Origin of the sequence: Streptomyces sp. Je 1-369 (assembly GCF_026810505.1) — a bacterium.
Lineage (GTDB): Bacteria > Actinomycetota > Actinomycetes > Streptomycetales > Streptomycetaceae > Streptomyces.
This window is the reverse complement of sequence record NZ_CP101750.1, coordinates 288,358-343,976: the sequence shown is the minus strand read 5'-3', so window position 1 is coordinate 343,976 and position 55,619 is coordinate 288,358. Positions and strand designations below refer to the sequence as shown.

General features: G+C 69.4%; 56 protein-coding genes and 2 pseudogenes (1 of these 58 running past the window's edge). 24 read left to right on the top strand and 34 right to left on the bottom strand.

The window, feature by feature from the left end; all coding sequences use genetic code 11:
• Positions 1-45 precede the first annotated feature (45 nt).
• The 3 genes from NOO62_RS01540 to NOO62_RS01530 are packed head-to-tail and all read left to right on the top strand — an operon-like array spanning position 46 to position 2,016.
• Positions 46-282 carry a helix-turn-helix domain-containing protein gene (locus NOO62_RS01540; protein ID WP_398967474.1) on the top strand — a complete coding sequence of 79 codons (237 nt, stop codon included), beginning with the start codon at positions 46-48 and terminating at the stop codon, positions 280-282.
• Entirely contained in the window at positions 279-1,334 is a 1,056-nt protein-coding gene (locus tag NOO62_RS01535) for a serine hydrolase domain-containing protein (RefSeq protein WP_268769064.1), read from the top strand. The genes NOO62_RS01540 and NOO62_RS01535 overlap by 4 nt, the downstream gene beginning before the upstream one ends.
• Positions 1,335-1,344: 10 nt before the next feature.
• On the top strand, positions 1,345-2,016 hold the full coding sequence (locus NOO62_RS01530) for a formylglycine-generating enzyme family protein (protein WP_268769063.1): 672 nt from the start codon (positions 1,345-1,347) through the stop codon (positions 2,014-2,016).
• Between the two features lie 43 nt (positions 2,017-2,059).
• Here NOO62_RS01530 and NOO62_RS01525 read toward each other — a convergent pair whose 3' ends face one another.
• The 3 genes from NOO62_RS01525 to NOO62_RS01515 form a co-directional block, all read right to left on the bottom strand.
• Complete coding sequence (locus NOO62_RS01525; RefSeq protein ID WP_268769062.1) at positions 2,060-2,443, bottom strand: nuclear transport factor 2 family protein; 384 nt, start codon at positions 2,441-2,443, stop codon at positions 2,060-2,062.
• A gap of 147 nt (positions 2,444-2,590) precedes the next feature.
• Entirely contained in the window at positions 2,591-3,187 is a 597-nt protein-coding gene (locus NOO62_RS01520; protein WP_268769061.1) for a DinB family protein, read from the bottom strand.
• Positions 3,188-3,292: 105 nt separating this feature from the next.
• Positions 3,293-3,808, bottom strand: a complete 516-nt coding sequence (locus tag NOO62_RS01515; protein ID WP_268769060.1) for a hypothetical protein — start codon at positions 3,806-3,808, stop codon at positions 3,293-3,295.
• A gap of 211 nt (positions 3,809-4,019) precedes the next feature.
• On the opposite strand from NOO62_RS01515, the gene NOO62_RS01510 reads away from it, so the two are divergent.
• Together NOO62_RS01510 and NOO62_RS01505 are read left to right on the top strand one after the other, a co-directional pair.
• Complete coding sequence (locus NOO62_RS01510; RefSeq protein ID WP_268769059.1) at positions 4,020-5,039, top strand: DUF3500 domain-containing protein; 1,020 nt, start codon at positions 4,020-4,022, stop codon at positions 5,037-5,039.
• Between the two features lie 183 nt (positions 5,040-5,222).
• The gene (locus NOO62_RS01505) at positions 5,223-5,759 is read left to right on the top strand and encodes an EF-hand domain-containing protein (RefSeq protein ID WP_268769058.1); all 537 of its coding nucleotides are present in this window, start codon (positions 5,223-5,225) and stop codon (positions 5,757-5,759) included.
• Positions 5,760-5,836: 77 nt separating this feature from the next.
• Here NOO62_RS01505 and NOO62_RS01500 read toward each other — a convergent pair whose 3' ends face one another.
• From NOO62_RS01500 to NOO62_RS01485, 4 genes are all read right to left on the bottom strand, one after another.
• Positions 5,837-6,745: an SAM-dependent methyltransferase gene (locus NOO62_RS01500; RefSeq protein ID WP_268775424.1), complete on the bottom strand. Its 909-nt coding sequence runs from the start codon at positions 6,743-6,745 to the stop codon at positions 5,837-5,839.
• A 32-nt stretch (positions 6,746-6,777) separates the two neighbouring features.
• Positions 6,778-7,896 carry a zinc-binding dehydrogenase gene (locus tag NOO62_RS01495; protein ID WP_268775423.1) on the bottom strand — a complete coding sequence of 373 codons (1,119 nt, stop codon included), beginning with the start codon at positions 7,894-7,896 and terminating at the stop codon, positions 6,778-6,780.
• Between the two features lie 133 nt (positions 7,897-8,029).
• Positions 8,030-8,785 (bottom strand): (5-formylfuran-3-yl)methyl phosphate synthase, encoded by a 756-nt coding sequence (locus NOO62_RS01490; RefSeq protein WP_268769057.1) that lies wholly within the window; start codon positions 8,783-8,785, stop codon positions 8,030-8,032.
• Between the two features lie 268 nt (positions 8,786-9,053).
• Entirely contained in the window at positions 9,054-11,285 is a 2,232-nt protein-coding gene (locus tag NOO62_RS01485; RefSeq protein ID WP_268775422.1) for an ATP-binding cassette domain-containing protein, read from the bottom strand.
• Positions 11,286-11,474: 189 nt separating this feature from the next.
• On the opposite strand from NOO62_RS01485, the gene NOO62_RS01480 reads away from it, so the two are divergent.
• Positions 11,475-11,672 (top strand): hypothetical protein, encoded by a 198-nt coding sequence (locus NOO62_RS01480; RefSeq protein WP_268769056.1) that lies wholly within the window; start codon positions 11,475-11,477, stop codon positions 11,670-11,672.
• 80 nt (positions 11,673-11,752) lie between these two features.
• On the opposite strand, the gene NOO62_RS01475 is transcribed toward NOO62_RS01480, so the two are convergent.
• Both NOO62_RS01475 and NOO62_RS01470 read right to left on the bottom strand, forming a co-directional pair.
• Positions 11,753-14,332 carry a DUF4132 domain-containing protein gene (locus NOO62_RS01475; protein ID WP_268769055.1) on the bottom strand — a complete coding sequence of 860 codons (2,580 nt, stop codon included), beginning with the start codon at positions 14,330-14,332 and terminating at the stop codon, positions 11,753-11,755.
• Positions 14,332-14,631: a hypothetical protein gene (locus NOO62_RS01470; protein ID WP_268769054.1), complete on the bottom strand. Its 300-nt coding sequence runs from the start codon at positions 14,629-14,631 to the stop codon at positions 14,332-14,334. Before NOO62_RS01470 ends, NOO62_RS01475 begins: the two co-directional genes overlap by 1 nt.
• Before the next feature lie 192 nt (positions 14,632-14,823).
• Here NOO62_RS01470 and NOO62_RS01465 point away from each other — a divergent pair, with 192 nt between their 5' ends.
• Positions 14,824-15,153 carry a hypothetical protein gene (locus NOO62_RS01465; protein ID WP_268769053.1) on the top strand — a complete coding sequence of 110 codons (330 nt, stop codon included), beginning with the start codon at positions 14,824-14,826 and terminating at the stop codon, positions 15,151-15,153.
• Between the two features lie 49 nt (positions 15,154-15,202).
• Here NOO62_RS01465 and NOO62_RS01460 read toward each other — a convergent pair whose 3' ends face one another.
• On the bottom strand, positions 15,203-15,553 hold the full coding sequence (locus NOO62_RS01460) for a winged helix-turn-helix transcriptional regulator (protein ID WP_268769052.1): 351 nt from the start codon (positions 15,551-15,553) through the stop codon (positions 15,203-15,205).
• Between the two features lie 75 nt (positions 15,554-15,628).
• On the opposite strand from NOO62_RS01460, the gene NOO62_RS01455 reads away from it, so the two are divergent.
• On the top strand, positions 15,629-16,288 hold the full coding sequence (locus tag NOO62_RS01455; RefSeq protein ID WP_268769051.1) for an NADPH-dependent F420 reductase: 660 nt from the start codon (positions 15,629-15,631) through the stop codon (positions 16,286-16,288).
• A gap of 251 nt (positions 16,289-16,539) precedes the next feature.
• On the opposite strand, the gene NOO62_RS01450 is transcribed toward NOO62_RS01455, so the two are convergent.
• Positions 16,540-17,802 (bottom strand): MFS transporter, encoded by a 1,263-nt coding sequence (locus NOO62_RS01450; RefSeq protein ID WP_268769050.1) that lies wholly within the window; start codon positions 17,800-17,802, stop codon positions 16,540-16,542.
• A gap of 98 nt (positions 17,803-17,900) precedes the next feature.
• On the opposite strand from NOO62_RS01450, the gene NOO62_RS01445 reads away from it, so the two are divergent.
• Positions 17,901-18,278: an ArsR/SmtB family transcription factor gene (locus NOO62_RS01445; protein ID WP_268769049.1), complete on the top strand. Its 378-nt coding sequence runs from the start codon at positions 17,901-17,903 to the stop codon at positions 18,276-18,278.
• 218 nt (positions 18,279-18,496) lie between these two features.
• Here NOO62_RS01445 and NOO62_RS01440 read toward each other — a convergent pair whose 3' ends face one another.
• The gene (locus tag NOO62_RS01440; RefSeq protein ID WP_268769048.1) at positions 18,497-19,141 is read right to left on the bottom strand and encodes an SMI1/KNR4 family protein; all 645 of its coding nucleotides are present in this window, start codon (positions 19,139-19,141) and stop codon (positions 18,497-18,499) included.
• 424 nt (positions 19,142-19,565) lie between these two features.
• On the bottom strand, positions 19,566-20,144 hold the full coding sequence (locus NOO62_RS01435) for a Dps family protein (RefSeq protein ID WP_268769047.1): 579 nt from the start codon (positions 20,142-20,144) through the stop codon (positions 19,566-19,568).
• A gap of 270 nt (positions 20,145-20,414) precedes the next feature.
• Between NOO62_RS01435 and NOO62_RS01430 the strand changes: the two genes are divergently transcribed.
• Together NOO62_RS01430 and NOO62_RS01425 are read left to right on the top strand one after the other, a co-directional pair.
• A complete protein-coding gene (locus tag NOO62_RS01430; RefSeq protein WP_321170545.1) occupies positions 20,415-21,809 on the top strand; it encodes an NAD(P)/FAD-dependent oxidoreductase in 1,395 nt (464 codons plus the stop codon).
• A gap of 131 nt (positions 21,810-21,940) precedes the next feature.
• Positions 21,941-23,068 carry a low temperature requirement protein A gene (locus NOO62_RS01425; protein ID WP_268769046.1) on the top strand — a complete coding sequence of 376 codons (1,128 nt, stop codon included), beginning with the start codon at positions 21,941-21,943 and terminating at the stop codon, positions 23,066-23,068.
• A gap of 92 nt (positions 23,069-23,160) precedes the next feature.
• On the opposite strand, the gene NOO62_RS01420 is transcribed toward NOO62_RS01425, so the two are convergent.
• Positions 23,161-23,886, bottom strand: a complete 726-nt coding sequence (locus NOO62_RS01420) for an alpha/beta fold hydrolase (RefSeq protein ID WP_268769045.1) — start codon at positions 23,884-23,886, stop codon at positions 23,161-23,163.
• Positions 23,887-23,965: 79 nt separating this feature from the next.
• Positions 23,966-24,928, bottom strand: a complete 963-nt coding sequence (locus tag NOO62_RS01415; protein ID WP_268769044.1) for an alpha/beta hydrolase — start codon at positions 24,926-24,928, stop codon at positions 23,966-23,968.
• A gap of 251 nt (positions 24,929-25,179) precedes the next feature.
• Here NOO62_RS01415 and NOO62_RS01410 point away from each other — a divergent pair, with 251 nt between their 5' ends.
• The 4 genes from NOO62_RS01410 (at position 25,180) to NOO62_RS01395 (ending at position 29,256) form a co-directional block, all read left to right on the top strand.
• Entirely contained in the window at positions 25,180-27,123 is a 1,944-nt protein-coding gene (locus NOO62_RS01410; RefSeq protein ID WP_268769043.1) for an amidohydrolase, read from the top strand.
• 173 nt (positions 27,124-27,296) lie between these two features.
• Positions 27,297-27,959: a hydrolase gene (locus tag NOO62_RS01405; RefSeq protein WP_268775420.1), complete on the top strand. Its 663-nt coding sequence runs from the start codon at positions 27,297-27,299 to the stop codon at positions 27,957-27,959.
• A gap of 48 nt (positions 27,960-28,007) precedes the next feature.
• Positions 28,008-28,529, top strand: a complete 522-nt coding sequence (locus tag NOO62_RS01400; RefSeq protein ID WP_268769042.1) for a DoxX family protein — start codon at positions 28,008-28,010, stop codon at positions 28,527-28,529.
• Complete coding sequence (locus NOO62_RS01395; protein ID WP_268769041.1) at positions 28,510-29,256, top strand: YoaK family protein; 747 nt, start codon at positions 28,510-28,512, stop codon at positions 29,254-29,256. Before NOO62_RS01400 ends, NOO62_RS01395 begins: the two co-directional genes overlap by 20 nt.
• A 24-nt stretch (positions 29,257-29,280) precedes the next feature.
• Here NOO62_RS01395 and NOO62_RS01390 read toward each other — a convergent pair whose 3' ends face one another.
• On the bottom strand, positions 29,281-29,790 hold the full coding sequence (locus NOO62_RS01390; RefSeq protein WP_268769040.1) for a carboxymuconolactone decarboxylase family protein: 510 nt from the start codon (positions 29,788-29,790) through the stop codon (positions 29,281-29,283).
• A gap of 123 nt (positions 29,791-29,913) precedes the next feature.
• On the opposite strand from NOO62_RS01390, the gene NOO62_RS01385 reads away from it, so the two are divergent.
• From NOO62_RS01385 to NOO62_RS01375, 3 genes are all read left to right on the top strand, one after another.
• A complete protein-coding gene (locus NOO62_RS01385) occupies positions 29,914-30,822 on the top strand; it encodes a pirin family protein (protein WP_268769039.1) in 909 nt (302 codons plus the stop codon).
• 933 nt (positions 30,823-31,755) lie between these two features.
• Entirely contained in the window at positions 31,756-32,592 is an 837-nt protein-coding gene (locus tag NOO62_RS01380; protein ID WP_268769038.1) for an acyl carrier protein, read from the top strand.
• A gap of 651 nt (positions 32,593-33,243) precedes the next feature.
• A complete protein-coding gene (locus NOO62_RS01375; protein ID WP_268769037.1) occupies positions 33,244-34,989 on the top strand; it encodes an FAD-binding oxidoreductase in 1,746 nt (581 codons plus the stop codon).
• Between the two features lie 89 nt (positions 34,990-35,078).
• On the opposite strand, the gene NOO62_RS01370 is transcribed toward NOO62_RS01375, so the two are convergent.
• From NOO62_RS01370 to NOO62_RS01355, 4 genes are all read right to left on the bottom strand, one after another.
• Positions 35,079-35,639 (bottom strand): hypothetical protein, encoded by a 561-nt coding sequence (locus NOO62_RS01370; RefSeq protein ID WP_268769036.1) that lies wholly within the window; start codon positions 35,637-35,639, stop codon positions 35,079-35,081.
• Between the two features lie 835 nt (positions 35,640-36,474).
• Positions 36,475-37,071: a hypothetical protein gene (locus NOO62_RS01365; RefSeq protein ID WP_268769035.1), complete on the bottom strand. Its 597-nt coding sequence runs from the start codon at positions 37,069-37,071 to the stop codon at positions 36,475-36,477.
• Between the two features lie 280 nt (positions 37,072-37,351).
• Positions 37,352-37,579 carry a hypothetical protein gene (locus NOO62_RS01360; RefSeq protein WP_268769034.1) on the bottom strand — a complete coding sequence of 76 codons (228 nt, stop codon included), beginning with the start codon at positions 37,577-37,579 and terminating at the stop codon, positions 37,352-37,354.
• A 123-nt stretch (positions 37,580-37,702) separates the two neighbouring features.
• The gene (locus tag NOO62_RS01355) at positions 37,703-38,395 is read right to left on the bottom strand and encodes a hypothetical protein (RefSeq protein ID WP_268769033.1); all 693 of its coding nucleotides are present in this window, start codon (positions 38,393-38,395) and stop codon (positions 37,703-37,705) included.
• A 211-nt stretch (positions 38,396-38,606) separates the two neighbouring features.
• Here NOO62_RS01355 and NOO62_RS01350 point away from each other — a divergent pair, with 211 nt between their 5' ends.
• Complete coding sequence (locus NOO62_RS01350; protein WP_414930749.1) at positions 38,607-39,137, top strand: transposase; 531 nt, start codon at positions 38,607-38,609, stop codon at positions 39,135-39,137.
• 367 nt (positions 39,138-39,504) lie between these two features.
• On the opposite strand, the gene NOO62_RS01345 is transcribed toward NOO62_RS01350, so the two are convergent.
• Positions 39,505-40,080 (bottom strand): hypothetical protein, encoded by a 576-nt coding sequence (locus NOO62_RS01345; RefSeq protein ID WP_268769032.1) that lies wholly within the window; start codon positions 40,078-40,080, stop codon positions 39,505-39,507.
• Between the two features lie 454 nt (positions 40,081-40,534).
• On the opposite strand from NOO62_RS01345, the gene NOO62_RS01340 reads away from it, so the two are divergent.
• Complete coding sequence (locus NOO62_RS01340; RefSeq protein WP_268769031.1) at positions 40,535-41,281, top strand: hypothetical protein; 747 nt, start codon at positions 40,535-40,537, stop codon at positions 41,279-41,281.
• A gap of 281 nt (positions 41,282-41,562) precedes the next feature.
• The gene (locus NOO62_RS01335) at positions 41,563-41,733 is read left to right on the top strand and encodes a hypothetical protein (protein ID WP_268769030.1); all 171 of its coding nucleotides are present in this window, start codon (positions 41,563-41,565) and stop codon (positions 41,731-41,733) included.
• A gap of 298 nt (positions 41,734-42,031) precedes the next feature.
• Here NOO62_RS01335 and NOO62_RS01325 read toward each other — a convergent pair whose 3' ends face one another.
• From NOO62_RS01325 to NOO62_RS01315, 3 genes are all read right to left on the bottom strand, one after another.
• Positions 42,032-42,586, bottom strand: a complete 555-nt coding sequence (locus tag NOO62_RS01325; RefSeq protein WP_268775971.1) for a hypothetical protein — start codon at positions 42,584-42,586, stop codon at positions 42,032-42,034.
• Positions 42,587-42,672: 86 nt separating this feature from the next.
• The gene (locus NOO62_RS39205; protein ID WP_414930967.1) at positions 42,673-43,722 is read right to left on the bottom strand and encodes a TniQ family protein; all 1,050 of its coding nucleotides are present in this window, start codon (positions 43,720-43,722) and stop codon (positions 42,673-42,675) included.
• A 690-nt stretch (positions 43,723-44,412) separates the two neighbouring features.
• Positions 44,413-44,877 carry a hypothetical protein gene (locus NOO62_RS01315; protein ID WP_268769029.1) on the bottom strand — a complete coding sequence of 155 codons (465 nt, stop codon included), beginning with the start codon at positions 44,875-44,877 and terminating at the stop codon, positions 44,413-44,415.
• A 691-nt stretch (positions 44,878-45,568) separates the two neighbouring features.
• Here NOO62_RS01315 and NOO62_RS01310 point away from each other — a divergent pair.
• On the top strand, positions 45,569-46,741 hold the full coding sequence (locus NOO62_RS01310) for a hypothetical protein (RefSeq protein ID WP_268769028.1): 1,173 nt from the start codon (positions 45,569-45,571) through the stop codon (positions 46,739-46,741).
• A 21-nt stretch (positions 46,742-46,762) separates the two neighbouring features.
• Positions 46,763-47,206 (top strand): hypothetical protein, encoded by a 444-nt coding sequence (locus NOO62_RS01305; protein WP_268769027.1) that lies wholly within the window; start codon positions 46,763-46,765, stop codon positions 47,204-47,206.
• A 274-nt stretch (positions 47,207-47,480) separates the two neighbouring features.
• Here the strand turns inward: NOO62_RS01305 and NOO62_RS01300 are convergent, their stop codons facing one another.
• The 5 genes from NOO62_RS01300 to NOO62_RS01280 form a co-directional block, all read right to left on the bottom strand.
• Complete coding sequence (locus NOO62_RS01300) at positions 47,481-47,930, bottom strand: hypothetical protein (protein ID WP_268769026.1); 450 nt, start codon at positions 47,928-47,930, stop codon at positions 47,481-47,483.
• 100 nt (positions 47,931-48,030) lie between these two features.
• A complete protein-coding gene (locus tag NOO62_RS01295) occupies positions 48,031-48,804 on the bottom strand; it encodes a hypothetical protein (RefSeq protein WP_268769025.1) in 774 nt (257 codons plus the stop codon).
• Between the two features lie 54 nt (positions 48,805-48,858).
• Entirely contained in the window at positions 48,859-50,703 is a 1,845-nt protein-coding gene (locus tag NOO62_RS01290; RefSeq protein WP_268769024.1) for an FGLLP motif-containing membrane protein, read from the bottom strand.
• A gap of 349 nt (positions 50,704-51,052) precedes the next feature.
• Positions 51,053-51,430, bottom strand: coding sequence for a hypothetical protein (locus NOO62_RS01285; protein ID WP_268769023.1), 378 nt, complete (start codon positions 51,428-51,430; stop codon positions 51,053-51,055).
• Positions 51,431-51,441: 11 nt separating this feature from the next.
• Complete coding sequence (locus NOO62_RS01280) at positions 51,442-51,789, bottom strand: hypothetical protein (RefSeq protein WP_268769022.1); 348 nt, start codon at positions 51,787-51,789, stop codon at positions 51,442-51,444.
• A 51-nt stretch (positions 51,790-51,840) separates the two neighbouring features.
• Between NOO62_RS01280 and NOO62_RS01275 the strand changes: the two genes are divergently transcribed.
• Complete coding sequence (locus tag NOO62_RS01275; protein ID WP_268769021.1) at positions 51,841-52,374, top strand: hypothetical protein; 534 nt, start codon at positions 51,841-51,843, stop codon at positions 52,372-52,374.
• A 63-nt stretch (positions 52,375-52,437) separates the two neighbouring features.
• Here NOO62_RS01275 and NOO62_RS01270 read toward each other — a convergent pair.
• The 5 genes and pseudogenes from NOO62_RS01270 to NOO62_RS01250 form a co-directional block, all read right to left on the bottom strand.
• A pseudogene (locus NOO62_RS01270) lies at positions 52,438-52,917 on the bottom strand (SGNH/GDSL hydrolase family protein); the annotation flags it as partial.
• A complete protein-coding gene (locus NOO62_RS01265) occupies positions 52,914-53,384 on the bottom strand; it encodes a cupin domain-containing protein (RefSeq protein ID WP_268769020.1) in 471 nt (156 codons plus the stop codon). The gene NOO62_RS01265 and the pseudogene NOO62_RS01270, both read right to left, overlap by 4 nt.
• Positions 53,385-53,465: 81 nt before the next feature.
• Positions 53,466-54,163: pseudogene (locus NOO62_RS01260) on the bottom strand (helix-turn-helix domain-containing protein).
• Between the two features lie 297 nt (positions 54,164-54,460).
• Positions 54,461-54,931: a hypothetical protein gene (locus NOO62_RS01255; protein WP_268769019.1), complete on the bottom strand. Its 471-nt coding sequence runs from the start codon at positions 54,929-54,931 to the stop codon at positions 54,461-54,463.
• Positions 54,932-54,963: 32 nt separating this feature from the next.
• Positions 54,964-55,619, bottom strand: the 3' portion of a protein-coding gene (locus NOO62_RS01250) for an alpha/beta hydrolase family protein (protein ID WP_268769018.1). The gene runs 412 nt beyond the window's last position; 656 of the gene's 1,068 nt are visible here — the last part of the coding sequence; its start codon lies off the right edge, out of view — the gene reads right to left on this strand; its stop codon occupies positions 54,964-54,966.

Below are 55,619 nucleotides of genomic sequence, written 5' to 3'. Positions count from 1 at the left end.
CAACCTTGGTTGACGATTCGTCTGGCAGTCAACTACGGTTGACCCATGGATGTGGAACAGTTGACCGAACTCGCGGCATCGACGGCCGACCACGACCCATTGGTGGGGCTCGGCGCCGTGGCGCGACTCCGCGTCGAGACGGAACGCATCGAAGCGGTGCTGGTGCGCCGAGCTCGCAACAACGGGGCTACGTGGCCGCAAATCGCCGCCGTCCTGGGTGTCTCGAAACAGGCGGTCCACAAGAAGTACGCCGGTCGCGGCCTGTTCGGCGGTCGGTCATGACCGCCGGGTTAGACGGTGACCAGCAACTCGTCACCAGGCTCGGCGAACTGTTGGGCCCGCGCCACCCGGTCGCCGCGGCGGCCGTGGTCACGCCTGCGGGCATGCGCGTGGCGAGCCGCGGAACCGACGCCGACGCCGACGCCGACTGTGACGCCCACTCTGACGCCGCCTCCGACTCCGCCCCCGCACCCGTCTCCGCCTCCGACTTCGAGATCGGCTCGATCGCGAAGGCCGTCACCGGGCTGCTGTACGCCGACGCCCTCGCCCGAGGCGAGATCACCCCCGACACGAGCCTCGGCGAACTCCTGCCCCTGGCTGACGCCCCCGCCGCACGAGTGACGCTGCGATCGCTGAGCACGCACCGATCCGGCCTGCCCCGGCTCCCCAAGGCCGCACGACCATGGCGGCGCACCCTCGCCCTGTGGCGATACGGAACCAACCCCTACGGCGAGAACCTCGAACAGCTCCTCGACCAGGCCCGGGGCGTCGCGCTGGGCACGCCAAGGTCCCGCTACTCCAACCTCGGATTCGAGCTCCTCGGACACGCCCTCGCCCGCGCCGCCACGACGACCTACCCAGAGCTCGTCCAACAGCGCATAGCCTCCCCGCTGCAACTCGACTGCTTCTACGTCCCCAAGACAGCCGACGAGCTTCGCCCCGAGGCACTCAACGGCAGAAGCCGCCGAGGACGACCGCGGCAACCCTGGACCGGTGAGGCGCTCGGACCGGCAGGTGGCATCCGGGCCTCCATCACCAGCATGGCCCGCCTGACAGCGGCGATACTCGACGGCAGCGCCCCTGGCATCGCCGCACTCGATCCGGTCGCCCCGCTCGGCGCCGGCGCCCGCATCGGCGCCGCATGGATCACAGTCCAGGTGAAAGGCCGACCCATCACCTGGCACAACGGCGGCACCGGCGGCTTCCGGTCATGGCTCGGACTCGACCGCAGCACAGGCACCGGCGTCGTCATCCTCTCGGCCACCGCCGCATCAGTCGACCGTCAAGGGTTCACACTCCTGACCGAGCGCCGTCCAGGACAGCTACCGATATGATCACCTGTCCATGGACGCGAGCGCGGGAAAGATGATCGCCGTGCCGCCAGGACAGGTGACGCTGTCGGACCGGCGGACACAGCGCAGCTGGTCGGTCGAGCTCGCGCCCTGCGAACTCGCGGCCTTCCCGGTCACCCAGGCGCTGTACGCCCAGGTCACCGGCCTGCGTCCAAGCACCGCCCTGGGGGACCAGCTGCCTGTCGACAGCGTTTCCTGGTGGGACGCGGTCCGCTTCTGCAATGCGTTGTCCCGGCGCGACGGGTATGCACCCGCCTATCAACTCCGCCCCGACGACGAAGGCATCGATTGGGACACGTCCGCCGACGGGTACCGGCTGCCGACCGAAGCCGAATGGGAGCACGCCTGCCGGGCCGGCACGACCGGGCCGCACTACGGGCCTCTTGACGAGATCGCCTGGTACCGCGGCAACTCCCACGAGCAGATCCACGACGTGGGCAGCAAACGGCCCAACTCGTGGGGTCTTTACGACATGCTCGGCAACGTCTGGGACTGGTGCTGGGACGTGTACGACGCCGAGGTCTACGGCGCCTACAGAGTGCTGCGCGGCGGAGGCTGGTTCGACGAGCACTGGAGCTGCCGGGCCTCCGCGCGCCGCCGCAGTCACCCGACCTTCCAGGTCGACGACGTGGGATTCCGCATCGCACGTTTCCCCGTGTGCTGATCCAGGTCGCGGCCGTTGTCGCGGCAGTTCTCCCCTTCCCGGTTCAGGCCGTGGGGACGCGGTCCAGGAACCCATGCACGGTACGGATCCGGCCGTCGTCGGCCAGCGTGATGACGTCGAATCCGGCGACGGGCGCGGACCCGTCCGCGGCCGACACCAACTCCCAAGCGAAGCGCGCGATGTCGTGGTGCCCATCGACCGTGCCGGTCCGGCGGAACCGGAAACCGGGGAACTGCTCGTGGGCCCCGTTGATCACGGCGGCGACGCCCCCGTGCCCGGAGGCGTCGGCCAGCGGGTCCGTGTAACTGCCGTCCTCGGTCCACGCGGCGGCCACGGCCTTGTCGATGTTCTCGGTGCCCTCCGCGTTCCAGGCCTCGAAGTAGCGGGCGACGGCGGTCTCGTATGCGGCGGTGTCGTGTGCGGTCATGGCGGGGCAGCCTCCTGTGAGGTGGTTGTCATCTTGCGGTTCGATGACTCAAGACTGCCGCTCGGCCGCGGCGCGGTCGATTACCTCTCAGGTAAACGAGGGGGCTGAACGAGAGGGGTGAACGAGGGGCTGAACGAGGGGGTAACTCTAAGCCTTGACTGGTGCGGTCGACTTAGCGATCGTCCTGGCCGCCTGCTCGATCTTCGCGCAGTGGGCTGCTCGGGCTTCCTCGTCGATCCGCGTCCCGTGTTCGGGGCGCATCCCGGCCCGGCCGTCGAGGCCCTCGCGCAGGATGTCGGCGTGCCCGGCATGCCGGTTGGACTCGCCGAGGACATGGACCAGGATGGCGAACAGGTTCGTGTTGGGACGAGGCTCCGACCACCACGGCACGTGGCCGGGGGCGTCGAGGGGAAGCGCGTTGATCGTCGCGTCGGAGTGCTCCCACGTGCGCCGGTAGAACCCGATGATCTGGTCGCGGGTCTCGTCCTCGGCTGCCCACAGATCGCTGCCGTCGGAGTCCTGCCAGCGGGGGAGTGGTTCCGGGGAGGGGCGGTCGAAGACCTCGCCGAAGTACCGGGCCTCGACGGTGGCCACGTGTTTGACCAGGCCGAGGAGGTTGGTCCCGGTCGCCGTCAAAGGTCGGCGGGTGTCGTACTCGGACAAGCCGTCGAGTTTCCAGAGCAGCGCCTCGCGGTCCCGCCGCAGTCTGCCGTGCAGGTTGTCCTTCGCGAACTCATCGATCATGCGGCATGAGCCTGCCATGGGCTGCTCGTGGTCTCAAGATCTTGTACGTGGTCCGCATCGGCTGGGACCCGTCCCCCCCCGCCCCCCCCCGTCACGCGACCCGCGTCACGCCGAAAGTTCGCCCGTACTCTCAGCCTCCCCCTCCAGGACACCCCTTCGCCGGGCCGCCCTGGCGCGGTACTCGTCCACGAATCCCACCGCGATGAGCGCCACCACCGCTGCGAGGGCGAAGGCGGCCGCCGCAGCGTTCAGCAAGGTGTAGGAGCCGCTCCCCGCGACGACGCTCCCGTCGTCCAGCAGGCAGTCGAAACCCAGCGGAACGTAGGACGGTTCGTGCCCGGCGAGCCGGTCGAGGGCGTCGGGCGGGAGCGAACGGCAGGGAACGGCCGGGGACGACCCCGCGCCGGACTCGGCCTCGCTCGCGTGCCACTGGACCGAGCCGAGCCCGATCGCGTACGTGATGACAGCACCGACCGCCGCCATGCCCGAGCTCCAGCCGAGCAGGTCCCGGGCCCAGTCGGGTCGGCGCCCGGGCAGGGCCACCGACACCAGCTTGACCACGACCGCGATGGCCCAAAGGGGTGCGGCGAGCATCGCACCGTACATGAGCAGGACGAACACACCGGCCGCCTCTCGGACGTTCCTCGACCGAGGCGACGGATCGCCGCCCTGTGCCGCACATCATGCCCGGCCCGCCGGTACCCACGGGCACGAGGTCCGCGGCCGGAGAGCGAGGCCCGGCGCCGCCGGATGACGCACCATGGGTCCCAGGGGCGACATTGCCCCGCGTACACGCACGTACGCGCACGTCGGGCGAGGTGGAGGAGACACGGTGGACGGGGAACCCTGGGCGACGACGGCGAAGGCGGCGGCAAAGGGAGCGACGAAAGCAAAGGCTGCGGCGACCGCCGCGGCCATGCGGAACGCCGCGCACGCGTTCCTGTCCGTCCTGGATCCGGAGCAGGTACGTGCGTTGCGTACGGGCCCCAGTCGGCTGGACGCGCCCGAGTTGCGCGAGTGGACGTACCTGCCGGGTTCGCGTCCGGGGCTGTCCACCGAGGGACTCGACGCAGGACAGCGCGCCGCGGTCGACGGGTTGCTCTCCGCGGCGCACAGCGCGACGGGAGCGGAGCTGGCGCGCGGCGCGATCGAGGTGGAGCGGCACCGCCGCGCCACGGCCGGTGCCGCGGGAGTCCCCGACCGCTACTGGCTGCGGCTGTTCGGCGACCCCGACGGCGAGGCCCCCTGGGCCTGGCGGATGAACGGTCACCACCTCGCCGTACACGTTCTGGTCACGGCGGACAGTGTCCGGGTGACGCCGCACTTCATCGGTGCGGAGCCGNCGCGCATCACGCAGGGTCCACAGGCGGGCCGCCGACTGCTGGGGCCGGAGGAGGACCTGGCCAGGGAGCTGGTCACGGACCTCGACCCCGACCGGCGCGCGGTCGCGGTCTTCGACACCGTTCCGCCGGACGACATCCTGACCCGCGACGACCCGTTCGCCGACCCCGAGCGGCTCCCGGCAGGACTCGCCCACGACGACATGACGCCGAGTCAACGCCGTCTCCTGGAACGCCTGGTGCGCCGCTACCTCGACCGCGCGCCGACGGCGTACGCCAGGCAGTGCTGGGACGACACCGTGGCGGGCGGGCTGGACGCGCTCACCTTCGCTTGGGCCGGCGGCCGCGCGCCGGGGGACCGGCACTACTACTGCATCCAGGCCCCCGACTTCCTCATCGAGTACGACAACACCCAGGACGACGGCAACCACGCCCACTCGGTCTGGCGCCACCTGCGCCACGACTGGGGCATCGACATGCTCCGCGCGCACTACACGGAGCAGCACGGATAGCTTGACCCCGATTTGCCATATGTGCTCACAGTGCAGCCTGTTTGTCACTAAAAGCGAAGAACAGCCACTTTCGGCTCTTCATGACGATTCCATGAGCCGAAACAGCTGCACGCGCCGGGTCGGGTAGCTGCGTCCATGGGGTCGGGCCCGCGATCGGCGGGTCACAAAAGACAGGTGATGCACATGCGAACCGAAGCCGCCAAGAGGGTCGAGCTGGTCTTCTCCCTCTTCGACGTCAACGGCAACGGAGTCATCGACTCCGCCGACTTCGACCTGATGACGGGCCGGGTCCTGGAAGCGGCGACCGCGTCGGACGACGGTGCCAAGGCCGCCATCCGGGCCGCGTTCCGCCGCTACTGGACGACGCTGGCCACTGAGCTGGACGCCAACGGCGACGGCGTGATCACGATGGACGAGTTCCGGCCGTTCGTACTCGACCCCAAGCGTTTCGGACCCACGATCGCCGAGTTCGCCGCAGCCCTCTCCGCGCTCGGCGACCCCGACGGGGACGGCCTGATCGAGCGCCCCCTCTTCATCGCACTGATGACGGCGATCGGCTTCGAGGAGGCGAACATCCACGCCCTCTTCGACGCCTTCGGCCCGGACACCGAGGACCGCATCGCCGTGTCCGCGTGGGACACCGGCATCGTGGACTATTACGCGCCGGACATGGCGGGAATCCCCGGCGACGAGCTGGTGGCCCCCCGAGCCGTCGCCTGACACACCGCGCACACGTCGCCATCGCCTCGCACACTCCGTCTTCCTCGCCCACACCGCCGTAAGCGCTGCGGACGTCGTCAAGGCCGCGGCTTGTGCGCGAAGACCCAACGGTTCCCCTCCAGCGCGTCGTTGGACTCGGGGAGGGGACCACGCCCGTGCCGCCGGGTGAAGTCGAACGGCGTGTGCACCGAGGCCGACCATCCCTTGGCCGTCAGGTCGCCCGCGGAGCCGGGTCGGGGCCCCTGGTCGAAGAGGTGGAGCAGATCGATGCCGATCTGCTCGCGCGTCGCCGTATAGATCGGGCTGTCGCGGTACGCCAGCAGATCCTTCTCGAGCTTGACCTCGAAGGCCAGCGCACTGCCTCCGGTGGTGAGCCGATCCACCATGTCGATGAGGTACGTCTCGACAGGGCCCGGCAGGTAGAAGAGGAGCCCCTCGGCCAGCCAGACGCTCGGCGCGGCAGGGTCGAAGCCGGCAGCGGCCAGCGCGCCGACCCAGTCCGCGCGCAGATCGACGGGTACGGGGACGCGCTTCACCCTCGGGACGGCCGACAGGCTCGTGAGCACCTGTTGCTTGAAGTCCAGCACGCCCGCCCTGTCGATCTCGTGGACGACGCAGTCGGACGGCAGATCCAGCCGGAAGGCACGGGTGTCCAACCCGGCGCCCAGCAGCACCACTTGACGCGTACCCGTGCCGACGACCTCCCGGAGGAGGAAGTCGTCAAGTGTTCTCGTCCGCAGACCGAAGTAGCGGGCGAACCGCCCCCACAGAGGGTTGTCGTCGCCCTCCGGGACCTGTTCGATGCGCACCGGCCAATGGGCGCAGGCGGGGGCGGCGCGTACGAAGTGTTCCGCGTAGGCGTCCTGGGCCAGACTGTCGGGTCGGCGGGTCTCGATCGCCCGTGCCGCGGCGACCAGGAGGGCGGTGAGGCCCACGCCCCCGTCGACGCCGTCCACGTCCGCGTGCTGCGGCGTCGTTTCGGCCATGGTGCCTCCGTCGGCGGGCGTGGTGTGATCGCTCATCGGCTGGTCCTCTCCGGGAGCAGAACGGGTTTGACCACACGGCCCGCTCGGCAGTCGTGTTCGGCTTCGTTGATGCCGGCCAGCGGGTAGGTGCGGATCAGCTGGTCGAAAGGGAAGCGCCCGGCCTGCCACAGCGCGATCAGCCGCGGGATCAGCACGCCGGGCACGGCGTCCCCCTCGCAGATGTGGCGGATGCCGCGGCCCCGGTCGAGCGTCCCGGGTTCGAGAGACAGCGGGGTGTGGAGGCGTGCCACCAGGCCGAGGGTGCCCGTGGGACGTAGCGCGTTGAGCGCGTGGTTGATGAGCGGTGGCGCCGCCGTGGTGTCCAGTGCGTACCGCGCCCCGCCGTCGGTCAGGCGGCGTATGCGTGCGGGCAGGTCGGGGGAGGCGGCGTGCAGCGGTGTGGCGCCGAACCGCTCGGCCAGGGTGAGCCGTTCGGGGTACCGGTCGACGGCGAGGGTCAGTACGCCGGCAGCCGTGGCCGCCAGCACCGCGGCCAGGCCGACGGCCCCCGCGCCGAAGACCACGAGCGTGTCGCCGGGCCCCGCGGCGAAGGTGTTCAGCACGGCTCCGGCGCCGGTGAGGAAACCGCAGCCGAGCGGCCCGAGCAGTTCGAGCGGCAGTGCGGGGTCGACCCGTACGGCGTTGCGGGCCGGAACGAGTGCGTACGCCGCGAACGAGGACTGCCCGAACCACCGGGGAGCCAGCGCCTCGCCGGTCGCGTCGGTGAGCCGCGGCGGATGCTCCTCGCGCCCGCCGAAGAGGTTGAGGGAGGCGAAGGAGTCACAGTAGGCGGGGGCGGCGGCGCGACAGTTCGGACAGTGTCCGCAGGAGTCGAAGCTCAGCACGACGTGGTCACCCACGCCGATCGCGCCATCCGGACCACCCGCTGCCGCTGCCGCCGCCCGTACGACGACGCCGGCGCCCTCGTGGCCGAGGACGGCAGGCAGAGGGCTTCGCCCACCGGAGTTACGTACCGCGAGATCGGTCCCGCACATCCCGGTGCCCGCGATCTCGACCAGGATCTCGCCCTCGGCGGGCTCGGTCCGCAGAAGCACCTCCTCGACCGTGAACGGGCCCTCGTACGAGCGCAGTACGGCCGCCTGGAACTGCACTGGCACGCCTCCTGGGGTTGGTGGACGGGGGGAGGGAGGGAGCGAGACGGGTGGACGCCGAAAGCCGAAGTCGCGGCACAGCCCCCGCGGGCGGGCCGGTCCCCGCCCCAGGCACGGCTGCCCTCGCGGGCGATCAGCGCGCGGAGGGAACGTCGGCGGCGCACTCCCGCGCGTACCGGTCCATCTCGGCCCGGAAGGCGGCCACCAGATGCGGCCGAATCCTTCCTGCATTGCGGTCACCGCCCTCGCAGACCGCGCCCCGCACCCCCACGATGTCCGTACCGATGCGCGTCAAGGGGCCGAGGTCGGCCCGTGCGACACTGCCCGCGAGGGCCGCGCGCAGCCCGGACGCGTGGGCAAGGCGGACGAACTCGGCGCAGACGTCCGGCGGAACGTGGTCGAACAACCGCGTCCCGTCCTTGACCGCGGTGTCAAGCATGGCCGCGTCGGCGCCGGAGCGAGCAGCGATGTCGGGCAGGGCGAGCGGATTGACGCAGCCGATGCGGTGGGCGTCGGCGTAGCCCGAGGCGACGACGAGCGCGTCCGGACGGTGGTCCTTCACCGCCCGGACGACCGCGCGCATGACCTCGATGCCCTGGGCGGGCGTCGTACATCCATAGAGGCCGACCTTGATGTACGTGGCTCCCGAGACGACGGCGCCGAGCGCCGCCTGGGCCACCGTGCCGGGCTTGTACGGGACATCCCCCACGGTCGCGGACACCGGCTTCTCCGCCGGAATCGCATCGCGGATCTCCCTGATGACCCAGGGGAAGTTCGCGCCGAGCGAGCCTTCGTCGGGCTTCTTCACGTCGACGATGTCGAGATGTTCCACCGCCTTCGTACATTCGAGGGCTTCCTCGACACCGTCCGGGGAGACGAGAAGTAACACCGTGACCTCCTTCCGCTGCCCTGCCGCCGCGTCGGCTCGCCGACCGAGGACGCCGAGTAGGCCGGGTGCGTCGGGTACGTCGGGTATGCCGAGGGCAGGGGCCGCGGGTCGCCTGGTTCGTGTGCGGTCCGCTCATCATTCCCGTCGCCCTGGGAGACGGGGAGGCGCACAAAGTGCCCACTGGGAGCGCGAGACTTCCTACGGTGCGCCGTGCACACCGGAGTATCTGGCCGCACGGGCAACGCCCGACCCGGCCGGACGCCGCGGGTTACGCGCCAGCGCCAGGCAGTGCATCTGAGCCGACGTCCGTTTTGCGGTCGGACGGCTGGATGCCGCGGGCGCCGGGAATCGTGGTGGCGGAGGCGGGCGCGAGTCCGTACTGGGCGGCCTGGGCGGTGAACATGCCCCGATACAGACCGCCCTCATGGGACATCAGGTCCTCGTGCGTACCGTCCTCGACGACGCGCCCCTGGTCGAGGACGTAGATGTGGTCGGCCTTCATGGTCGCGGCGAGCCGATGGGTGACGAGCACGACCGCGTGCCCCTGCTCGGCCAGGGACCACAGGCCCTGGAAGGAGGCGATCTCCGCGTGCGGGTCGAGGGCGCTGGTCGGCTCATCGACCAGCAGGAACGGGGCCCGCCGGTACCGGGTTCGCGCGGTACCGAGCTTCTGCCACTGCCCGCCGGAGAGCTGGACGCCGCGTTCGTAGCCCTTGAACACGATCGAGTCCCAGCCGTGCGGCAGGCCCTCGATCAGGTCGAGTACGCCCGCCTCCTGAGCGGCCGCACGGACGTCGTCCATGTCCCGGGCACGGTCCCCGGCACCGATGGCCACGTTCGCGGCCGCCGTCATCTCCCAGCGCGGGAAGTCCTGTGTCAGAAGCCCGACGGCGCCGAAGACCTGAGCACGGTCCGCCTCCCGCAGCCCGACCCGCTCGCCCGACCCATCCGCCCACCACACGTTCCCTTCCGAGGGCAGCAGCAGACCGGCCAGTACCTTCGTCAAGGTCGTCTTCCCCGAGCCGTTCGCACCGACCAGCGCGGTCACCTTCCCCCGGGGGACCCGCACGTTCACACCCGACAGGGCAGGTCCTTCGGCTCCCGGGTAGGTGAACGACACCGCCTCCGTCCGTACCTCCGAGAGGGGCGAGGGCAGCGGCGTACCGGAGGACGGGATGGCATTCTCGCCTGCCACCTTGATGGCGTCCTCCGTGTCAGTGAGGAACAGCAACTCCTCATACAGACGGTTGACCTGCTGCACCAGCGACGTGAGCCGCGCTGTCGAGGTGCGGATGGCGATCACCGCGGTCCCCCCGACGGCGAGCGGCAGACCACCGGTCGCCAGCAGCCACCACAGCACCCCGTAACAAGCCAGCGACGCCACACCGGCGAACGCCCCCGCGACCAGGTCAGTGGACGCCTGCGCCCGGGCCAGACGCCGCTGCTCCGCCTCCGTCTGTCGCGACATCTCCTCGTAGCTGGACAGCAGCTTCGTACCGGCGGCGTGCACGCGGATCTCCCCGGCGGCATGCGGGCGGGTCAGGTAGGCGAGCAGCGACGCGATCGCCCTGCGGTGATCGATCCAGTTCATCCGCGAGAGGTAGTCACGGCGCGCGGAACGTACCGCCCCCCATCCTTTGGGCAGGGCGATCGCCAGCAGCATCGGCAGCAGCGCCCAGTGCAGCGCCGCCAGCACGACCGCGGCCGCGACCATGCCGATCACCACACTGCCCACGCCGACCGACAGCCGCAGCATGCTGCGGGCCGAATCGACGCCGAACCTGCCCGCCTCCAACATCCGCTGGACCGCGGGCCGTTCGGCCGCCTCCGCCTCCACACCGGTGACGGCCGTGTAGTACCGGGCGGAGACCGCCCGCTCCACCTGCGGCTCAAGACGGCCGGACATGGCCGTCGACCAGGCCGCCAGAACCGCGGTGGCCACCGCCGCGACCGCGAGCACCACCAGCGACGGCACAGCGTCGCGCAGCTTGTCCGCGGTGGGACCATCCGCGAACAGCTGCGTGAGGACGCTGTTGACCGCGACCAGCCCCCAGCCGGCCGTGACGCCCTGCCCGAGCTGCGCCGTCACGACTCCGGCCAGCGCCCGCGGGTCCGTCTGCCACCCGGTGCGCAGCACCATGCCCACCATGCGGGGGAGCGCGGCGGCCATGTGCCCGAACTTCAGCCGGGTCAGGGGGCGTTCGTGCCGGACGTAGGACTGGTCGTAGCGCAGACGACCGCCGTACAGCTCCTGCTCCGCGTCCGAGATGGTGTCCGAGACGGTGTCCGAGGCCACGGCCTTCGGGGGGTTTCCGACCTCGTCATTGCCCGGTTCGTCTGACGTCAAAGCGATCTCCCTCGTAGGCGTGATGGCGGTGACGCTGTGTCCAACGACGCCGCTCCCATTTCGAACGCCTGTCTTTCGGACGGGTCGTGAACCCCGCGTTTGAGGGGTTCTCCGAAGGTGTGCAGTGCACCGGGCCTTGCGGCGCAAGAGCATGCGGGTGAGAGCCATTTGGCCGAATGCTGACGCTGGTAACCCTCACCACGGAGCCGGTGCGTCCCGGCGGCGGACGTCCTCGTCGAAGGCAGGCCATGGCTGGTTCGAGGTTCGAGGTGCGTGGGCAGGACGGCTGCGGCACCGAGACCGGCCCGGAGGGCGGCGAGCACACCCGCCAGCTGTTGCTCGGTGCCTGGGCACCGCTTCGTGTGCGGCCTGTCCCTCGGCGCGAGCCAACTGGTGGCGGCAGGCCTCACGACAACGATGGACGCGTGGGGAGCCACCCGGTGCATCGCAGGCATCGTGGTCGGCTACGGCATGCTCTGGTGGCTCCTCTCCGGAAACCTGCGCGGACCCAACCCCATCACCGACGAGAAACGAGGCTGACCCGACCATGCGTGTGAACACCCAGCCTGGCGACGAGGGCGCCCCGAGGCTCGCAAACCCGCAACCCCTTCATAACGAGCTCACAGCTGGCTGCGGATCCTGGGGTCGGTGATCTCCGCGTCGGCGGCGAGCAGCATCGCTTTGCTGAGGATGACCGACAACGTGCGGTCACCTTCGAAGGGCAGATAGCCACCCCCTAGGGACCCGCCCCCCGAGTCCTCGCCTGCCGTGGCTCCGGCGCCGGACGCAGAGGCCGGGACGATACAGACGTACTGGTCCGACGGCGAGCGCAGGATGTTCCCCGAGCCCAGATGGATCTTGTACGTGTGCAGGTCGCCCCGTACGTGCAGGAAACGGCCCTCGACCGAGCACCGGTCGCCGATCGTGAGGCGTGGCAGCAGCCGGGCGATCAGGTCCCGCCGGGTCACGGCGCTCGGGCCGAGGTCGCCGAAGCCGTACGACGTCCAGTACTCGCGGAAGCGGCCACCGGGGCCACCGTCCTGCCAGGTGGGGTCGGCGCCGACGCTGGCCACGCCCACGAACAGGTCGACGTCGCGCAGCACTTCGCTCAGGACCAGGTCGGGTATCTCCTCCAACGGGACCGGCTCGACCGGTGCGCGGCCGTCGCGCAGCCTCATGCGGTACTCGCCGCCGCCCGCGTGAGCCGTGTTCTGCGGGGCGTCGATGGGGTAGAAGCGGACCTGGTCGGTGCGGACGCGGAGGTAGCTGCCCGCTTCGGTGAGGTCCTCGTCCCAGCGCTCGCCGCCATCGCCCTCGATCCAGTACTCCGCGCGCAGCCCCCACTCGGGCAGCTCCTTGACGGCCGGCGGGTACTCGTCGTCCACGCTCAGCCGCAACTGGTTGCGCCAGCCCCTCACCGCGGCCAGGGAGTTGAACTGGTGCTGGCGCAGGAAATGGGCGGCGAACCGGTTCGAGTACGTGCGGGTGGTCCGTTCGGCGTCGGTCAGCACGTACACCTCGCGGTGCGCCTGTTTGAAGGGCTGGGTGATGCCGTGCCGCTCCAGCCGCTCGCGCCAGGCGACGATCTCGGCGGGTTCCCGGCCCACGGGGTGCCAGAGCCGGACCACCGCCCCGGGCGCCGCCCGCACCGGTTCGTCCGTGAGGGTGCGCAGCTCGCCGTCCACGTACCCGCACGGTGTGTCGTCGACGGTCCACAGCAGGCGGCGGGTGAGGGTGCCGAGCAGCGGATGGTCACCGTAGCGTTCGCGCCACGTGCCGTACCGCCACTCGCGGCGGGCGAGGAACTGCCGGTCGAGCCGCTCCACCTGCGCCGAGAGCATCTTGTCGATGTCCCTGACGGCGGCCTTGAGTTCCTTCAGTTCGTCGGAGTGGTCGCGTCGGACGACGGCGGGGGCCGCCTTGACCTGCTTGCCTGCCGCGTTGCGCCACCGCAGCGTGGCTCTCGGCCCGTCGACCGTCAGCTCCGCCTCGCAGTCGCCGATGCGGTGGACCGCGCGGCCGACCTCCGTCAGGCCGTACGAGGGCACGGCGAGCTCGGTGACCTCCTCGCGGGTCAACCCGAGCGCCTCGGCGCGCTTCTCCAGGCCCGTATTGATCATCTTGAGCGTGGTCTTGTACGTGACGCGGGAGGCAAGTCGGGCCAGTTCGGCCAGGGCCGCGTCGCCTTCGGAGCGGACCAGGGCGGCGACGGCCGCGTTGGCCACCTTGGGGTTGCGGGGACCGACGCCCGGGATCTTGCGCAGCGACACCTCGACGAGCGTGCCGAGCACGCGGGCCGCCGCCGGGTGCGCGGGCAGCAGGGCGAGCAGCCAGGTCAAGCCGCGCAGCACATCCGCGTTGTACGGGTCGTACTCCTCGTTCGGCGCGACGGCGTACACCGACCCGTTGAACGGCAGGGTGCGGGGGCGACCCACCAGCGCGAGCCAGGCCAAGAGCGTGTCGCGGACCTCCTCGACTTCCAACGGGCCGAGCAGCGCGCGGGCGGTCTTGTCCCATTGGGCGGTGGGCTTGGCCGACGTGGCGGACACGGTGTGCCGCACGAGTTGGTGCCAGGGGGCGTCCCGCTTCGCGAGGTCCGCGAGGGCTTGGTCGGCCCAGGCCTCACCCGGGTTGACCACGGGGTCGGGCAGCTTCTTCAGGAAGGCCGCGAGGTCAGGTTGGCCGTACTGGTCGAGGCGGGCCGTGCGGCGCAGAGCGGCGACGGCCGTCGCCGGAATAGGGTGCCCCGCCGCCAGTTCCGCGTCGACCAGCGCCATCGCTTCACGCCCCGCCCAGACGCAGTGCACCGTGCCGTGCTTCTCCAGGCGTCCGACCCGTGCGGCGGAGAGCAGGTCGCCCGGCAGGTCGTGGGCGATGACCTCCAGAAGTATGAGCAGGCTCGTGATCGGCTGATGTCCGGTGGGCGGGTCGGCCGCCTCCATCAGAGCGTGCGCGAGCCGGGTCCGGTCGGCCGCGGGCAGGCCGCGCAGGGTTACGAAGATCTCGTCGCCGTCACCGTCCCAGCGGTTGCCGTTGGAAACGGCAGCCCTGAGCAGCTCGTCGGCGAGCTCCGTCATGTCACCCGCGGCGGCGAGGCGCGCGACGGCCGTGACGTGCCGCGCACGGCTCCCGGTCGCCGTCCGGTCGGCCGCGGCGTTGTCTCCTGTGGCGGACGTCAGGTCCGCTGTCGGCCCGGTCATCAGCCACCCACCAGCGGGACGAGCTTGAGGAACGTGACCTCCGTGCCGGAGGCGAGGACGACGTCCTCGTCCAGGTCCGTCACCTGACGGTCGCCCACGAGCACGAGAAGGCCATTACGCCCGAACGCCTCGACGACGCGCTCGAACTGCCCCTCACCATTCGCCTCCGCCCCCGCCTCACGGAACACCCGCCGCCTGATCAACTCACGCAGCGCAAGCCGCTCTTCCTCGACCTCGAACCCACCGGCGCCCCGGCGCTCCCCCGATGTCGTCTCGTCGACGAACGTCACCATTCCCATGCCCAGAACAGTAGGGGCAGCCACTGACAACGGGCCCGAGGCCCTGTTCCGGCCCGCCACGAGGCCGGTTCGACCATCGCGAGGCCCTGGCCCGCATCTCCTCCACTCTCGTCACTGCGATGAGTCAACATGACGGTGTCCCCGAACGGTGACCCGCGCGAGTCTTAGCGGCAGCATGTTGAAAGGAGGGTCATGGCCACTGCGCAACAGGTACAGGAAAAACTGGGAGGAAAACTCCTAGGGGTCCAGCGGGAAGGGCCGGGAGTTCCCATTGAGGTGCAGATTTTCCGGGTAAGCGACGTATTTCCTGTCCTGCTCATCGAGATCGACGTCCGGGTCGCAGACGAGGTCTGGCGTGTGTCTCTGAACTACAAGGGGCAAGAGGCCAGTCTCGTCAGCGGTGACCTTGCCGAAGAGACGGTGGATTACCTCGCTCTGCTCGTCCGGACCCACCTCTTCGAGTGGTGGCACACGAAAGACACCGAGAGGGCGGCCAAGCGTATGGGTACGCGGCTGGAGTGACGTGCAAGACGAGAGAGCGCCGTACCCGGCACCGGGATGCGCCTGGAACTCATCTGCTGTTTCGCTCTTGGGCAGCCATGACCTCATCGCCGTGCTCGAAGGCCCAGGCGCCGAATGCGTCGATCGGGCCGAGCAATGTACGTCCCAGCGCGGTGAGTTCGTACTCGACACGGGGCGGAGCCTCGGCGAAGGCGTGCCGTTCCACCAGACCGTTGAACTCCAGTCGCCTCAGCGTCTCGGTCAAGACCTTGGGACTGATGCCGCCGATGCGCTCGCGGAGTTCGCCCGGACGCCTGGGGCCGTCCCGCAGGCCCCAGAGCAGTACGGCGTTCCAGGTGTTCGAGAGGAGATCGAAGGCGAGGCGGGCTCGGCAATCGGCGAGGTAGGTGTCAGTCGTCACGTACCGAATGGTGCCTGACGGGTTTCCTAATGTCTTTCCGAAAGCGGTTGAAGCAGACGCGGAGAGGGTGGGGCGATGAAGATCGGTGTGCTGGGGACGGGGAACATGGCGGATGCGCTCGCCACGCACTGGGTGCGGGCCGGGCATGAGGTGTTCGTCGGAGGCCGGGACGAGCGGAAGGCGCAACGACTCGCGGCACAGATCGGGGGTGGTGCGGGCCATGGGAGTCTGCACGCGGCGGCGCGTTTCGGTGAGGTGGTGCTGGCCGCGCTGCCGTATGGCGCGGGGGCGGACGTCGTCAAGGAACTGCACGCGGAGCTGAGCGGGAAGGTCCTGCTCGACTGTGCCAATCCGGTCGGGCCCGGCTTCCGGCTGTTGACGGACGGCGGTCCCTCGGCGGCGGGCCGACTTGCCGCGGCGGCACCGGGTGCGCGGGTGGTCAAGGCGTTCAACCTCTGTCACGAGGACGTGTGGCGGATGGCCCCGCCGGTCTTCGACGGTCAGCCCCTCGCGGTTCCGGTCTGCGGGGACGACGAGGCCGCGCTGACCAAGGTCCACGAGCTGGTGAGGGATGTGGGCTGCGAGCCGGTGGTCGCAGGCGGACTGGAACGTGCCGGACTGTTGGAGGCGACCGCCGCGCTGTTCATCGGGCTGTGGGTGGCGGAGCAGGTGGACGTACGGGCGATCGCGCCGCCGTTGGCGTATGCGACAGGCCCGAGTGCTGAAAGCGTGTGAGACGGGCCGGGTCGGCCGTGCCGTAAGGAGTACTTGGCGTCTGACTTTTGAATCTCCACCAGGAGTATTCGGAGTCTGGTTCTGAGCCGCCGCTACGAGTACTTGGCATCTGTCTTTGAACCTCCGCCTGCGGCCCGACAGCCCGACGGGGTTCAAGGACAGGCTTTCAGACCCGCGTGGGGTCGCCCTGGGGCAAGACGCAAGACGCAAGACGCAAGACGCAAGACGTAAGCCGCCGGAACGCCACCCACTCAGACCGGTCGGCGTCGGGTGGCCAGGGCCACCAGGCCGCCGACGACCGCGAGGCCCATCAGCGCGACGCCGAAGATCGTGGCACCGTTGGTCAAACCCACCGCGTCGCTCAGGTAGCCCGCCGACACCGGCAGGATGCCCGCAGGGATGTAACCCCCCACGTTCAGCGCCGCATTGGCCTCCGCCAAGCGCCGCGTCGGCACAGTGGAGTTCAGCAGCGACAGGCCGCCCAGCTGCCCCATTCCCTGACCGGCACCGGCCAGCAGAGCGGAGGCGATCAGCACCGCCACCGACGACGTGTGGACCGCGACGATCAGCGTGATCATGCTCAGTGTGGTGCTCACCGCGCCGACCGTCAGGATGGTGCGCCGCGCGAGGCGCTGTACCGCGAACTGCACTGCCGTGGCCGCCAGGAACATCACGAACGCCATCGCCCCGGCCACCACCCGACTGGTGGTGCCGAGCAGCCCCGACAGGAGCGAGGGGCCCAACGACAGCACGAACGACGTCGCGGTGATGCCCGGCGCGAACACCGCGATTCCCAGGGACAGCTGACGGCCGTCGCCCTTCGGTACGCCCGGCACCCGCACCCAGGACCCCTTCCTCACCACCGCGGGCCGGGTCACCGGCATCCGCCACACCGCCAGCAGCGCGGTGAACAGCAGCACCGCCTCGACCACGAAGACGGTGACGGTCGGTCCGGGCGCCACCTCGGACAGCACCCCGGCCAGCAGTGGGCCGAGTCCCGCTCCGAAGACCATCGCGCACGAGGCGAGCAAGGCGGCGATCCGCTTGCGCTCCGGACCCGCCACGTCCGTCACGGCGGCCATGCCCGCCGAGACGACCGCACCCACCGCGATACCGGTGAACAACCGCGCCACGATCAACGCCGCCACGCTCGCCGCCGTCGCGAAGATCAAGCACGCCAGTAGCGCCAGTACCAGCGCCGGGACCAGTACCGGCTTGCGCCCCACCCGGTCCGATACCACCCCAGACACCAGCAATGACCCGATCAACCCTACGATGTAGAACGCGAAGACCAGGGTCAGCGTCCCCTTGGAGAACCCGATGTCCCGCTGCCACAGCACGTAGAGGGGCGTCGCCGCGTTCGACAGCACGAACACCGCCGTCACCGGCCAGGCCGCCAGCCACACCCACCACAGCGGTGCGAGGGCCCGCTCGCCGACGGCCTTCGTCGTGCCGCCGCCGCCCCGATGCCTCGCATTGGCATCTTGAACGGCGGAGGTCCGGGTCTGGGACATGGGTCTTCCCTTCGGCATCCTGCAGTACGAATCGATTCGAACTTAGCATGCAGTACGATCAGAGTCGTACATAGGAATCGAGTGATGAGGAGTCGCCTGTGTCCACGACCGCGGGTTCCACGCCTGTCGTGAAGGTGCTGCCCGAGCCCGACGGGCTGCCCGAACCGCTGCCGGAACCGAAGGTCGACGACATGCGCCTGGAGGTCGTCCTGGGCGTGCTCAGTGATCCGCTGCGGCTGACGATCGTCCGGAAACTCCTCCTGGAATCAGAGCAGTTCGACCACACCTGCGGCTGGTTCGGCTTCGACCGGCCGAAGTCGTCGCTCACCCACCACTTCAAGGCGCTGCGTGAGGCGGGTGTCACGCGCCAGCGCCAGTACGGCCTCGAACGCCGGAGCCACGTCCGCGTCGATGATCTGAACGCCCGCTTCCCCGGGCTTCTCGAGCTGGTCGTGGCGTGGACGCCGCGGGCCTGAAGCCGCGGCCCACACCAGCTCCCGCGCCCGTCCTGCCACAGCCTGCGTACGCAACCACACCGCCCCCGCCGGGGCCAGCACCGATGCGGCGAGCTTGGTGCGGCCGGCGAGGCACTCACGGTCCTGCGCCGGTACCTGCCCGAGAGTACGACGGCCGCCTCCACCGATCAGGCATGAGGGACGGTGGTTGACAGCGGGCATTGCTCACGGTGCGCACCTCATCCTGCCAACGGCTTCCACGCTGCCCGCTCGGCCGCATCCTGCGGCACCCCCCAAACCAGGAACCCGTTCATCAGGCCGACCCGCGCCTCCGCTGCGAGCAACGGGACTTCGAGGACGTCAGCCATCTCCTCCATGAAGTCCGTCAGCGACTCGAACTGGACACTGCGCTCCGCGTACTCACACCAGTACCAGATCCTGCCGGTCTCAGCGTCCACAGACAGACCGGACAGAGCATCCGCACCGATCGCAGCAAAGGGGATCCAGGAGGGACGCCACACCGTGATCTCTTCTGTGCTACCCGTCCGCCGCTGCGCCTCTTCGTCGCCCTGCCGCAGCTGCATCTTCAGCTGATACGTGCGGCGCACGACCTCGAACGGCATCAGCACACTCTCTCCCGGCATGAATCCAGGCGTCGGATCCGGTCCCACACCCGCCCGTCGACTCCACAACGCCCTCAGCCCGACGGGCAGACGCACGCCCAAAGAATCCTGCAGTGCCTCGATCTCCGCCTTGGAAGCCCCAGGCAGCAGGTTCGCCCATGTCGCCGGAGCGTTCCGTTCGAGCCAGGGCTCTATACGCTGCCAGGCGTCGTCTATCTGCCGCCACTCAATGCTCTGCTCGCGTGCCGTACGGCTATCCATGGCCAGCACGCTACCCGCGCGCTGTTCACGTGCTCAGCGCGGGACGCAGGATCAGCCTCGGGCATCTCTGCCGGGCCGGGCAGCAGCCGAGTCGCCGTAAGAGGAGCTACCACTGGAACGGCATCGACGCGCTGCGCAGCACTTTGAACGACCTCGCCGCCCGCCCCGCCCTCGCCCGCGGCGCCCCGGAGGCGCTCGCCGGCCTCATCGAAGCCGCCGTCGATGTCCACGGCCGGGAACTGGACGGGAGGGTCGGTCTGCTCGGGACGGACTCGACGGGGCTGCTCGGCCATGAGGCGCGCCACGCGTTGAGTCGGGCTGCGCCTATCGCTCATGCCCGCCGCCTCCTCGGTAGTGGTCGCGGGCCGCCCAGGGCCGCCCCCTGCTCGACACAGAGAAGGCGGCCCCCGCCCGACCGGACGGGTCAGGCGCGGACCAGTGGGGTGTCGACCAAGTGCTCGGCCAGGAACCACGTCTGGAGTTCGCCGGTCCTGATCACCTGTGAGACCAGCAGGTCGTTCGTGCCGTCGTCGCCCAGTTCCGCGGTTCGGGCCGCGGCATCGTGCGCCTCGACGAGGATCGTCTCGTGGGCCTCCAGGAGCCGCGACAGCATCGCCGGGACCTCCTCGACACCGTCAGGCGGGCGCGGGATCGACGTGAGTTCAGCGACGTGCCGAGGGTCGCCCACCGCGACGCCGCCCAGGGTCTGGACGCGTTCGGCGAGGGTGTCGACGAGGGCGAGCTGGTCACCGGCGTGCTTGTCCAGAACCAGGTGGAGCTGGTAAAAGGTCGCGCCGCGCATCAGCCAGTGGTGCTTCTTGTAGAGGCCGTACAGGATCTGAGTGTCCGCGAGGACCCGGTTCACGCGCTGGCAGGCGTACATCCTCGCCTCGTACGACAGGCCGATCGGGAACTGCTTCACCGTGCCGTACTCCTGGATCACCTCGCCCTTCTGGTGCAGCCACGGCTGACTGCCCTTCACGGGCTGGGACTTGCTGGTCATCGCTGCCTCCTGGGGCGCTGAGCTGTGCGTACCGCAGGACGTTAAGCGCCTTGGCCGTGCCCTTCTTGTCCGGCAGCGCACGCGGTGCTGCCGGTCCGTGCACGGCGCCCACCCCCTCCTGCCACCCCGCTTCCGCCCCGCTTCCGTCCCGTTCGCTCTCGTGCCAGTACCCGTGCACTGACCGGCGGGACGGCGCGGCAGGCCGACCTAGCCTCGGCCGGGCCGCCCCGACCGCGGGGCGCGGCTGCACAACCGAGAAGGAGTGGATGGGTGGACAGGGTGAGTGTGGACGGGATGAATGTGGACGGACACGCGGACGTCGTGGTCGTCGGGCTGGGGCCCGGTGGCGAGTACGTCGCGGGCACCCTCGCCGAGGCAGGGCTGGACGTCGTAGGGGTCGAGGCGGAGCTCGTCGGCGGCGAGTGCCCGTACTGGGGATGCGTGCCCAGCAAGATGATGATCCGGGCCGGGGACCTGCTCGCCGAGGCGGACCGGGTGACCGCCCTGGCCGGCGCCGCGGTCGTGACCCCGGACTGGGGGAGAGTCGCCGGGCGCATCCGCGACGAGGCCACCGACGGCTGGAACGACCGCGTGGCCGCCGACCGGCTCACGTCGAAGGGCGCCCGTCTCGTACGAGGAAGGGGCCGGCTCGCCGGACCGCGTCGCGTCACCGTCGGCGACCGCACGATCGAGGCCCGGCGCGGAGTGGTCCTCGCCACCGGCACCCGCCCCAGGATCCCGGCGGTCCCCGGGCTGCGGGACGCCCCCTACTGGACGAACCGCGACGCGATGGCGGCCAAGGAGTTGCCCGAGTCGATGATCGTGCTCGGCGGCGGCGCCATCGGTGTCGAACTCGCCCAGGTCTTCGCCCGGTTCGGCTGCGCGGTCACCGTGATCGAAGGACAGGACCGGCTCCTGTCGCAGGAGGAACCGGAGGCCGGGGAGCTCGCGGCCGCGACGCTGGAGGCCGACGGCGTCACCGTGCTCGCCGGCGCCCGCGCGCTCGACGTCGGTCACGACGGCACCCAGTTCAGTGTGTGGACGAACGTCGGCGGGGAAACGCCGTTGCGTGCCGAGCGGCTCCTCGTGGCCGCAGGTCGTGAGGCGGACCTCGGCACGCTCGGCGTCGACACGGTCGGACTCGACCCGGCCGCGCGAGCCGTGGCCACGGACGGGCAGATGCGGGCGGCGGAGGGACTGTGGGCGGTCGGCGACCTCACCGGCCGCGGCGCCTTCACCCATGTGTCCATGTACCAGGCGCAGATAGCCGTACGGGACATCCTCGGCGAGCCAGGACCCGACGCCGACTACCGGGCCCTGCCCCGGGTCACCTTCAGCGATCCGGAGATCGGCGCCGTCGGCCTGACGGAGCGACAGGCACGCGAGCGGGGGTTGCGGGTGCGCACCAGCGTGCTCCCCCTCGATTCCTCTACACGGGGCTGGATCCACGGGCCGGGCAACGCGGGCTTCGTGAAGCTCGTCGAGGACGCCGACCGGGGCGTACTCGTCGGCGCCACCTCCGCGGGCCCGGCCGGCGGCGAGATGCTCTACGGACTCAACGTCGCCGTCCACGCCGAAGTGCCCGTGCACCGGCTCCGGCACATGATCTACACGTACCCCACCTTCCACCGTACGGTCGAAGCCGCGCTCGGAGCGCTCCGCTGAGCCCCCGGGACGCCACCACCGGGCCCCCGGCGGCCCGGTGGCGGCACACCGTCCCGGGGCACGATCCCGGGAAACGGTCCACGCGGCTCACCACGCCCGGGCGCCTCCCCGGACACGGACAACGGCACACCATGTCCGGGCGCGACCCCGGAGAACGGCACCGGGCCGCCACCTCGCTGGAACTCCTCTTCGACCTGTGCTTCGTCATCGCCGTGGCGCAGGCCTCGGAGAGCCTGCACGAGGCACTGGCCGAGGGCGCGACAGCCACCGGAGTCCTGCGCTTCGCGCTGGTCTTCTTCACCGTGTGGTGGGCGTGGATGAACTTCACCTGGTTCGCGTCCGCCTACGACCCGGACGACATCCCGTACCGGCTCACCGTCCTGGTCCAGATCACGGGGTCGCTCATCCTCGCCGCCGGGGTGCCGCACGCGTTCGCGGAGGGGGACCTGCGGACCATCACCCTCGGCTACGTCGTGCTGCGCACCGCGCTGGCCGCCCTGTGGCTGCGGGCGGCCCGCTCGGACCCGGCACGCCGGACCACGGCGCTGCGCTTCGCCGCCGGAGTGACGCTGTGTCAGCTCGGCTGGGTGGGCCTGCTCGCCCTGCCGGAGGCGGCGCGCCTGCCGGGCGTCGCCGTGCTGATCCTCGCCGAGGTCGCCGTACCGGTGTGGGCCCAGTCCGCCGGGATGACCCCGTGGCACCCGCGTCACATCGCCGAGCGCTACGAACTCTTCACCCTCATCGTCCTCGGCGAGTCCGTGGCGGCCGCCACCGTCGCGGTGCGCGGCGCCTTCGACCGGCACCAGAACACCGGCTCGCTCTGCGCGACAGCGGCGGGCGGCCTCCTGACGGCCTTCGCACTGTGGTGGCTGTACTTCTCCCGACCCGCGCACACGCTGCTCGCCACCACGCACCGGGCGCACCGCAGGCGCTTCGTCTGGGCCTACGGCCACTACCTGATCTTCGCCTCGGCGGCTGCCGAAGGAGCGGGCCTCGCCGCGTACGCCGATCACCTCACCGGACACGCGCACACCTCGCCGCTCGCCGCGGGGGCCGCGGTCACCGTCCCGGCGGCCGTCTTCCTGATCACCGTATGGGCCGTGCATCTGCGGCCGCACCTCACGACGGCGGCCGAGCGCGCTCCGTATCCGGTGGCCGCTTTCGGCCTCCTGGCGGCGACCTTCACGCCGTGGCCCGCACTCGCCGCCGGTGCGGTCCTGGTGGTGCTCGTTGTGGTGGTCACGGCACCGCGGAGGTGACGAGGCCACGGCCGCGCGTATACGAGAACTCCCCGACGACGTCCGCGAAGACGCCGTCGGGGAGTTCTCGTCGGGGGAGAGGGGGGCGATCGTCAGGCGGCGGTGCCGCGCACCGCGTCACGGATCAGGTCGGCGACCTCCTTGGGACGCGAGACGGCGACGGCGTGCGAGGCGCCCTCGACCTCGACCGTCGTCGCGCCGGCCCGCCGGGCACCGAACCGCTGGACATCCGGATTGATCGCCTGGTCCGCGTCGGCGACGAGCGCCCACGACGGCTTGGTCCGCCATGCGGCGACCGCCGCCTGCTCGGTGAACGCGGCGGCCGCCAGGGGGCGTTGCGCGACCGCGAGCACCTTGGTGGCGGCGGCCGGGACGTCGGCGGCGAAGATCTTCGGGAACGCCTGCGTCTCTATCGTGAACTCGACGGCGGGGTCCGCGCCTTCGGCGGGGTACGTCGACTGCACCAGGTTGTCGCCGAGCGGCGAGAGCGGGTAGCGGTCCTGCAACTCGGAGAGGCTCTCGCCCTCTTCGGTGACGTAGGCCGCGACGTAGACCAGTCCGGTCACGTTCTCGGCGGCTCCGGCAACGGAGATGACCGCGCCGCCGTAGGAGTGGCCGACCAGGACGACAGGGCCGTCGATCTGGGCAGCCACGGACGCGATGTACGCGGCGTCGGAGGCCAGGCCGCGCAGTTGGTTGGGCGGGGCGATCACCGGGATGCCGTCGTTCTGGAGCTCTGTGATGACGCCGGTCCAGCTGGCGGCGTCGGCGAAGGCGCCGTGCACGAGCAGGACGGTCGGGGTGGGGGAGGTGCTCATGGTGGGGTGGGTCTCCTCGTGGAAAGGCACGTGTCGTGTGCCGGGGTGCGGGTGAAGGGCGTGCGTCGCGCGGGGCCGGTCAGGCGCGGTGCAGCGCGGCGTGCAGCGTGCCGGTGGCCAGGGTGATGGCCGCCTCGGCGGCGTGCGTCTCGCGCAGGGCGTCGAGCATGACGAAGTCGTGGATGATGCCCTGGAAGCGGACGGCGGTCACCGGGACGCCCGCCTCGCGCAGCTTGTTTGCGTACGCCTCGCCCTCGTCGCGCAGCACGTCGGCCTCACCGGTGATGACCAGGGCGGGCGGCAGTCCGGTGAGCTGCTCGGTGGAGGCCCGCAGCGGGGACGCGGTGATCTGCGCGCGCTCGGACTCGTCCGTCGTGTACTGGTCCCAGAACCACTGCATGCCGTCGCGGCGCAGGAAGTAGCCCGTGGCGAACTGGCGGTACGAGCCGGTGTCGAAGCGGGCGTCGGTGACCGGGTAGAACAGCACCTGCTGGACCAGCGGCACGTCCCCGCGCTGCTTCGCCATCAGCGTCAGCGCGGCCGTCATGTTGCCGCCGACGGAGTCGCCGGCCACGGCGAGACGGGTCCCGTCGAGGTCCTTGGACGCGCCCTCCCGGACGATCCACCGGGCGACCGTGTAGTTCTGCTCGATGGCCACCGGGTAGCGGGCCTCGGGGGAGAGGTCGTACTCGGGGAAGACCACCGCGGCCCGGGCGCCCACGGCGAGTTCACGGACCAGCCGGTCGTGGGTGTGGGCGTTGCCGAAGACCCAGCCGGCACCGTGGATGTACAGGATCACCGGCAGCTTCCCCCGGACGCCTGCCGGACGGACGACACGGGTCCGGACACCGCCGGTCGGGCCGCCGGGGACGGTGATCCACTCCTCGTCGATCTCCGGCTTCGCGATGTCACCGGACTGCACCTCGTCGACCGCCTTGCGCCCTTCGGCAGGGGGGAGTTCGAAGAGGAACGGCGGCTGGCCGGTCGCTTCGGCGAACGCGGCGGCCGCCGGTTCCAGGACCGGCTCGACGGCGTCGGACATGTGGTTCTCCTGAGTGTCATATGAGGGTGTGGGCAAGGGGCCGGTTGTTCCGGCGAGCTCACGCTACGAGCCGCTCGGCCGCCCCGATTGACCGTCAGCGCACCGGCATTGACCCCACAGCGCACGACGGAAATCGCAGTGCACTGTCGGACCGCGGGCAGTGCACTGAGGTAAAGCCCGACGGAATTCCCCGGCATAGCGTGGCGGCGAAGCGATCAGGCGGTGCCCACGTATCAGGAGGTTGTCGAAAGGTGTCTACGATGCCGGTCGGTGGGCCGATTCCCAGCGCCACGGAAAGCGCAACGGGGAACGGTACGGAAAAGGCCACGGAAAGCGTCGCGGACCTCGTCGTCCGCAATGCGAAGATCCACACCGGAGACCCGGGACACCCCCGGGCCGGGGCGCTTGCCGTCCGGGGCGGCGTGCTCGTGGCCGTAGGGGACGACAAGGACGTGGCCCCCCTGATCGGACCGGGGACGAAGGTCGTCGACGCCCTCGGTCGCCGCATGGTCCCCGGCCTCAACGACTCCCACCTGCACGTGATCAGGGGCGGTCTGAACTACGTCCTCGAGCTGCGCTGGGACGGCGTGCAGACCCTGCGCCAGGGCCTGGCGATGCTGCGCGAGCAGGCGGCGCGCACCCCGAAGGGCCAGTGGGTCCGGGTGGTCGGGGGCTGGTCGGCCGAACAGTTCGCGGAGCGGCGCCTGCCCACCGTCGCCGAGCTCAACGCGGCGGCGCCGGACACTCCCGTGTTCGTCCTGCACCTGTACCAGTCGGCGGTGCTGAACCGCGCCGCGCTCAAGACCGCGGGCTACACCCGCGACACCCCCGAGCCCCGGGGCGGCCAGATAGTCCGGGGCCGGGAGGGGGAGCCCACGGGCATGCTGCTCGCCGCCCCCAGCGCGCTGATCCTCTACTCGACGCTGGCCAAGGCGCCGGTTTTGGAGGGGGAGGACAAGAAGACGTCCACGCGTCATTTCCTGCGCGAACTGAACCGGTTCGGGCTCACCTCCGCGATCGACGCGGCCGGAGGTTTCCAGAACTTCCCCGAGAACTACAGCACCGTCGTCGAACTCGCCGCAGCGGGCCAGTTGTCGCTGCGCATCGCCTATCACCTCTTTCCGCAGACCGCCGGACAGGAAATAGCCGACCTCGAACGCTGGATCGAAATGGCCCGCCCCGAGGACGGGGACGAATGGCTGCGTCTCAATGGCGCCGGTGAGAACCTCACCTGGGCGGCGGCGGATTTCGAGAACTTCGCACAGCCGCGCCCCGAGCTCTCCTCCGACTACGAGGGGGATTTCGAGACCGCGGTGCGTCTCCTCATGGAGAACGGCTGGGGGTTCAGGCTCCACGCCACCTACGACGAGACCATCCGCCGTGACCTCGCGGTCTTCGAGAAGCTCGCCGCGGACGGCCTGTTCCCCGCCGGAAACCGCTGGCTGTTCGACCATGCGGAGACCGTCTCCGCCGACAGTCTCGACCGTATCGCCGCCCTCGGCGGAGCCATGTCCGTACAGAACAGGCTGTCCTTCCAGGGAGAGGCGTTCGTACGCCGATACGGCCCCGGAGCCGCCGCGGACGCCCCGCCGGTCCGGGCCATGCTGGAGCGCGGCCTGAGGGTGGCCGCCGGCACCGACGCCACCCGCGTCTCCACGTACAACCCGTGGATCGCCCTGCACTGGCTGATCACCGGACGCACCGTCGGCGACCTGGTGGTCCGGCCCCCGCACAACCGGGTCGACCGGCACACGGCCCTCGCGATGTTCACCGAGGCGGGCGCCGCGCTCACCGGCGAGGAGGGCGTCAAGGGCGTCCTGCGACCGGGGTGCCTCGGTGACTTCGCCGTCCTGTCCGAGGACTACTTCGCCGTACCCGAACCGGACATCGCCCGCATCGAGTCCCTGCTGACGGTGGTCGGCGGACGGATCGTCTACGCCGCCGCCGAGTACGAGGGCCTCGACGAGGAGCTGCCGCCGGTCAGTCCGGAGTGGAGCCCGGTCGCGCGCTTCGGCGGCTATCAGGCCGCGCCCGGTGGCGTATCGGGCGCCCGGCAGGCCGAGTTGCTCGGCGAGGCCGTCGCCGAGTCCGAGCTGCACCGGCAGTGGCGGACGCGGCGGGACCCGGCTCCGGAGAGCGGGGGGCCGGTTCCGCGGGCCGGGGGACCGCTCCTGGACCCCTGCTTCGGCCTCTGACTCCGACCGGCCTCTGATTCCGACCGGCCTCCGCCGACACACCAGCCCCTCGGCTCCGGCCCCGGGACCTCGGTCCCGCCGACCCGAAACCACTCTCTCCACCTCTCACGCGACGCGGACGACGTCCGTCCGCGGTCCCGACCCACCCACCGAAAGGCACCCTCATGACCGACATGACTGACATCTCCCAGGTCACTCCCGCCCCGGGCCCCGACCTGCTGACCCCCGACAACTGCGCCGTCCTCTTCGTCGACCACCAGCCGCAGATGTTCTTCGCCACCGGCAGCGGCGACCGCACCGCGATCATCAACGCGACCGTGGGCCTCGCGAAGGCCGCCAGGGTCTTCGACGTCCCGGTCGTGCTGAGCACCGTGGCCGCCGAGTCGTTCTCGGGCCCGATGCTGCCGCAGCTCGCGGCGGTCTTCCCGGAGCAGGAGGCCATCGACCGCACGTCGATGAACGCCTGGGAGGACGCCGCCTTCGTCGAGGCCGTCCAGGCCACCGGCCGCAGGAAGCTCGTCGTCGCCGGTCTGTGGACCGAGGTCTGCGTCGTCCTGCCGACGCTCTCCGCCCTCGCCCAGGGCTACGAGGTGTACGTGGTCACGGACGCCTCCGGCGGCGTCAGCCCGCAGGCGCACGAGCACGCGGTCCAGCGCATGGTCCAGGCGGGGGCGGTGCCTGTGACCTGGGTGCAGGTCCTGCTGGAGCTTCAGCGCGACTGGGCACGGACGGAGACGTATGTTCCGGTCACCGAGGTGGTGAAGGAGCACGCCGGTGCCTACGGCCTCGGTGTGGTCTACGCCCAGGCGGTCATCGGCGCCCACGCGGCGGGCTGACCCGCACCTCCGAGCATTGACGACACGTCAGGAACAGGCAGGAGAACGATGGACACCGGACTGTTGGTCCTCCGCTGGGTGGTGGGTCTGCTCATCGCCGGACACGGAGTGCAGAAGGTGAGCTTCCGGCTGGGCGGCAACGGCCTTGCGGGCGGGACGGAGGAGTTCCGCCGCGACGGCTTTCGCGGCGGCAGGCTGACCGCGCTCATCGCCGGCGGCAGCCAGCTCGGGGCCGGCCTGTTCCTGGCGGCCGGGCTGCTCACCCCGCTGGCGGCGATGGCCGCCATGGGCGTGATGACCGTCGCGGGCACCGTGAAGCGGCGCAACGGGCTCTGGGTGCAGAACGACGGATATGAGTACCCCCTGGTCCTCGTCGGGGCCGCCGCGGTGCTGGTGCTGACCGGGCCCGGCCGCTGGTCGGCCGACCACGCCCTGGGACTGACCCCGTGGCCCGCCTGGGTGCAGGCCGCGGCCCTCGTGGCGGGACCGGCGAGCGGACTGCTCACGCGTGCGGTGCTGCACCGCCCGTACGCCGTCGGGAGGAGCGGCCATGCGCGCGCTGCTGGCTGACGCGGCCCGCACACTGGTGCCGCCGAAGGACGACCGGCACGGCCCGCTGCCGCCGCTCCTGCTGGCACTGACCGTGGTGACCGGCCTGGTGGACGCCGTGAGTTACCTGGCGCTCGGGCACGTCTTCGTCGCCAACATGACCGGCAACGTCGTCTTCCTGGGGTTCGCCCTGGCGGGCGCCGCGGGGCTGTCCGCGACGGCCTCCGTCGTCTCGATGGTCGCGTTCCTCGCGGGGGCGCTGGCGGGCGGACGGTTCGGCACTCGCTTCGCGGCGCACCGCGGACGGCTGCTGGCCATCGGCACGGCGGTGCAGGCGGTCCTGGTCGCCGCGGCCCTCGGCACGGCGGTCGTCGCGCACGGCCGGGTGACGACGCCGGTCCAGTACGCCCTGATCGTCCTGCTCGGCCTCGCCATGGGACTGCAGAACGCGGTCGCCCGGCGCCTCGGCGTCCCGGATCTGACCACGACCGTCCTCACCCTGACCCTCACGGGACTGGCCGCCGACTCCGGCCCCGCCGGGGGAGCGGCACCCCGGCCGGGAAGGCGGATCCTCTCCGTCCTGGCCATCTTCCTGGGAGCGTTCGTCGGAGCGTGGCTCCTGTCGAAGGCCGAACTCGCCCTAGTTTTGGGGCTGATGCTCGGGGTGCTGACGGTGACGGCGCTGGTCGCCCGGCGCCTGGCACCCTCCGGGGCGGCCTGGACGAGGCCGCCTGGCCCGCCAGGGTGACCGGGACCGCGACGGCCCCCGTGTTCACCGCGCGGGGGCCTCGCGCACGGGATGCTTGCTCAGGATCGAGACGCGGTTGAACGCGTTGATGGTGATCGCCACCCAGACCACCGCCGATATCTCGTCGTCGGTGAACTGTCGACGGGCGGCGTCGTAGGCGGTCTCTTGCGCGCAGGCATCGGCGGGATGGGTGGTCGCCTCCGCCAGGGCGAGTGCGGCGCGCTCGCGTTCCGTGAACAGCTCCGTGTCGCGCCAGGCGGCCAGGGTGCCGAGGCGCCGCGTGGTCTCTCCCGCGCGCAGGGCGGCCCTGGTGTGTACGTCGAGGCAGTAGGCGCAGCCGTTGAGCTGGGAGACGCGCAGGTTGACCAGTTCGACGAGGATGCGGTCGAGGCCCGCTTCGGCCGCGGTCCCGCGGACCGCCTCGGACGTCTCGACCAGCGCGCGGTACGCCTGGGGGCTCTGCTTGTCGACGTAGACGCGATGATCCGTGCCCGTGTGGACGCGACGACCCGTGCGCGCTGTCGTGTCACTCACCCTGGACTCCCTCGCGGGCCGCTCGGGGCCCTGGTTCGTGCCCGTACGCACCCGGCCGGGCGCAGGGCTTATCATCGGACACAATTGTTGAAAGTCAAAATATCTTGGTGGAAGGAGCCCGCGATGAGCGAGGCCGACATCCTGTCCGCGCGTGACGTCCCGCTGGGCGGCCCGCGGTCGATGACGGTGCGTCGCACCCTGCCGCAGCGGGCCCGGACCCTGATCGGCGCCTGGTGCTTCGTCGACCACTACGGCCCCGACGACGTCACCGACACCGGCGGCATGGACGTGGCGCCGCATCCGCACACCGGGCTGCAGACCGTGAGCTGGCTGTTCAGCGGGGAGATCGAGCACCGGGACAGCCTCGGCAGCCACGCCCTCGTCCGGCCGGGCGAGCTGAACCTCATGACGGGCGGGCACGGCATCAGCCACTCGGAGGTGTCCACAGCGCGCACCACCGTGCTCCACGGTGTGCAGCTGTGGGTGGCGCTCCCCGACGAACACCGGCACGCCGCCCGCGACTTCCAGCACCACGCCCCCGCCCCCGTCCGCCTGGACGGCGCCCGCGCCAGGGTCTTCCTCGGCACCCTGGCGGGCGAGACGTCACCGGTGCGGACCTTCACACCGCTGCTCGGCGCCGAACTCGTCCTCGACCCGCGCGCGACGGTCACGTTCGCCGTGGACACCTCGTTCGAGCACGGACTGCTCGTCGACCAGGGACGGGTCAGCATGGCCGACACCCTCCTGGACCAGGCGGAGCTGGGCTACCTCGGCCCCGGCCGCACCGCCCTGACGCTGACGAACGAGACCGACAGCGCGGCGCGCGTGATCCTGCTGGGCGGCCCGCCGTTCGAGGAGGAGATCGTCATGTGGTGGAACTTCATCGGGCGGTCGCACGAGGATATCGCGCAGGCCCGGGAAGACTGGATGACCGGTACCCGGTTCGGTGAGGTGAAGGGGTATGACGGTGATCCGCTCCCCGCCCCGGAACTGCCGTCAGTGCCGCTGAAACCGCGGGGTCGTGTGCGTTGACCTGGTGTTATGTGTCTGTCTGGTGCCGATGGTTGTCGAGGTGTAGGGGGGTGTTGATCTCTCGCGGTGGCCGTGTCGGAAGCACTCGGTCGAGCTGCGACGGGAGAGTTGCAGAGGCGGGCTGCAGCTCGCATGTGTCGGCACGTTCGACCAGGTCTGATCGGACGCTTGCTGACCCTTTGCTGACCTTACTGACGAGTAGTCATATCGGTTGCCTCTGTCGCGTGTGCTGGTGGGAGGTCCAGGACCGCCCGCGTCTCGAGCGGCAGTAGCGGCTTTGCTTCGCTTACCGACCGTCTGATGCTGACTAATCGAGGGCACTGACCCATGACCAACGACGGCGCCGCGGGATTTGTCCCTTTTATGCGCGACGAAATATGGTCTGCGGCCTTACGGGAGAAGGCTCACGTCTGGTCACACGCAGAGGGGGCGCAGTGCGCCTCTCAGAGTGCGGCGGAGCCGCGAAATGAATGCTGATTTGACCGGCTGATGCTATTCGCGTGGCAAGTGGTGTGGACTTGCGTCGATGCCGTGATTTTGGGGAATGGGGGCGTTGAGTAGTGCGGTGATCCACATGTTCGGAGTGCCGGCAGGTTCTTCGTCTGCTGGTGGTACACGCCTCGCATGGCCCCTGAACAGCGGAAACGGCCACTATGTGGCCAAGCTGTAGGCAGCTGGTCCGCGTATGGCCCGGATCTTGGTCGGCACGGAGTGGGTCCCTGACCGATGGCCCGTGGCGGCGGCGAGACGTACGGTTGCGTCGTCCCCCGCAGGAACTTTTTGGCTGGGCGCCCGGCCGGCCAGCTTCAGGCTGCGCCCCATCCGCGCTACTGGAAGGCTGCTCCGCTTCACCGTGGTCGAACGCAGCCGGTCTGTCGGCGAAGAGCCGGCCCGCCGCCGCTTGTCCACCGTGACGACCTCGACACCGTAGAGATGGTCGACGGTCAGGCCGTGCAGGCGGAGGAGGCACCGGCACGCGAGCCGCGCGCGAAGGCCGACGCCCGCCCGACGGTCCTGCCGCTGTCGGCCCGTACCGAGCAGCAACTCGCCCTCGTGGCAGCACGGTTGGCGGCACGTCTACACGAGGCCGACGCCCCCGCCCTCGCCGATGTCGCGCACACCCTGCGCACCGGCCGGGTCGGGATGCCCGTGCGTGCCTACGTGGTCGCCGCCGACGTGCAGGAGGCGTCGGACAAGCTCATGGCACTGGCCGAGGGTCACACGGATCCGGTGCGGGACCCGTCGGGGGAGGCGTGGCTGCGCGGCGAGGAGGTGACCTGGCCGGCGCTCGACGGCGAGGTGCGCCGGGTACGGCTCCCGTCGTACCCGTTCGCGGGCGAGAGCTACGGCGCGCTGACGCTGCACGGCCGTGCCGCCGCTCAAGCGTCGGCTGCTCGCGCGTCGGCCGCTCGAGCGCCGGTTGCTCAAGCGCCGGCCGAGAGCGCGGCGCCCGCACTGGGCAGCGAACTGGAGGACAGAGTCGCCGAGCTGGTGATCGAGGCGCTGGATCTCGACGGGCCCGCCGGTCTGGGGAAGACGTACCTCGACGCGGGCGGCGACTCGCTGACGTCCGTGCATCTGGCCGGACGGCTCCGTGACGAGCTGGACATCGACGTACCGATCGAGCTGTTCCTGGAACCGGTCACGCTCAAGGAAATGACGATCCGCATCGTGGGGTTCAAGGAAGGGGGCGAGGGCGCCGGGCGCCGTGCTCACCGTGTTTCGGCCGTGCGGCGGCCCACCTTCGCCTCGGTGCACGGCGAGGGGTGACCGAGGTCCACGCGAAGGACCTCACCCTCGACAAGTTCCTCGACGCACACCTCCTAGCCGACGCCCCCGCGCTGCCCCGCGCCGAGCGGGAGCCGCGAACTGTGCTGCTGAGCGGCGCGAACGGTACCTCGGCCGCTTCCTCGCCCTGGAATGGCTGCACACTCTGGCGCCGGCCGGCGGCCGGCTGATCGCCCTGGTGCGCGGCAGTGACGCCGCCGCGGCCCGGCAGCGGCTGGACGCGGCCTTCGACAGCGGCGACCCGGAGCTGGTGCGGACGTACGAGGAACTGGCCGCGGCCCATCTCGAGGTGGTGGCGGGGTGTTCTCCTTCCAGACCGGATGGGCTGCTTGACCGCCGGATAAGTTGGTCGACCCCGAGTCCCGGCGGGGCGTGGGTGCGGACTGGTCGCCGGCGCACGAGCCGGCCCGCGTCACACTCGCCGACAGGCGCCCCGCGAAGTCGGGTGAGCAGCCGTTCGGCCGCGCATAGTTGCACATGTTGCAATCAACCATGGCGTGACCGGCAGTTCGGACAGTTTTCTCAATGAAGCTATTGCGTCACCCCTGCCCCGCTCGGCTACTGTCGTGATCGATCATCGTTCGATGCATCTTCAACTTCCTTTGGTGCCAGACCTGTTGGTGGAGTGTGACCATGAGAAGGACAAACAAGACAACCGACTCGAGTGCGGCGAATCAGGGCGGAGCGTTAGGTCGAAGATCCCTTCTCGCGGGCGCCGCCGCAGTCGCCGGCGGAGCGGCCCTGACCACCGCCCCGTCCGCGGCCGCCCAGAGCTCCGCGCACCCCGGGGGAGTGGCCGCGACCACCGTCGCCACCGGGCCGCAGACCACCGTCGGCACGCCCGACTACATCACCGTCGCCCCGGGTGACGCCCGCTTCCCCGACCTGGTGCGCGGCATCAACCAGCGCTGGGTCGCCAAGCCCGACTACGTCCGCCTGGTCACCACCACCGCCCAGGCCGTGCGGGCCGTCCAGGACGCGGTGGCGGCCGGCAAGCGGCTGACGGTCCGCAGTGGTGGCCACTGCTACGAGGACTTCGTCTTCAACAAGGACGTCCAGGTCGTCATCGACATGTCCGGGATGACGCAGGTCTACTACGACAGCGCCAAGAACGCCTTCGCGGTCGAGGGCGGTGCCTCCAACCTCCAGATCTACGAGACGCTCTACAAGCTGTACGGCGTCACGCTCCCGGCGGGTTCCTGCGCCTCCGTCGGCGCGGGCGGCCACATATCCGGCGGCGGCTACGGCCTGCTCTCCCGCCTGCACGGCCTGACCGTCGACCATCTCTACGGTGTCGAGGTCGTCACGGTGGACAAGAACGGCACGGCCAAGGCCGTCGTCGCGACCCGCGACTCCACCGACGCCGCGCTCAAGGACCTCTGGTGGGCCCACACCGGCGGCGGTGGCGGCAACTTCGGCCTCATCACCCGCTACTGGCTGCGCACGCCCGGCGCCACCGGCAGCGACCCGTCCAAGCTGCTGCCGAAGCCTCCCTCCGAGGTCTTCGTGCACGCCACGGCCTTCCCCTGGAAGGACATGACCGAGGCGTCCTTCACCCGGCTCCTGCAGAACTGGGGCACCTGGCACGAGCAGAACAGCGCGCCGGACTCCAAGTACAACTCGCTGTTCGGCCTGCTGAAGCTGAACCAGCGCGCCAACCCCGAACGGTCGGAGATCGTCCTCCTCACGCAGATGGACGCCACCGTCCCCGACGCACAGGCCCTCCTGGACGACTACCTGGCCGCGGTCTCCGCGGGCGTGGGCGTCACCCGCCGGGCCATGACTCAGCGGTCCGGCGAACACGCGGCCATGCCGCAGTTCGCCAAGCCGCGCGCGCTGCCCTGGTACATCGCCACGGACTACCTCAGCGGCGGCAACCCCACGCTGTACGGCAAGTACAAGTCGGCGTACGCGCGCAAGGGCTTCTCCGTCACCCAGATCAAGGCGATGTACAAGCACCTGACGCGCTCCGACTACAGCAACGGCGACGCGCTGCTCCAGGTCGACTCGTACGGCGGTCGCATCAACAGCGTCAAACCCGGTGACACCGCGGTGCCGCAGCGCGACTCGGTGCTCAAGCTGCAGTACCAGACGTACTGGACCGACCCGGCCGACGAGGCCAGGCACCTGGCCTGGATCCGCGACTTCTACAAGGACGTGTACGCGGAGACCGGCGGCGTCCCGGTGCCGAACGTCATCAACGACGGCTGCTACGTGAACTACCCCGACAAGGACCTCGGCGACGCCGCCTGGAACACCTCGTCGACCGCCTGGAACAGCCTCTACTACAAGGGCAACTACGCCCGCCTGCAGAAGGCGAAGGCGGCCTGGGACCCGAAGGACATCTTCCGGCACGCCCAGTCGGTGCGCCTGCCGTAACCCTGTACACGCACCCGTGACCACCGCTCCTTGCCGGGAGCGGTGGTCACGGTCGGGCCGGCTGCTTCCGCAGGGCGACGGTGCCCACATCACGGGGCGGCACCACCTCCACCATCGTGCCCGAAGGAATCGACAGCGCACCGGGCCGGATCCCGGGGCCACGGGGGCGCGGCTCGCAAGGTGGCGAGCCAGTCCTGTAGTTCCCGGTGGCGGAACTGGTAGGCGGTGCCGGCAACTCGGAGCAGGCCGGCTTCGGTCGCCCAGTGCAGGAACCGGCGTAGACGCCAAGGCAGGGCCTGGCGGCCGCGGCGGGTACACACCAGAAGAGCGATGTAGCGTGTCCCCGTCCCACCGAGCCCGCACAGCAGCCCCATCGCGACGCCGGCCAGAACCCCGAATGCGGGCCGCACCATGGCCCCGTACAGGACACCGATCGGGAGCCCGAACAAGAGCGCGGCGATGAGTTCGGCACGGACGACGGTGTGCGGCGAGTCCATGATGTCGAGCGCATCCACGCTGTTCCCGGGCCGGACCACGAGCCACAGCAAGAGCCCGAACAGCAGGCAGAACGAGATCCCCATCACCGCGGGTTGGACCTTCACCAGGAGCAGGTAGCCGAGTCCCACCAAGGGCGCAAAGGCGAGCAGCAAGGCTGGCCATCTCATCCAGCCCGTCCAGTGCCGGAAGGATGAGCCCGGCATCCATCAACGCGGCGGCGGTCGTAGGGGAGATCCCTGCGTAGGTGTCGACCAGGTGCCGGCATATCCACGCTCGTACGGCGTGGGCTCCCGCGGCCGGATCTCGGTTCGCGGCTACGCGCCCGACGCCGACGGGTGGGGCAGGGAGCGTGGACCAGGAGGTCAGTGGCAGCCGTACCGGAATGGGGTCCTCGGGCTTGCGGTTCTCCAGCAGGGCAAGAATGAGCTCGACGGCGAGGACGGTCTTACCCGCTCCCGGCGCGCCGGTGATCACCAGACGTCCCGGACGTAGCCGCTGGTAATAGCTCGCCACCTCACTCAGCCGCCCCTCCGTGGCGGCGCCCATCGCGTTGCGTGTTGTGGCGGGACGGGAGACGAAGCGCACATCGATCGCCGTACTGTCCTCACCGAGCAGCTGTGCCCGTGCGCGGCTCTCGGCCTGGAACACCGCTCGAGCCAGCAGGCCCGCCATCACCACCGCGTCACGCTCCTGGTGGCGCAGCGCCCGCCAGGACATCCACCCCGACCAGCCGGCGACGATGAGCCCCGCCAAGCCGATGCATGCCCCCACCGGATCCACATCGCTCCGTGTCACCGCCGGCAGGCCCCACACCGCTACCACGCCCAGCGCAACCGCGCACACGAGCACCCAAAACCATGCGACCCCTCTTTGCACGCCCATGACCTAAGAGCTTGCAACGGGTGGGAAGCGAAAGCGGGCAGGTCCGGGAAACGCGCTGAGCAAGGGTGAGGAGCATTCGAGGCCCGTTCCGCGGTTCCGTGAGGCTCAGTGGTCGGGAGACATGAGGTCAGTCCGCTGCGCGTAGGTTTCCAGCGGCTCCGCCGATGCCCACCAAGACCTGTAGTAGTCCCGGAAGGAGTTGACGGCTTCAGCCGTCTCCAGGCTGTGTCCGCTCATGGAAGATCCATCCGCGGTCAGGAGCAACAGGACCGCGGTGTCATCAAGGATCGCCGTATTGACGGCGTCGACACCGCTGTTGATGGTCACCACGCGGGCGTGGTAGTTGGCAAGACCGTGCATCTCCTCGTAGTGCTCTCGCAACCATTGTGCGGCCGGGGATTGAAAGCTCAGCGGCGGCGTGTTGCACACGTAGCTCGTGTAGACATGTCGCTCGGCGGTGCGTACGAGACGGGTGAACGACAGAAAGAATTCGTCGCTGTTGCGGTAGTGCGTGGAAGCAGTAGGGGCCTGACCATCACGGATCTCGATAACGACTGATAGCAGGACATAGAGTGCGGCATAGATGAGGGGTATCTGCCACTTCACGTCCCACGCGAAGAGGTTCGCGACGATCGACCCGCCGACCACGAACAGGAGAGCAAGCAGCAACAACTTCTGCTCAACGGATTGCAGATTGACCACCCGTCGCACCTGCTCCACCCCCAGCGCGTGAGTGCACCATGCCTGCGGGCAGACAGGTGGCGCTTCGTGTCTACCCCTCAAGCCGATTCAGGATGCGGGTCCGGAGAAGACGTCGACAAGGACGGTGCCGTGGGTGCAGCCCTCGCGGACGAGGTCAGCCCGCCGCCAACGTTCACGGCGCCGCGACGCCGCGGGCGTGACCGCTGTACGCCGCGGGGTGGGCAAGGACCGCTAGAGCCCCCCGGGTGGGGGCGTTTTCATCCCGGTTATAGCGATTCCGTCACTGAGCCGCGCCGTCGGCGGCGTGAGCAAGTTGGTGTTCGTTCTCATTGAAGTCAGCTGGCGTCTCATCCGATCCAGTCGTTTCGTAGGGCCCCAGGGCGAGCTCGGCCTGGTTGGCGATGAGCTTCGGCTCGCACCCGTTGACATGGCTGCGGACCACCCCTGCTGGGGCGAGTCTGTCGTTCGTGTTCGCCAGGATCAGCTCGCGCTGGCGCTCCGAGGGCACGGATAGCGTCCCGGGTCATAGTCGGCCCCGGGCCGTGACTCCGGATGTCCCCCGCTACCTATTCGCCGACGGGGGTTTCCCCGTCGTGGTCCGCCGATGTTTCCCCGGCGCCTTCGGCAAGGTCTACGGGTCTTCGCGGGGTGGGGCCAGTTCTTTGAGTTCGGTGGGGGTTTCCAAGCCTTCGAGGGGGTGCCAGGTGTTGCCGGCCTGGGCTGTGAGCACGATCAGAGCCGCCACGAAGGCGAGCGAGGCCAGCACGAAGGAGCCCTGGAGGGCGTAGGGGTCGCTGGGGTCGGCGCGGCGCAGTATGAAGAAGGCGTGCACGGCGGGGGCTGCCGCGCCGAGGCCGTAGCACCAGAGGGCCAAGTTGTTGATCGCAGTGCCCAAGTGGCGGCGGGTGGCGGGGGCGTGGGCGAAGAGGTCGTTCAGGTGACTGTGGACGGCCGTCTGGAAGGCGGGGTCGCGGCCGATGTCGCCGACGCGCGGGCGGTCGTGGACGGTCTGGTACCGGTTGATGGCGCGGAACGCTGCCGCGGTGACCGGGTGGGATGGCTCAGCCGCAGTCTCCGCCAGCTTCATGCCGTGCCTGTCGAGCAGCCTGTCCTCACTCATCAGACGGACGGCCACCGAGGCCGCACGAGAGGAGTTCAGCAGCAGTCTGCCGGCCTGGTGGTCGGTCGAGCACAACGGCTCGGAGGTGCTCAGCAGGTCCGCGTGGTACGCGTCGAGCCCCGGCCAAGCCCGCACCTGCCGGACCATCCGAGCCTCCACCGACCGCTTCCACGGCCGGGTCGCCAGACCCAGCACGATATTCACACTGGCCAGTGAAACCAGGCAGGTCATCAGCATCTCCATGGGCACGACGATCGATGACACGATGTGCAGCCGCAAGACCCGGGTTCCGACCGGCACTCCAACTGAGGCTGCACTCGAACTACGTCGGATGAGGAGTCGCCTGGATTCGGTGAGAACGGCCAGTTGGCCGAGGTGCGGGGCGTGCGCGTCCTGATGATCTGTCCTAACGCAGTTGGCGCGAGTCTCACCGAACCTGGTCGTTACCTTCCGTCCGGGACCAGCTGCGGCGTTACATCCGCACGGGCAAGGGCCGCTGCCCGTTCCCGGTGACGCTGATCGTCGACTCCCAGTCGGTGAACGCGGCCTCCACCGTCGGCGGGACAGCCGCGGCTACGACGCGGGCAAGAAAATCAACGGGCGCAAAAGACATCTCATGGTCGACACGCTGGGCCTGCCCGTCATGATCACGATGACGGCCGGGGATGTCCGCGATGAGATCATCGCCCGCGACCTGCTTTGGCGCTTGCGGCTCACCCACCCTCAGATCACCCAGGTCTGGGCGTTTTCCGCTTACGCCCGTGACCTGCTGCCCGCCTGGACCGCGGACCACCTGTGGTTGTCGCTCCAGCCCGTGCTGCGGCCCAGGGGAACCCGCGGTTTCGTCGTGCTTGTGACGGCCGCTGATAGTTGGCGGACGGCCGCAGGAATCTCACAGGTGACGCGCGTGTGGTCGAACGTAGTTGGCGAGTTTGGTCGGCGATAGGTGGCGAGCCCATCGTCGTGAGAACCCATCCTTGAACCCTGGGCTGACGTACGGCAGCGGACGGGGCAGCATCACCAGAAGGGTGCATTGAGGGCGACGATCGCCGCTGCACTGCCCGGCTCTATGACGCGGGGTTCGTGGGAAGACCCTGGGGTGGTGGAGGCCCATAGCGTCAGGTCCATGCCAGTGGAGTTCGACCGACGAGCAGGCGGCTTCGTACGGGAAGTTCCCTTGACACCGGACGCCCCTGATCCGACCCGCTGGAGAGTTAAAACGGTCGAAGGTGGCCTCGCCGCGTGGGCGAGGCCACCTTCTCTGAGACGCCGGCTGCGCCCCCTCATCCCGGAGGGCTGCTCTACCGCGTCCGTCAGCCGCCCCGCGGGCCATTGTTGAATTGCCATTGCACCTTCGACATGAGGAACTTCTCCACAGGCGCGCGGCTGACCGAAAGCTTCACGGTGATGGTCTGCTCGGTTGGATCCAGCCCCACCACGGTGCCCTGCTGGACACCCCCCGCGCTGACCCCCATAAAGGGGGCGACGAAGCCGACGTAGTCATCGACGCAGACGCCGTTCCACGGGTAGTCGTCCTCCTCGAACACCTTCATCAGATTGAGGTCCGTAAGATCGACCGTCACGGTGAGCTCGCTGTGCCCCTCGACTCCCTGCTCCTGGAGCCACTCCTGGACCAGCTCCTCAATTGGGTCGCGGCTGTGGCGGTGGCGGCTTACGCCCGCGTCCTGGCCCGTGAGCGGTTCAGCCGTCTCCTGCTTGCAGAGCGTGATGCGTACCGTGCCCGCTTCGTAGTCGAGTTTCCGCACTCGTGCGCACCAGAAACCGCCCGGCAGCCGGAGCAGGTAGGGCTTCGTGCCGCGTTCTGGTCTCACGCGCACGATGCTGCCCTCGCTCACCGTGCTGGTCTTCCAGTCGTCGACCGTCGACATGGTGATCCTCTTCTCTCGCACACTTCTAAGATCGCTACGGCTCCGAAGCTACCGAGCCCTCCACTCCCAGGTACTGCTACAGCCCTCGCTTCACCCCATCGACTTACACGCCGCCGGAGACGCCGCGGTATCCGTTGTATTGCTGTTTCCCGAGGCTGGCACACCTCTCCCGCAGGCGGGCGACGATCGGCGAACGAGGGCCGAATCGCGTTGTGATCCAGGGAAGAAGGGGGCGGAACCGGTCAATTCAGCGCCCGCTCGCAGATCCCAGGGGCTTGGCGAGGGTGTTGACGCGGTTCTCGTGGCTGGGTCCGGCACCGCCCGATGCGATGGCGCCGGACGGGCGCCGCTGAGGGACTTCGCCCGAACGGCAAGAAGGCGCCCCGCCCGCCCAGGCGCTCGATCAGGTTCAAATGCCGCGATTCCTCTGTCCGCGGGTCGTTGATCTCCTAGCGTGAGGGCGCGCATCACGCACCCGGACGAAAGGCTGCACGTGCCTGCCATCACCGCCAAGTGCCACCTCAACAACAAGACGTGGGCCACCTTCGAGGGCCGCATCTGGCCCGAGGGAGCCACCGGCTATGGCTTCGAAGGCACCATCACCGCCACCACGATGCTCGACCGGCGCCGCACCGGCTTCCCCAACAAGGTCCGCCTGGGCCACGGCGGCACCAAGGGCAAGTACGAGCGTCTGGAGTTCGAGATCGAGGGCATCGAAAAGGAGAACACTTTCCAGGTCCGGGGCCGCGGAACCCGCGAGCACAACGACACCGTCGACTTCTACGTCGGTCTCAACAACAAGTCCGACGGATCCTGGGAGGACGGCAAGGAGATCACCACCGTGGCCGGCGGCCCGCCCCAGAAGATCGAGCCCACCTACACGAGCAGCAGAGGCCACTGTGCGTCTTTCGAAGGCAACGTGCGGGCTGATGGTCCCACGGGCTACGTCATCACCGGCAGGCTGTCCGGAACCATCGAGAGCGGCTCGAACTTCCGCCAGGAAGTGACGTTCGGATACAAGACGCCCGGCGGAAGCTGGGCGTACGAGACCACCACGTGGCCCAAAAACATCAAAGTCGAGATCCGTGGCACCCGCGGGTCGGGCGAGGACATCGTGGTCCTCGTCGGCGCGTCCTCCGGCCGCCTGGGCACCTACGAGTACAGCAGCGAGCTGAGGGTCTCCCTCCCCGAGGAATTCTGACCCTTCCCCTCCCAGGGGCGCCCGGCGGCCCTAGGGATCTCTTCCCGGCAGGGCAGCGCGGTACTTCACCGTGACGGCGTCGGTTCGCACTGGGCCGCCCTCCCAGAGCATGAACAAGGCCCCTGCACGCCCAGGCCTTGAAGTTCGACGAGTGGGAGCCACAGGTTCGATGCGGCGGCACTCTCACAAACGGTGCCGCGCGCTGTTCCGGGTGCACTGACGGTCCATGCCGCCGATCCTGGTGGGACAGGACCATGACCAGATCCTTTTGGAGGAGAATCGTGGCCAAGGACAAGAAGCGGGACCGCCGTCAGAAAGCCATCGAAGCTGCCCGGCGGGGGAATGAACAGCATCTGCAATCCTCGATGGACGTTCAGGCAAAGAGCGCGCCCGAAGCGCGAGACACAATCCGAAAAGACGAGCACGAGCAAGAAGATCCTCGATCTTCCTGACGAGTGACGGTCGCCTCCGAGCGACCGAGGCACGAAGCCCTGCCCACCCGGGACCGCCAACAGGCTCCGTCGGGCAGGGCTTAGAAGTGCCATATCAGGGGGTCCGTGACGCTCCGTGGCACGCAAAGGGATTGTGCCCTTCACTGGCAGCCACTGTTGGTGAAGGGCGCAAAGTCGAACGCGTCGTAGTTCCGGGGCCGATAGGAGCTATAGACGCGATTCACGCTCACGTGGTCTGGCCGAGTACGCGGGCGGCCAGCGTCCGATCGTGCCACCCGGATGCGATCGAGGACCGGGATCAACTAAGGCGCGTCACCCCACTGGCCTGGCGTGAGGATGAAGGCCAGCGGCCGGCAGCTGCCGCCGCCAACTGGCCGGCGTATCGCGTGAGGGATTCTCTGAGCACCGTGTAGAAGTGCAGCGTCGGGCTTCTGAACTGCGCCATGATCCAGTACTGGGGGCTGCGTGTGGTGATGGCCATTTCGCGGTTTGGCCCTGCGGCCCGGAGGGTGGGGGCCAGACGCCATTCGCTTCCGGTGACGAGTGTCCAGATGAAGGCGGATGCGCAGGTGCGGAGCTGTTCTTCAGGGCGCCTTGTGGTGCGTGGGAGGCTCTCGCGGATCATGTCCCATTCCTCCGGCCTCAGTGTCCAGCGGGCGAAGGTCTGCCTGCGTGCGCGGTAGTCAGTGGGGTACGGCAGACACGCAATGTGCCGTGCGAGGTCTTCGAAGGCGTGGTCAAGCCATGGTGTCAGACGGTGAAAGACCTGTTTCCTGGTCGGGAGTTCCAGTGGATGGTTCTGGTGCCAGGCGTCCGGGATGCCGAGAAACCGGGCGGCCTGGTGGCGCGGCATGCCCGTGGTGATCCGAACGAGCTGAAGTGCGCAGAAGCGCCGGAAACTGCGGCTCACTCCCATCGGACGGGGTCGTGTGTCCTCGGTCAGGAACGCGAACCAGTCGTTCGGGAGCCACTGCGGAATGTGCTCGGGAAGGTAGCCGCGGGGGTGGATTGGACGGATGGGGGCGTCCCTCCTGCGACGCGGGGCCCCGTTCGGTGACAGGCGTCGCGCGAAGCCGTATTGGATGTGGGCCTGGAGGGCTGCTGAGCCGGATGTGCGGTGCGTGGCCCAGGTCTTGCCCCAGCCGGCCGTGGCCGGGACCGGTGCTCGTTCCAGCAGCGCGGTGATGGCGTGATGTCGCGCTTCCAGGGGGGCAGGGCGATCAGCCGTGCGGCGATGTCCAGCAGGCTGGCAGTGGCGGCGGAGGACTGGGGCGGGGTCGCCCAACGATGGCTCTTCGCGGTCGGGGTCAGGCGCGCTGTGGGGGTCTGCCCCTGGTGGGTGATGTGTTCGTCAAGAGCGTGGACGAGATTCGTCTCGGGGGTGACCGTGGCTGCTGCGGGCCAGGTCGCGCAGACCACGGCGGAGATCGTCTGCAGGTCGGTGAGGGCGGTGAGGGCAGGAGCTGGGGGGTGGGCGGCGTCGAGGAGGCCGAGGATCCAGCCCTGAAGTTTGGCGATGTTGGGTGTGAGGGCGGGATGGTGGGTCTCGTGGGGGCTGTCCAGCCGGGTGGTGCAGAGTGGGTCGCGGGGCAGGCCGGAGGCGGTGTTCCGGCACTGGGCGGGGTGCAGGCCGGTCGTGGAGCTGGCGGGCACGAGTTTCTGTTTGTTGCCTCGGTGGCCGCTGTGGGCCGGCTGCTGGCAGGCCGGGCATAGCTCGCGCAGGAACATGCCGTGGTCGAGGCAGGCGAAGACGGTCGCCAGACGCCATTCGATCTTCCAGGGGCCTCCGTGCCTCCGTTGAATCTCGGTCCCGTTGCCGGCGAGACAGCTGGGGCAGTAGCGGGTGCTTGCGCCCAGGATCCAGGGAGGGAAGAACTCTCGGCGGCGAAACAGCGCGGGCTGGCCCGGGCGGGTGAGGGCGTCTTTGACGGCAGGACTTCGGTTGGCGAACGAACGCAGGGTGAGGCGGTTGGCGGCGGCGTTCGTCAGCCGGGTGGCGAGGACGAACGACCTGCTCGTTCATGCCCGGCGGCAGCGCACGTCTGCGGCTGCGCCAGTCGGTCGGATGACGCCCGAGACGTGCACACGCACGCGTACCTCGCCCGGGCCCGGCTCGGGAACCGGACGCTCGACGAGCCGCAGGACCTCCGGACCGCCGGCAGCCGCCCGGACGACGGACTTCATCTCTCACCTGTCTTTCGCTCGCCCCTCGGGAACCGTCGGCCGGCGCCCGGAGAGGCACGCGACCCTGCACGGGGCACTCCCTACGAACACCCCCTGTAGAACCGCTATTCCAAAAGGGCTCGCGAACAACGATCTCCGGGTTTCGACCTAAGGAAATGACACGCGCCTGAGACAGCAGCCCAGCGGCACGGTCTGAGACAAGGAGCAGGCCCCCGAGCCACGGAGCCGTCACCGGACAGCGAAGCCGAGAACCTACACCGCCCGTGGGCTCGCATTTCGCGCGCGGCAATCTCAGAGGGCAGGGCGCGGCCTGCCGACTACGGCAGGCCGCGGGAGAGCACCACGTCGAGAAGAGCCCGCCCCAGGAACGCTCGCTGAGTTCGAGGGCTGGCCGATCAGGCCAACTGAAGCGCTCAGTCACATTTTCATTGAGCCGAAGCGCGATAGCTGTCACAAAGGCGGGGTTGTTGTCACCGAGGCCGGCGGGCGTCTCCTTCACCGAGTGCCCTGCCCGCCGGACTCGGCGTCGTGTCCCTCGACGGGCCTACGTGGTCGGCGCTCCGGAAGCCGTGTGATGACTCCGCTCGCTGCCAATCCGAGGGTGACGCCGGCGGCGGCGGCGATGGTTTGCGCCCAGGCCTCGCTGAGGGAGCCGGGCAGGGAGGCGCCGGTGAACCGGGCGACGCCCCACAGAAGGGTCACCGCGGCTAGTGCGGCCGGCCAGCGGTGCCGTACTCCCTCGGCGATGTCGTCGATGACGTGGAAAACGAGTAGCAGCACTATGGGCTGGCCGTCGTCTAGTTCGTCGTCCCAGCCGAGCGCGGTGAGCCCGGCTGCGCAGGCGAGTGTGAACAGCCACAGTCTCGCCAGTCGCCGCACGGACGTGGGCGGCTGGCGTCCCGCACCACGTGGGAGCCAGAAGAACCGTGTGGTGTGCTGGACGATCGCGTACTTTCGCATGGCTCGCGTCTCGTTCCCCGGGGTGTCCGACTCCTGCCGGCATTCAGTAGTGAGACGTGCAGGAGCGGGCCGGGGTTGCAGCGGAGTGTCGCCGCACGGAATAGCCTCGGGGATCCGGAAGCTTTCGACCTCGACGCACAAGCGGTGGAACCGGCGCCGTCCGACTCGGGCACTGGAGTGGCGGCCGAGGCCCAGACCTTCACCGAAGACGGTGAGTGCCCCGGCGAGGTCCTGGTCTTCACACAGGCCGATTACCTCTCCTAGCTGGAGGTCTGCTCCTGGGGCGACGGCATCGAGGTGACGTCGGCCACCGCCCGGCGGTTTCTGCGCCCTTGATCCCGGAACCTTTCATAGGCGGTCGACTTGCCCTCTGCCCTCTGGCGGTCGACTCGTCCCCGATGCAGGATTCCTCCCAGGCCAGATGCGCTGAGAATCCAGAGCCGGAGGGTCTCATCCACCCGGCAGTCCCGCACTCAGGACAAGATCCACAGACAAGCGACATTCGATGGGACAGCACGGCCCGGCCACGCCGGCTTATCCGGTCGACTGCCCCAGAGGGCGCCGCGCAGCTTCCCGCCCGCTTCCCGGAGCGGAACGTTTCGTCACTGGATGGGCAAGGTGCTGGACACCCTGGTGCCGTAGCCGTGACTGTGGTTGCCTCAGGGGTTCGACTGGACTCGGGGGGTGTCGCATGGATTCGGCAGGGAGCATGGCGTTATCAGCCGTACAGATACTGACCGGCATGGCGGCAGGGGCGGCTACGGCAGTGGGGGCCGAAGCGGGCCGAGCGGTGGGTGACCTCGTGCGGGCGCGGCTCGGCACTTCGGCGGACGGTCGTGCCGCCCTCGCCGGGATAAGCGCCGATCCGGCGGATCCCTTGGCGACACAGGGACTCCAGGAGGCGATCCGGGAGGCACTGGCCGCCGATCCCGACTTCCGGGACCGCATGGCGGCAGTGCTCGCCGGTCCGCCTCCGGCCGCTGCGCCCGTGTGCACCGTCACCCCCTCGTACAACGGCAGCATCGTCATCGGAAGCGGCAGTGCGGTGCGGCGCAGCCAGATCTCGCTGGGGCCGCTGACGATCACCAACACCCGCACCACCCGCGCCTCCCTCACCGGAATCGCCGCCATACTGCTCGCGCTGATGTCCCTGGCGGTCTACGGCGGAGTTCAGATGGTCACCGGCGGCGACTCCTCCCGACATTCCAGCGGCGCATCCTCGCAGCACCCCCGCGATGCGGTGTCCTCCGCGCCGGCTTCCGGTACATCCGGCGGGGCAGCCCCGGTCGTCCTTGACGCCGCGCGGGCCAAGCAGATCCTTCCGGGCCCGCCGAGCCTGCCGGACGGCTGGAACGTCGCGAGCGACTCGCCGACGACGGAGCGGTGTCGCAGCACCCGCGTCGGTGGCCTCAGTCAAGGAGAGCGCCACGTCATCTGCAAGTCGACCTCGCAGGTCGACCTGCGATCGGTGTACGACCCGGGGCCGGCTGTCAGCTTCGAAGAGGTGCAGATCGAAGTCCTGCCGTACACCAGCACCGACGCGGCGGCCGAGGGGTATCTCGGCCTGAAAATGGAACAGGCCGACTTCGCCGGCGGTACGGAGCCGGCGGAGCTGGCGCGACCGCTCTACGGGGACGAGTCATCCGCCGTCACGCTGACGTACACCGGTGTCACCGACGCCGTAGACAGGTCGCAGGGACGGGCGGTGATCCGCTGCGGGACCGTAGTGGCCGCCGTCTACGTCATGAACGAGGACGGCGGCACTGTCGATCTCGGCGCGCTCAGCGCCCTCACCCAGGCGGTCGCTACCCGCGCTCAGCAGGCGCTGGACGGTAAGGCTCCCACTGCCGCCGTCGAACTGTGAGGCAGGTTCCCCGATCGATGCTTGCTCCCCCCTCGCCGTCCACGCCTTTCCTCAACCGGCTGCGCCGACGGCGCCGCATGGCAGCCCGATGGCGGGAACCGCACCATCACCGCGATCGCCCGCACCGGCAACAAGTACTCCCTGAAGGTGACCGGCTCCCCGCGCCCCGGCTACCGGGAGGGCCTGGCCACCCCGGCCGCCGACGTAGCCCTCGCCGCCTACCTGGCGCTCGCCAGCGACCCGAGCGACTCAGAGCGCGCGACGGCTGAACTCCTCAACTACGCGGCCGCCACCTGGGACCAGCAGGACCTGCCGCTGCGCGACACGCCCAAGCCGTCGCTCGCGCCCTGCGCGCCCGGTAGGGACCGCTGCATGTCCCAACCGCTGGCTCCGCCGCGCGCGTCCGCCCCGTCGAGACCAGGAATTCCAGCACGGGACGATGCCTCTGCTTCGTCCTCCAGGTGAACCCGCGGACCGGCTTCAACGACAGCACCGGCACCGATCTCAGATCCCGGACCGGCCAGACGACCTCCGACCCGATGGTCTACCACGCAGCCGTCCAGCGACTCGCCCAGTTGTCCCGCATCACCAGCTGCGTACGGGCTTCATCCAGGCTCCCGTACGACGACATCAGCTCGTCCAGGGCACACGAACCGGAACAGACCTACCCCCTCGGTGTTCTCAACCGATGTGGCTTCCACGGAAGTCCGCCGCGGCGCAGAAAGGCGGCACATCCGTCCTACCTGTCGAGAAAGCTGCCCGTATCCCCTGACGACGGTGCCTTGGTCGGTGGTGTTTCCTCGGGCAGCAGACCCCAACCGAGGTGCGCGGTGAGGAACGCGGCGACCGTATCCGCATCTGTGCACTCCGCAGGCAGGTCACCTGGCTGAGGTTGGTAGAGGTCAAGCAGTTCATCCCGCAGCCGAGCATCCAGAACCGGTGCTTGGTAGCAGTCGATGGTCCCTCGGTAGAACAGCCAGTCGAAGATTCGCACGGCAGGGGAGCGGCCGGGCCGCGGTACTTCCGCCAGATGGCCGTCCTGCCAGGAGCCGACGTAGACGTAGTCGGCATGCTTCAACGCTTCATCGAGTGTTGGGGTGGGGCGGTCCTTCAGATTCCAGTAGGTACGAGCTTCCGTCTCAGGTATGGGCCCCGGAACTGCGGCAAGCCAGAGGCGATAGTCGAGCACCGAAGCAGCTTGACAGACCGTCCCACCTTGACTGGCCTTGCGACCGGCCACCGTGAACGCACTGAGCGCTCTATCTGGCACCGTGAGTGCACGGTCCACGTCACGAGCCCGGCATCCTGATGCCGCTGGGAGGCGCTGAAGAGCCAGGCGGCACGGGGCCCAAAGCGCCTGAGTCGCGAAACCCCTCGCAGAGAGTGTTGGACCCTTCGGACACATCGTGGCTGGCCAGGCAGACCCAGTGGCCGTTGGCCAGGTCCAGGGTGCAGGTCGGCGCGCCGTCGCCTTCCTGACAGCCGTACCAGACGGGATCTCGCTCGGGCTCCCGGTTGGCGACCCCGGAGGGTGTTCCGCTGAGCACCCCTGTGAGCTGGACACTGCCACCGGTCGGCAGGGCCAGGGTGCACCATGCGTTCTCCTGGCTGGGCCGCGCGTCGAGCTCCTGCGAACAACGCTCATCCGTACGGTCGTTGGTCACGGACACTTCGAAATTGGACGTCATCATCACGTGTACGTAGGCGGTGGCGGGCTCCTCGGGTTCCGTGCTGCTCGACGGAGGCGTGGGGGATACGGCCTTCGTGGACGGCCCCGACGACGTGGCGGTGGGCACGCCACGACGCGGGGGCGTCGTGGTCGTGGCGGAAGGCGAACGGCCCTCTGCCTTCGCGGGTGCGCGGGAGGGAGCGCCCTCACTCGACTGCTCCGCGGTTTCGGTGGGCGCGCCGGTCGGGGACGCGGATGCCGGTCCGCTGCCCGAGCCGACACATCGCGCGAGGACGAGGATCAGCACGAAGACGACTACCAGAGCCAGGACGACCAGCAGGCCACGACGTCCTTCAGGGCCCGATGCCGGTGTCCCCGCACTGCTGTCTGCCATCTGCTGTTCCTCCGGCTGTGCTCGGTGCGTTCGGTGGCCGTGTACGCGACATTCCTACGGCTGACTCCCGGTGACGGCGGACGGGTCCGGCGGTGCCGGGGGAGTCGGCGGCACTGGTGGAGTTGGCGGATCAGCCAGGACAGGCCTCGGCGGTCGGTAGCGGAAGTAGGCCCAGAAGGCCAGAGACAGTGCGCCGAAACCGATGAACAGCGCGAGTGTGGACACGAACGCGGGCGCGGTGCCCTGCCCCAGCACGTCCCGCCGGTTCAGTACCAGCAGGTGCACGAAACAGATCACCGCTACCGCGTAGACGGCCAGCCAGGCGCGGCGGCTCCAGGCCAACAGGCGTCGACCGTCCATCATGTGCAGCGGAATCAGTCCGAAGACAAGAGTCTGCACGCTGAGCAAGAAGACCGCGGACAGCACGGCGTCCAGCATCCGCAAGGGCAGCCAGGTCCCGTCGTGCGTACGCTCCAGGGCGACCCACGCCAGCAACGCGACAGCGAGCAGGCAGAACGTGCCCGCGAGCACGCTGCGTCCTTGGTCTTCGTCCGACAGCTGACGCCTGGCCTCGCCGGCCGTGGCGTATCCGGCGATGAGACCGAAGACATAGCCCGGTACGAATCCGGCCACCACCGACAGGAGTGTGCAGAACGCGGCCAGGACGAGTCCCAACGGCAGGACGAACAGGGCCCCCGCCACACCGTCCGAGAAGCGCCGTGCAAAGGACTCCACCACCACCGCGTAGACCAGGGTAGTCACCGGGAGGGCCACCAGGAGGCCGAAGAAGAGCATCATCGTGTCCCCGCGGATACCGATCGCGGGATCGATCAGGGTGGTCAGCAGTGCTGCGGCCAGCGTGAACCAGCAGAACCGCCGCCGGGGTGACGCCCACAGAGCGCTGACGGTCCGCCCGCCGATGCGCAGAGCGTGCATCGCTGTCCGCCGACGGCGCAACCAAACCGTCCAGGGGAGGAACCAGCCTTCGATCTCCTGCCGGTTCTCCTCGATCGTCTTGTTCACGATGTCTGCGGGGAAGCCGATCAGCAGGATCAGTGCCGAGGCCACCGCCAGCGTCAAGGCCACGCTGCGCAGTCCCCACGGCACCTCGGAGGGCTTGGGGATCGCCGCGAACACCGGTGACTTGTTGAGGGCGGGCGCTGGATCGCCGACAGCGGCTGCCGTCCTGTTGACGGCGATCGGGTAGCTGATCAGCGTGCCCCGGGGGCAGTCGAGTGCGATCCGGTGTCGTCCCTGCGGCGTGTTCGCGGGGACGGTGAACTCCGCTGCGACGTATCCCAGCCCTTCTTTCACGTCCAGCGTGGTCGCCAAGGCGCGGCCGTCCAGCCGGACCTGGCCGCCTGCGCACTCATCGGCGGCGTCCTCGATCCGAATGGTCCGACGCCTCTCGCCCTCCGACACCGTTCCCTCGCTGATCCGGATGCCGGGCCCACCGCCGAAGTGGTAGCTGGGCGCGTCCTGACCAAGCGTTGCGACGTCGAGAGTGCTGCTCCCGACCCTCGCCCAGGACGCGCCGTCGGCAGAACGGCATTCCACGACCACGGTGTGCGATCCGCCCTGATCGCCGGCCGGGACGTTCGGATACTGGAAGCCGACGAGGAAGGAGTCATCACTGACGCGGTACGACGACCAGGTGTCCTGAGTGCCGCTGCTCTCGTTGGACAAGCCCTCCCAGAGCAGGCGGACGGACGCCTGTGCGGGGAAGGCGTCTCCCCCTCGCCGGCAGGTCTCGGGGGCGTTCGACACGCTCAGAACCCCGTACGAGCCTTCGGCCGCCCGGCGCGGCGTCGCCTCCAGCCGCGCGCTCTCGTCCGCCCGTACTGGAGTGGCCGACACGAGCCCCAGGACCAGGACGACCCCGAACAGCCGTGCGGCCAATGTCCCAGCCCGCCCCATGACCCCTCCTCCGCTGACACGTCACCTTGCGCAAGTTGACATCACAAAGGGGTCATGGAGGGGCTACTTTCCGTGATCCCGCCGCAGGGTCAGACGATCGACGTAAGTACCAGTCCGTCGTTCACCGTGTGTTGCAGCTCAAGACGGTGAGCGCCCCCTTTTGCGCCCATGCTCGCGCTCGTCCGTCGGGAGCACCATCACTAGCACCACACTGCGCGGAAGCACCAATGGCCGCAGTCCGGGCCGGTATCGGCGCAGGCGAAATCACCACCACTATGTCGCGATCGACGAGAGCGGCCACTCGTGGTGCTGCGCCAGACTGCTGCGCTGATCATTCTTTCTTCAGGCCACGGTCAGGCGCTCGCAGTATCCGGGCTACCCGCAGCGAGTGGTGGGGCCCCTGCTCGTGGCTGACGGTGACCGTGCCGCGCAGACCGCCCTTGAAACGCTGCTCGACCCGGACTTCGTAGAGGTCGGAGAGGATGCCGGCGATGTCCCGCTGGCCGCCACGGTTCACGACCATGCCGGCGAACACATCGTCTGCGGTCCCGGCGACCTGCCGGGCGTCCCGCACGTCGTAAAGCGTCACCGCCTCGCCCGCACTCATCGTCTCCGGCACAGCAGTTGTGCGGTGGACGCCCCAGGACCCACCGGCCAATACGGTCAGTGCGGCTGCGGCGAGCGCGAGCTGACGCTGAAGGCGGTTCATTAATCTGCCTTTCAGCCCCACAACGCGTGGTAATTCCTGCGGTCCCGCGCAGTCGGGGCGCCGTTGGAGGGCATGTCGAACGAGTACGGAGCCATCAACGAGCGGTACCTCGACGGATTCTTGCGACAGAACCCAAGGGCGTGACCGAGCTCGTGCGCGGCGATCATGCGCCGCGATCCGCGGTCCCCGTACCGTTCCCCCGGCCCGAGGTAGGCCTTGTTGAGCTTCAAGAGGTCGGTGCCGCTCCTGCCCTTCCAACGCCCCAGGACGCCCTTCCACGGCGGACGGGTCACGTTCACATCCGACCATTCCAGATCAGCGATCCGGCCGGCGTCATCCGTGGGGAACTTCAGCAGCACGCTGCGCTCGGATGCTGAACGTCAGGCTGCGGAGTGCGCGACGATACCGGAGTGGCAAAGCAGATCGTGTCCCCGGACGTGCTCAGCGCTCTCAGAGGTTTTGGCGCCTTGGGCCTTTTCGTCGTCGGTGTGTATGGCTGCATCGCGATCCTTGTCGGCCTCTTGGACGCCAGTGCTGTCAGCCCTTCCGACTACCACGTCAAGTTCGGCTCACCTGGATCTTCATGTGACTCCGACGACGGGCCGGTCTTCGGCTTCGAAGATGGGGAGGCCTTGGCCTGCGGGCGCCCCGGGAGCATGAACCTGAACGGGGATGTTGAATATCCCGGGTTCACCGAGGCGCAGAACTCGGAGGTGGCGGCCCTCGCGAGGAAAGCCGGAGAGCTGTCGCCATCTGAGATGGATGAGATCCAGGGGCTCGTCAACAGGATTGCTGCGACAGTGCCGTCCTCCCGTCTGGCATACGACAAGCATGCCTATTCGATCGGTCCGCTGTGGGGTACTGATCTTGCCTGGGCCGGGGGCGCTACCGTCGTTGTGGTTGCCGGAATCGCCGCCGCTACGCGAGACCGACGCCGTCCGTAGCCACGGCCCTCGGCACGCAAGCTCCTTGGGCCGCGGCAACCACTCGCTCCAAGTTCAGGAACGGGTGCTGAAGGGCAGGCCTTGGCAGCGCCGCGGGATCGTCTCTGCGTGCTGGGCTAGGACGCCGAGGACCGCTGTGGGCCGTCACCTCCCGGTATGGAATCGGCGGCGGGTCCGCTTGGTGCAGTTCCTCGATCTGGCGTTCGTGGAGCGGAAGGTAGGTCGCCTCGTTGGTGGCGGCGACCTCGACGATCATCCGGCTGTACGCCCGCGATGCCTGTACCGATGCTCCGTCGAGTTGTTGGCCGAGTACCGGTAGCGACAGCAGACCGATCGTCGCGTCGGTCTCCGCTCGCAGCCGTGCGACGACGGCTCCCAGGCACTGTTGGAACCAGCCTGCCGACGGGCGATGTCGCTGTTGGCGCCGAAACGGGCAGGCTGGACGTCACTGGGAGGGTGGCGTCGTCCGAGAAGATCCAGGTAGTCGACGCTGAACTGCGCACGGGTGAGGCTGTCGTCGAGGCACGCGATGCGTGTCCTCACGGCGCTTCCTCCGGGCTGGGCGTGCCCACGCGTTCGGTCGGGCGGGTGTCGGTCCGAGGACGGTGGTCAGTGCCGAGGGTCGCAGTGATGGCCAGGATGGACGTCGGCCCCTCCATGTCGACCACGTGCCATACCCCGGCCGGGTTGATCGTGGCCTCGCCCCGCTTGAGCAGAACGCGGTCGGGCACCCCGTCCACGTCGCGGGTGACCGTCACGGACCCGCTGAGGCAAACGACCAGTTCGTCGCCTGCAGGGTGGCTCTCCCAATGGTCGCCGAGCCCGTCGCCGTCGAAGACCATCACCGTCCGTCCCTCGGCGCCGTCTCCGGCGACCGCGGCGCTGTGGGCCTGGAGCACCTCCGGGTCCCAGGTGAAGCCCTCGACGGGTCTCGCTCTCGATCCCAGTCCGAGGTGCACGGGGGTCGTCCGCAGGTCCATGGCATTGCGTTCGTGGTTGACGAGTCTCATGCCGACGATCGTCCACGCCGGCGATCGGGCGGTCTTGAAGAAAAGGGAAGAGAAGCCACACCACGGGCAGACGGTCGGCGGCTACCCGGCTCCGAGGAGGACTTCGCCGCGACGCCAGGCCGTCGGCGATCGGCCCGTGAACTCGCGCCAGTCCCGGACGAGATGGGCCTGGTCGGCGTAGCCAGAGACGGTTGCCACATCGCCCCACGGGATCGGGTTCTGACGCAACCCCGCGCGGCGACGAGGCGGTGCCACGCCTCGGCTACCTCGGGGCGCAACCAGCGCGCATGGTCGCCGCAGGCGCCACGGCCGACGGCTCGGAGGAGCAATTCGTCCAGCGCGGTGAACCGCGCCGCCCATGTTGTCGCCGATCGGAGCCGGTCGACCAGCTCGACGGCAAGCGCTACAAGAAGCTCGTCAAGTGGAACCAGTCGGTGGGCGAGCTCGGCGGCGGGCATACGGTAGATGGCCCGGGCCCCGAGCAGTGTCAGCGATACCTGAACACCTTGCTGGCGTCCGTCGTGGTGAATCGCGACGGACCGGCACATCAGACCGCCGGCCACACTGCCGAATCGGGTGACCGGTGACCGGTCGTCAACGCACGCCGCCACCTCCAAAGGATCCGACAGGCTGATCACCGCAGTGAGCGCGCGGCCCGGCGGGCCGCAGTGCACCCCCGTCGGGAGCCCGCGGAGGTCGAAGCCGACATACGAGTCGACGTACTCCCGCAAGACGGGCGCCGGATGTGCACCGATCCCGGTGGCCGTGTGGTCCTCCATTTTCGTCAGTGTACGAGCCGCCAAGCCCAGGAAGATCACCGTCCAAGGGCTGATCGGTCTCCTTTGTGGGCGCGGCGCTTTTGGTCTCTTCGGAGTGCCAGGTTCAGAAGGCGGAGAACGACATGGACCGGATCAAGCAGGAGATCGAGTCCACGTACGGTCTGGGACCGGGCCAGTCCGATTGGCCAACGCATCCGTAGATTGCGGTCGCCGCGGTGGGTGCCGGCGTGGTGGCCCAAGAGGGATGCGCGCTCGCGCCCACTTCCCAGGCCTCCAGAGTGTGGCCACGGCGGCTCTTCAGCGACCGCCGGTGTTGCTGGTGTTGGTCACCGCGGTGGTGAATGCCTCGATCGTGCGGCGACGCGCGGTGAAGAAGGCGAGCCAGGTGCCATCCGCGTAGTGGACACGGAAACGGGCCATGAGCTGGAGGCGGGGGCGACGCTCCACCTGGGCAACCCAGGTGCGGGGGATTTCCCAGACGGGAGTGCCGTCGACGTGCCGTACGAGGCCGACCCGCTGGTCGGTCACCCGCATCAACAGCGCACCGGACGTGGTCGGCATGGCAGCCGCGATGCTCTGCGCACTACCGGACTGGGCGCCGTAGCGGTGCATCAGGTGGTCACCGAGCATCCCGCCGATCTTGCCGTGCTTGATTTTGACGCCTTCAGCGCTCTTCACCGGGACGACCATTCCATAGGTGAGGAGCTGCTCGTCCGGCGCCAGCTGACTCAGGGCGGCCTGGTGCTGGACGGACATGATTTCCGGCATGACGGTGCTCCCCGTGATCTTCTGGACTTCGCTCAGGATCGTACCGGCCGGGTCCGCTGCGGGAGGCGGTGCCCTGGGTTGCCGCCGGTCCGGAGCGTGCTGAACCAGCGCACCGCCTCCGCTGTTCCCTGGACGTTCGAGCCGAGGTGCCGTGACTTCTGATGGTCGACGGCGCCAAGGTCGACGACCGGCACCCCCATTCCCCGTTCTCGAAAGGCCGCGGCGCAGTTGGCCGTGTTCTGAACGGTCGCCTGCTCATCGCCCCGCGCCATGTAGAGCCGAATCGGTGCCTTGGGCTTCCAGTCCTTGCACACGCTGTCGGTCTTCCGCAGCCCGGCCGCGAGGCCGCCCTCGGGCCGGGCCAGCAGGTCACGCCCGTACGGCGTCAGCAGTTCGTCCAGCGTGTGAGGCAGCGCGCTGATCAGCTGCGGACCGGTGTGCATACCGTCGAACAGCTCCTCCACGGCGGGGTCGCGGAACACCTCGCCCGGGTTGTCGTACACATCCTGGACGCGGTCGAAGGCGACCAAGGTGTACGCGGTGTACACCACGCCCCACCTCGGCTCCAGCTCACCGTCGCCCGCGAGCAGCGCCGGGATCTCCGCGCCGCCGAAGTCGTAGGCCCCGCTGATCGGGGCGAGGGCGTCGAGCCTGAAGTGCCGGTCCTCGCCCGCCTGGAGGGCCCTGC

Excerpts from the sequence above, each read along its gene's own strand:
- NOO62_RS01325 (WP_268775971.1), bottom strand. The coding sequence starts at position 42,586 with ATGCCGCGCCACCAGGCCGCCCGGTTTCTCGGCATCCCGGACGCCTGG.
- NOO62_RS01395 (WP_268769041.1), top strand. The coding sequence starts at position 28,510 with ATGCGCGCGCTGCTGGCTGACGCGGCCCGCACACTGGTGCCGCCGAAG.
- NOO62_RS01435 (WP_268769047.1), bottom strand. The coding sequence starts at position 20,144 with ATGACCAGCAAGTCCCAGCCCGTGAAGGGCAGTCAGCCGTGGCTGCAC.
- NOO62_RS01520 (WP_268769061.1), bottom strand. The coding sequence starts at position 3,187 with ATGATCGATGAGTTCGCGAAGGACAACCTGCACGGCAGACTGCGGCGG.
- NOO62_RS01310 (WP_268769028.1), top strand. The coding sequence starts at position 45,569 with ATGGATTCGGCAGGGAGCATGGCGTTATCAGCCGTACAGATACTGACC.
- NOO62_RS01375 (WP_268769037.1), top strand. The coding sequence starts at position 33,244 with ATGAGAAGGACAAACAAGACAACCGACTCGAGTGCGGCGAATCAGGGC.
- NOO62_RS01505 (WP_268769058.1), top strand. The coding sequence starts at position 5,223 with ATGCGAACCGAAGCCGCCAAGAGGGTCGAGCTGGTCTTCTCCCTCTTC.
- NOO62_RS01500 (WP_268775424.1), bottom strand. The coding sequence starts at position 6,745 with ATGGCCGAAACGACGCCGCAGCACGCGGACGTGGACGGCGTCGACGGG.
- NOO62_RS01255 (WP_268769019.1), bottom strand. The coding sequence starts at position 54,931 with ATGCCGGAAATCATGTCCGTCCAGCACCAGGCCGCCCTGAGTCAGCTG.
- NOO62_RS01470 (WP_268769054.1), bottom strand. The coding sequence starts at position 14,631 with ATGGGAATGGTGACGTTCGTCGACGAGACGACATCGGGGGAGCGCCGG.
- NOO62_RS01475 (WP_268769055.1), bottom strand. The coding sequence starts at position 14,332 with ATGACCGGGCCGACAGCGGACCTGACGTCCGCCACAGGAGACAACGCC.
- NOO62_RS01295 (WP_268769025.1), bottom strand. The coding sequence starts at position 48,804 with ATGGCAGACAGCAGTGCGGGGACACCGGCATCGGGCCCTGAAGGACGT.
- NOO62_RS01450 (WP_268769050.1), bottom strand. The coding sequence starts at position 17,802 with ATGTCCCAGACCCGGACCTCCGCCGTTCAAGATGCCAATGCGAGGCAT.
- NOO62_RS01530 (WP_268769063.1), top strand. The coding sequence starts at position 1,345 with ATGGACGCGAGCGCGGGAAAGATGATCGCCGTGCCGCCAGGACAGGTG.
- NOO62_RS01415 (WP_268769044.1), bottom strand. The coding sequence starts at position 24,928 with ATGTCCGACGCCGTCGAGCCGGTCCTGGAACCGGCGGCCGCCGCGTTC.
- NOO62_RS01425 (WP_268769046.1), top strand. The coding sequence starts at position 21,941 with ATGTCCGGGCGCGACCCCGGAGAACGGCACCGGGCCGCCACCTCGCTG.
- NOO62_RS01405 (WP_268775420.1), top strand. The coding sequence starts at position 27,297 with ATGACTGACATCTCCCAGGTCACTCCCGCCCCGGGCCCCGACCTGCTG.
- NOO62_RS01455 (WP_268769051.1), top strand. The coding sequence starts at position 15,629 with ATGAAGATCGGTGTGCTGGGGACGGGGAACATGGCGGATGCGCTCGCC.
- NOO62_RS01420 (WP_268769045.1), bottom strand. The coding sequence starts at position 23,886 with ATGAGCACCTCCCCCACCCCGACCGTCCTGCTCGTGCACGGCGCCTTC.
- NOO62_RS01440 (WP_268769048.1), bottom strand. The coding sequence starts at position 19,141 with ATGGATAGCCGTACGGCACGCGAGCAGAGCATTGAGTGGCGGCAGATA.
- NOO62_RS01465 (WP_268769053.1), top strand. The coding sequence starts at position 14,824 with ATGGCCACTGCGCAACAGGTACAGGAAAAACTGGGAGGAAAACTCCTA.
- NOO62_RS01535 (WP_268769064.1), top strand. The coding sequence starts at position 279 with ATGACCGCCGGGTTAGACGGTGACCAGCAACTCGTCACCAGGCTCGGC.
- NOO62_RS01485 (WP_268775422.1), bottom strand. The coding sequence starts at position 11,285 with ATGCTCTTGCGCCGCAAGGCCCGGTGCACTGCACACCTTCGGAGAACC.
- NOO62_RS01380 (WP_268769038.1), top strand. The coding sequence starts at position 31,756 with ATGGTCGACGGTCAGGCCGTGCAGGCGGAGGAGGCACCGGCACGCGAG.
- NOO62_RS01400 (WP_268769042.1), top strand. The coding sequence starts at position 28,008 with ATGGACACCGGACTGTTGGTCCTCCGCTGGGTGGTGGGTCTGCTCATC.
- NOO62_RS01285 (WP_268769023.1), bottom strand. The coding sequence starts at position 51,430 with ATGAACCGCCTTCAGCGTCAGCTCGCGCTCGCCGCAGCCGCACTGACC.
- NOO62_RS01315 (WP_268769029.1), bottom strand. The coding sequence starts at position 44,877 with ATGCGAAAGTACGCGATCGTCCAGCACACCACACGGTTCTTCTGGCTC.
- NOO62_RS01345 (WP_268769032.1), bottom strand. The coding sequence starts at position 40,080 with ATGTCGACGGTCGACGACTGGAAGACCAGCACGGTGAGCGAGGGCAGC.
- NOO62_RS01540 (WP_398967474.1), top strand. The coding sequence starts at position 46 with ATGGATGTGGAACAGTTGACCGAACTCGCGGCATCGACGGCCGACCAC.
- NOO62_RS01525 (WP_268769062.1), bottom strand. The coding sequence starts at position 2,443 with ATGACCGCACACGACACCGCCGCATACGAGACCGCCGTCGCCCGCTAC.
- NOO62_RS01265 (WP_268769020.1), bottom strand. The coding sequence starts at position 53,384 with ATGAGACTCGTCAACCACGAACGCAATGCCATGGACCTGCGGACGACC.
- NOO62_RS01385 (WP_268769039.1), top strand. The coding sequence starts at position 29,914 with ATGAGCGAGGCCGACATCCTGTCCGCGCGTGACGTCCCGCTGGGCGGC.